Source organism: Noviherbaspirillum sp., assembly GCF_035254865.1.
Taxonomy (GTDB): Bacteria; Pseudomonadota; Gammaproteobacteria; order Burkholderiales; family Burkholderiaceae_D; genus Noviherbaspirillum.
In genome coordinates this window covers 1-56,978 of sequence record NZ_DATFAF010000082.1, presented here as the reverse complement: position 1 = coordinate 56,978, position 56,978 = coordinate 1, and the positions used below count along the sequence as shown (strand labels likewise).

Below are 56,978 nucleotides of genomic sequence, written 5' to 3'. Positions count from 1 at the left end.
GCCAACCGTATCTACCTATGCTTCTGAATTCCTCCGCACCGCTCGCCCGTCCCGTCGTGCAAAGTCTGGGCGCTTCGCGCATCCGTGAAGTCGCCAATGCCGGCATCGGCGTGAGCGACGTGCTGCCCTTCTGGTTCGGCGAACCGGACGAAGTCACGCCGTCTTTCATCCGCGACGCCGCCAGGGAAGCGCTCGACGCGGGCGACACTTTTTACACGCACAACTTCGGCATCCTGCCGCTGCGCGAGACGATTGCCGCCTACCTGTCCACGTTGCACGGCAACGTCGACGTGAACCGCGTGGCCGTGACTTCTTCCGGCGTGTCGGCATTGATGCTGCTGTCGCAACTCATCATCAATCAGGGCGACCGCGTGGTGGCCGTGACGCCGCTGTGGCCGAACCTGATCGAGATTCCGAGAATCCTCGGTGCGGAAGTGGCGCGGGTGCCGCTGCGGTTCGGCCAGACCTGGGAACTCGATGTGCAGCAATTGCTGGATGCACTCACGCCGGGAACCAAGGCGCTGTTCCTCAATTCGCCGAACAATCCGACCGGCTGGGTCATCACCGCCGAGCAGCAGGAAATCGTCCTCGCGCATTGCCGCAAGCACGGCATCTGGATTCTCGCCGACGACGTGTACGAGCGGCTGGTCTATGACAACCCGAACCCCAAGGCCTGCGCGCCGTCCTTTCTCGATATCGCCTCGGACGAAGACCGCATCGTCTCCGCCAACAGCTTCTCCAAGTCGTGGCTGATGACCGGCTGGCGGCTCGGCTGGGTGGTGGCACCGGCCGGCGTGATGGCTGACCTGGGCAAGCTGATCGAGTACAACACCTCCTGCGCGCCCGGCTTCGTGCAGCGTGCCGGGATTGCCGCCATTCAGGGGGGCGAGGATGTGATCGCGCACACCGTCACCCGCTATCAGGCGGCGCGCGACTTCCTGTATGAGCGCCTCAACGCCTTGCCCGGCGTGACCTCGCCCAAGCCGAAAGGCGCGATGTATCTCTTCTTCCGTATGGATGGCGCGCAGGACACGCTGGAGCTGTGCAAGCAGCTGGTGCGGGAAGCAAAGCTCGGCCTCGCGCCCGGCAATGCCTTCGGCACCGAGGGCGAGGGATATATCCGCTGGTGCTTTGCCAGCTCGCTGGAACGGCTGGATGAGGGTGTGCGGCGGCTTGCGCGGTTTCTTGAGAAGCGCTGAAGAAAAACTTCAGCGCGAAGAATGCGGGCTCCGATGGATCTGATGGCGTACGGTTAACAAAACCGTGCATGCCTTGAATATTCCGGAAGCCGGATCAGTCATCGCCATTCGGCAACAAGGCCCCCAATTGTTTCTGCAATTGCGCGAAGCGCCGCTGATTTGGGGCAAGCTTGTCCGCATGTAAAAGTGTTTTTCGTGCTTCCGTCGCCATCGTCGCATCTGCGCCGTTTTGCTCCATATACGCGATCAAAAGGTGGGCGTAATTGAACAATACGCGCACGTTCGACGGCAATACGCTCCTGGCATGCCGCATCCATTGCACCGCTTCCGCGAGCTTGCCCGCCTTCCACAGGATGACGCCGCGATCCATCATCTCGCTCGCTTCCCGGCGTGCGGTGTTCACGATGTCGGCACCTTGTTCGCTCATGCGTGCCTTGTCGAAGATCTGTTGCACTTCCAGCGCGAGCGGCACATTGTCGTGATTGTTCTTCACGACTTCCCGCAACAGTTCTACCGGCGCGTCCTTGACTCCGACGGCGAATAGCAGCCGTGCCATGTCCAGGCAGGTATCGGCGTCGGGCCGTTCAGTGGTGTTGTCCAACAGCTCCGCCAGTTCATCACCGGACTTGCGCGCTTTCACCCAGTCGCCGCTTTCGTGATAGACCAGACCTTCCGTGACCTTCGCCCGCAAGCGAATTTCTTCGGTGTCGAACTCCTTCCGAACGGTGGCCAGCAGTTGCAGCGCTTCCTTCGCCTGGTTCTTTCCCCCCCATACGCGCGCCAGGCCGAAATAGGCATCCGGCGTTTTCAGCACAGAGTGTTCCCCAATCTCCACGCTTTTGCGGAAGGCTTTCTCGGCCACATCGAAGTGGCCCATCTTCAGCGCGATTGCGCCAAGGTTTTTCTGGCGCAGTACCGAATTGGGAGAGAGCTTCGCCGCACTTGCCAGCACCTGTTCCGCCTCGGCGAAGTGTCCCAGTTGAAGCTCCGTAAAGGCAAGCTGATCGTAGGCGTCCAGGTAGAAGACGTTTTCCTCGATCACTTCCTGCAAGAGTTGCCTTGCGCTTTCATATTCGCCGCTTTGCACATGTATTTTCGCGATGCCGGTCTTCGCCCACACGAATTCCCGCTCGACCATGACTTGCTCGAAGACCGCGCGCGCATGCTCCGGCTCGCCGCTTTTCATGAGCAGGTTTGCCTTCATGCGCATCAGGTCCAGCGCGTGGAGTCGATCGGTCTCCAGACGTTCGTGGCACAGCTCGACCGCTTTCAGATAATCCTTGGCATCGTAGGCGCGGTCGATTTCCTGAAACACTTGCTTTCTCGCCCAGGCGCGGTTCAAACGCGTCAGGAGAAAGGCTTCGGTGAGTGGTTTGAGCAGGTAGCCGTCCGGCTGGTATTCGGCGGCGCCCATCACCGATTCGACGTTCTTGACGCCGGACACCATGAGCCAGATGCAGGCAGGTCCGACCAGGTCGCGGATCTTGGCCTCTTCCAGCACTTGCTGGCCATTCTTGCCACCGCCGAGATGGTAGTCGCACAGCACGACATCGTACTTCTTCCTTCTCAGCATGCTGGCCGCCGTAGCGCCATTTTCCGCCTGGTCGATATAGCGCGCGCCCAGACTGTGCAGCATGTCGCGCAACATTTGGCACATGCTGGGAAAGTCATCGATCAGCAAGTACTGCTTGCTTATCCAATCGGTGATTTCACGCTTGTCCATACCTGTCCTTCATTCTTGCGTTCATGGCAAGCGCAGCACGAAACAACCGCCGCCGCAACTTCCGCCATTTTCCAGCGCAATGCTGCCATGGCGGCCGCGATGCTTGTGCGCCTTGGCGACCTCGCTCGAAAAATACAGACCCAGACCAGTACTGCCGGTCGAGAAATCGACGCCGCTGTCGATAGTCGCTCCCGCTTCCAGCATCGCCGGCGGAAACCCGTGACCGTTGTCCTCCACGCGGATTTCCAGAAACTCGCCGACTTGATTGATGATTAAACGGATCTTGTCACTGGTGTAATGGATGGCATTGTTGAAGGCATGTCCGACGACGCCGACCACCAGGTCCTCGTCGAAACACCAGATCAGGTCCGGCGGGTAGTCGGCCTCGAATGCGATGCCCTTGGCTTCGAGCAAAACGCGGTGTTGTGCTTCGATCTCTGCGACGAAATCGGCAATGGCTTGTGGCTGGGGATCGAACGGATAAGAGGGACTGCCGACTCGTTTATACAAGGCCAGCAGCTGGATCAGATTGTCATTCATGCGCCGCGTTTCATACAGCAGGTGCACCACCTGCCGGTAGGCGGGCAGCGCTTGCACCGCAGGGTCGAGCAAGACCGCTTCAAGGGTACCGCTCAACATGCTGATGGAATTCTTCATGTCGTGAGCGGCCGAGGCCAAAAATATCGGCAGATCGGGCTGAGGCGGATGGTCTTCCATGGTTCGCTCGCTACGAGGGCAGGAAATGCCGGTGGGATAGGCTGCTTACGCAAACTTTCCCATGGGCAACACCATAATACATGCCATTGGGGATCAAGTGCGATGCTTCTCGGAGATTTTTCGTCATGCCCGAGGGCTAGCGAGGGAGCACCTTCTTGAGAAGTGCAAAAAAATCTCGACGCGCCACAACTGTCATTGGGGTGAGCTACTGAGGCGTACAGCCCCCGATTAACCGCCGTTCAGCCTTGAGAGCACATGTGCGGCAGCTTCCCGAACCCGCGAAAGCATAGAATCGAAGTTGAAGCGAAATTCCCGTACGGTCGATCGGAAGCGCAACTATCCGGCAACGACGCGCCGCATCGATGTCTTGTCGTGCACCCAGGTGTCGTCAAAAAAGGTCACTTCTCCGCTGGCCAGGTTGTGTTTGGCACCGATGATGCCTATCTTGCCGGCGGCGATCATGTGCTCGAGGATATAGCTGCGGTCGATGATCGATCGCACTGAGCGGCGCACATTCAGGTCGGCAACATTCTCCACGAACGCAGTGTTCTTCGAATTGCGCCTTGCCGGGTCCGGGGTGTGGCTCTCTTCGTACACCGCCGGCTGGATCTTCGACAGCAGTTCGGTCAGGTTGCCAAGCTCCACATGGTCGCAGGCCCCCTTGATTGCGCCGCACGAGGTGTGCCCGAGCACTACAATGAGTTTCGACCCGGCCACGTGGCATGCGAACTCGAGGCTGCCGAGGATGTCGGTGTTGATCACGTTGCCGGCGATGCGTACGGAGAAGATGTCGCCCAGGCCTTGGTCGAAGATCAACTCTGCTGACGTGCGGCTGTCGATGCAACTGACGATGGTGGCGAACGGCCATTGGCCGTCGCGCGTCTCGTTGGCCTGCTGCAGCAAATCGCGGCTGGCGCGCAAGTTGTTAACGAAGCGAGCGTTGCCGTCCTTGAGGAATTGCAAGGCAAGTGCCGGGGTGCAAGTGGCTTGAGTTTCGGAGGTATGCGTTTTCATGGTCGGGCGTATCTTAATTTTCGACAATTGGGCTTGAACACTATGTTAACTACAAGCAAAAATAATTAATAATCGATATTAGTTATCATATGTATAGTTAAAAACCTATGAACACCACTTTTCGCCAGTTGCGCCTCTTTCTGGCGCTGGCCGAGCACGGCAGTGTCACTGGTGCCGCCAAGGCATGCCATGTCACGCAGCCAACGGTATCGATGCAATTGCGCGAGCTTGCCGACGCCGTCGGCCTGCCCCTATATGAACAGATCGGGAAGCGCCTTCACCTGACCGAAGCTGGCGAGGCGCTCGCCGAGACCGCACGGGCAATGCTCGACGAATGGATGGAGTTCGAGCAGGCCATCAATGCGATGAAGGGGCTTGAGCAGGGGCGCTTGCGCGTCGCCCTGGTGAGCACCGCGAAGTACTTCGTGCCGCGTCTGCTGGGCAGTTTTTGTACGAAACATCCGAACATCGAGATTGCTCTTGAGATTCTGAACCGCGATGGCGTCGTCGCGCGCCTACGCGAAAACCGTGACGATCTTTACATTATGTCGATGCCGCCCGAGAGTCTTGACCTCGAACAGCATGCATTCCTGCACAACCCCTTGGTTTTGATTGCTCCCGCAGGGCACCGACTGAAGGGGCGCCATCTGGAACTCACCGACCTCCTGGCGGAGCGATTCATCCTTCGAGAACGTGGTTCCGGCACGCGCCTCGCATGCGATGCTTACTTCGCGCGCAGCGCTTTCGTACCTGCGGTGCGGCTGGAGTTGGGCAGCAATGAAGCGATCAAGCAGGCCGTTTCCGGTGGCCTTGGTCTTGCCGTGATCTCGCGCCATGCACTTCCAGCCCGGCCGGAGGACGATCAACTGACAATTCTCGACGTGACGGGATTCCCGCTCCAGTCGCACTGGTTCACTCTGTATCCGCGCGGCAAAAGGCTTTCCCCAATTGCGGCTGTTTTCCTCGAACATCTCAAGCGGTCAGCATTCGAATGGAGTGAGCGGCGCGAGTCAGGCGTGTAGCAGGCAAGAATAGCCAACACCAACTACAGCCGAGTTGCTGCCCGCAGGAAGTCATCTTGGGCGACTGCTCTTTTCTGTTACCTGCTGTTGGAGTTCTGTCGAGGTAACCGGCCGGACAGGGACGGTAGCGGCCATACAAAATGCCGCCATTTCGTAAGCACCTGACCTCCGCATTAACTTGGAATACATGTCCTGAGCAGCAGGTCGAGACGCTTCGTTTAGCGCACCGCACACTCAAGCCGCCCGCGCCACCGCCTCATCATCCGCAACGACAGCACGACGCACCGGATGCGGCGGCAGCAAATAATAAAACACCGCCAAAAACACCCACACGACCCAGGCTGACCAGACGTTGTGCGACAGGAAGTGCGCGCCGCGCATCATCTGCGCCCATCCCATCAGCATGCCGGCGGCGAGGCCGATCAGGAGAAACAGGCGGGCGAGTCTGGCGTGCGTGTCGCGCCAGGCGAAGTACACGGCCATCAGCGCGAAACCGCCGGAGGCATGGCCGCCGGGGAAGCATTTGCCGGGAGCGATACCCGCAGGCAGGCGTTCGAACAAGGCGTGGAAAGGCGCGGAGCCGCCGTAGTCGACGAGGTCCCAGGGGCAATACAGCGTGCTGGTGGATTTGAGCACGGACACCAGCAGCGGACCGCCGACCATGGCGACGAACAGCCAGAGCAGTCTGCGGCGATGCGGCTGCCATTGCGGCCGGATGAAGGTCATCAGAAATGCGCCGAGCACGACCACGCCGACGGCAATCATCGCCATCTTCAATCCGGTGTGCATGACGTTCTGCATGAATGGGCTGTCGCGCAGCGGGAACATGTGCGCATGCGCGTCGTAGTACCAGCCGATCAGTACGCGGTCGATCGGCGTGGCCTCGAAAATCCAGTAGATGAACGGGGCGAGCACAAGCGGCAAGGCCAGGAGTTCATACGTGCGCCAGGTATTCTGCAGGGTTTTCATGACAGCTTCCGATAAAGACCGTTAATGCCCGGTGCGGCGCCCGGCATGCGGATCGCGCGCGATGCGGCCTTGCCCCGGAAGGCGGCCAACCGTGGACCGGGACGCAGAACGGTCAGGATGTTTTTCTTGAGACAGTCGAGAGATTGATTAGTGCCAACAAAGGCGCCGCCCTCATCGGCCAAGGCGTGCAGCATAGCATGGCCGGCAAAGCGTGTCGCATGGGCGGCGACGGCTTGGCTTGCCCTGCGTGCCACTTTTGCAAGGCAGGCGACGCGGCGCGTTCGGAGCCATAGCGATCAATTTCCCGATCTCGTCATCCGCATACTCTATGCCGCCTTCGCCGCTGGCATGTGAATGTAGATCAATATCTTTTTCCGGATGGCAGGCAAGCTGGCCAGTCGGCATCCGCTGCCGCCTCTCCTGCGATTGCCGAGCAAATTGCTCGGGTATCTGCCTTAAAATGGACAAATGGACATCACCCTGCCCGAACTCGAACAAGCCATCAATTACTGGCGCACGCTGCGGCCTTCCAGCGGCGAGGAGCGCGCCTTGTCGCCCGAGGTGAATACCTTGGCAACGGTGTATGCAATGATGATTTTTCAACAGGCGCGCACGCTTCCGCTCGACTCGCTCGACCAGGCGGCGCGGCAATTGATCGACGCCTGGCTTCAACGTTCGGGATGATGCCTTTTCCGCCATTCACCGTCTTTTTGCACGGACATGTCACGTTCCGGTTGGCTGCCTCGTCTTGAGGGGACAAAGGTCTTTCAGGATGAGGACGTCATGCACTTTCTATCTTCCGCGCGGCTGTTGCTGGCAGTATTGCTTGCGGTGAACGGGTTCGTCATGCTTCTTGTGCCGGCCGTTTGGTACACGACGATACCGGGCGTCACCGAAACCGGGCCGCTCAACGCACACTTCGTGCGCGACATCGGTTGCGCCTACCTGGTGGCGGGCACCGGTTTCTTCTGGCTCTGGCGCGACACGCGCGCCTGGCGCGCCGCCATGGTGGGCAGCCTCTTTCTGGTGTTGCATGCGCTGGTACACGTCGGCGAGATGATGGCCGGCACCATGGATGCGCATCATTGGCTGCGCGACGTGCCGGGCGTGTTCCTGCTTCCTGTTGTTGCGGTTTGGCTGGCGTGGCCGCGCCGGCCTGGCGTTTTTTCAAAGGAGAACTTCCATGCTGAAATGGATCGCACGGCGACGGCTCGCCGCGTTTGAGCGGGCCTTCGATTACGACGCGAGTTATATACGCGAGGTACTGGACACGAGCTGGAAAGCCTTCTCGCGTTTCGTTCCCGTGATGAAGATGTCGAGCCATCGCGAAGATATTCCGCTCGATGCCTGGTATGCGGCGAAAGTCGTCGCGATACGTTCCGAGGATTGCGGGCCCTGCACGCAGTTGACAGTGACCATGGCTGAAAGGGAAGGTGTGAGCGCGCGGCTGCTGCGTGCGGTGTTCGACAATGACGAGAAGGCCATGGGTCCGGATGTCACGCTCGCGGTGCGCTACGCCCGCGCGGTGCTGGCGCATGACCTGGAAGCCGACGGCTTGCGCGAGCAGATCGTGGTGCGCTGGGGCCAGCGGGCAGTGGTGTCACTGGCATTGTCGATTGCCGCGGCGAAGGTGTATCCGACCATGAAATATGCGCTGGGCCACGGTCAAGCATGCACGCGCGTGCGCATCGGCGGGGCGGAGACGCGGGTGGCTGCGCAAACACTTCCTTCAGCGGTGCGGGAGTCGGCAGCATGACGAGCACGGTAATGCAAGAGGCGGACGACTTCGAGCCGCATCGCCGGCATCTCCGCGCACTCGCCTATCGCATGCTCGGTTCGCGCGCCGAGGCCGAGGATACGGTGCAGGATGCATGGCTGCGCTGGCATGCGACGGATCGCTCGCGCGTCGAGAATGCGCGCGCCTTCCTGTCGCGCACCGTCACACGCCTGTGCCTGGACCGCATCAAGTCAGCGCAGGCGCAGCGCGAGGTCTATGTCGGTTCCTGGCTGCCCGAACCGGTGGTCGATGATGAAGCGGCGTTCCAGCCGGGGCCGGAAGCGGCGCATGAGCTGGCCAGCGACTTGTCATTTGCTTTCATGCTGACGCTGGAGCGCCTGTCGCCGCTGGAGCGCGCGGCTTTCCTGCTGCATGATGTATTCGACATGGGTTTCGACGAGATCGCGGCGGCGCTGGGGCGCAGCGCATCCGCCTGCCGCCAGCTTGCCTCGCGGGCGCGCGCCAACGTACATGCGAGCCGGCCCGCGGTCAAGGTCACGCCGGACGAAGAGCAACGTCTGGCAGGCGCGTTCGTCCGTGCGCTGCGCGACGGCGATGTCGATGCGCTGGCGCAGGTGCTGGCTCAGGATGCGACCTTCGTATCCGATGGCGGCGGCCGCGTCACGGCGGTGCCTCAGCCGCTGTTCGGCCGTGATCAGATTGCGAAGGTGTTGATCGGCTTTGCGCGCCTGTACGATGCGCAGGTGCATCGCACCCGTCCGGCGCGCATCAATGGCTTGCCCGGCTTCGTGATTTCCACCGTGCAGGGCGAGCTGGTGCAGACGATCGCGCTCGAACCCGGCGCGCCGGGCGAAATCAAGGCGATCTATGTGACGCGCAATCCGGACAAGCTGCAGATGGTGGCGCCGTAAAGTCGAAGATCAGGCCGCCAGATGGCGCGCCTGCCGCTGCGGCAGCGCGTCGGCCTTGGCCTTGTTCCTGGCATGCTCTGCCGCGCCTTTGAGACGCACTTCGCGCTTTTGCATCTGGCCGGCGTAGTCGCTGTCGATCGCCGCGGTCACGGCCTCGGCATCATGGCCGCGTTCGCGCAGCCACTCGCCGACGAGGCCGGTCAGGCGTTCGAGGGCGATGCGATGCGTGGCATCGGTCTTGACGTAGATCCAGTCGGACAGTGCCATGAAATTGGCGAATGGCGATTGGTCCAGGATGAGTTTCAGGGTGTTGGCGAAACGTCCCGAATTGGCGATCATGTCCCAGTAGCGCGCAAAGCGCACCAGGCGCTGCATGGTGGCGAAGTCGATGCAATTGTTCGCCAGGATGGTGTACGGCGGATACGGGTCGAAGACCAGCCCGTAGGTCTCGGTATGGCGGATCACCGGCGTGCCGCGCAAGCGCTTGAGAATACCGAACTGGATTTCATGCGGATTGATCTTCACCAGATGGTCGAAGCCGCGCGCGAAACTGTCCATGTCCTCGCCGGGCAGTCCGGCGATCAGGTCGACATGCAGGTGCGCGTGCGAGTGTTCGCACAGCCAGCGCAGATTGTCGGCGGCCTTCTCGTTGTTCTGCTTGCGGCTGATGGTGGCCTGCACTTCCGGATTGAAGGACTGGATGCCGATCTCCAGCTGCAGCGTGCCCGGCGGGAATTTCGCAATCGCTTCCTTGAGCGCATCCGGCAAATGGTCGGGCACGACTTCGAAGTGCGCATAGACCGGATCTTCCGGATGGGCGGCGAGCTTGTCGAGGAAGAATTGCATGATCCGCAAGCTCGACTTGATGTTGAGATTGAAGGTGCGATCGACAAACTTGAACAGCCGCGCGCCGCGCGCATACAGCGATTCGATTTCCGCCATGAAGGTATCGAGATCGAAGGGCCAGGCGGTCTTGTCGAGCGAGGACAGGCAGAACTCGCACTTGAACGGACAGCCGCGCGATGCCTCCACATAGAGCGTGCGGTGCGCGATGTCCTTGTCGTTATAGAACGCATAGGGCAGCTTGATTTCGTTCATCGACGCTTGCACGCCGGCATGAATCTTCATCAGCGGCTTGGGACCGTTGAGGATCTCGCGGCACAGCTTCGGGAAGGTCACGTCGCCCCAGCCGGTGACGACATAGTCCGCCATCTGTGCGATCGCCTGCTCGGCGGTTTCATGCGACACTTCCGGCCCGCCGAGCACGACGATGACCTCGGGTGCGACGCGCTTGAGCACGGCGACCACCTTGGCGGCCTCCTCGGCGTTCCAGATGTACACGCCGAGCCCGACGATGCGCGGCTTGTGCGCCAGTATCTTTTCGACCACTTCGGTGGTCTTGGTACCGATCACGAATTCTTCCAGGCGCGTCGATTCCTGCAAGTCGCCCATATTGGCGAGCAGATAACGCAGCCCGAGCGATGCATGGGTGAAACGGGCATTCAGTGTGGCAAGCAGGATGGTCATGGAGAAGGCAGGCAATTCAGTGAGCCGCTATTTTACGCCTGCGCCCCGCCTGCTTCGCGATTCAATTGGGGGGCGATGCACTCTCCACATGACTGCTGTTCGCCCGCCGGAAAACGTTGGGTGACATGCCGAACCAGCGCCGGAACGAGCGACTGAAGTTCGATGCATCGAAGTAACCCAGTCGCTCGGCAATCTCGGCCAGCGAACAGCCGGTATTTTGCAGCAGCCATTGCGCCCGCTCCTTGCGCACCTCGTCCAGCAAATCCTGATAGCTGGTGCCGCGCTGCTTGAACTTGCGCATCAGCGTGCGGGAAGACATGTGCCGCTCCGCCGCGATGGCCTCGCAGGTCGGAAATGTCTCTCCGCATGTCCGCAGGCGCGACCTGATCTGCTGCAGCAGATCGCTCTTGTGCAGGATCTGTTCCAGCGCCTGCTCGCAGTCGCGCTGGGCCGATGCAAAGGCGACCGGATCGGCGGTGACGCAAGGCGCATCCAGCAGCGTACGCGGCAGCTTGATTTCCAGGCTGGCCGTGCCGAAACGCTTGCGGCCTCGCAACAACGACGCATAGGCGGCGCTCCATGCGGGCTCGGGATAAGGCAGCTTGTATTGCACCTGCTCCGGCATCTGGCCGAGCACGGTTTGAAGAAGGCGCACGACCACCATCAACGCGGCTTCGAGTATCGGGGTCCTGAGGTCGCCGAGATCGCACAGTTCTCGCACTTGCAAGCGACAATGGGTGTCGTCACAGTCCGGGCGAAATTCCAGCACGGTGCAGCGCAGCTTGCTGTAGCGCGCGAGTGCCTCGATCGCCTGCCCCAGGTTCGTGCCGGAGACGACCACCCGGCCGACCTGGCCATGCGCCGCTGCCGGCGCGCTTGCGCCGATTTCCGCGCCCAGCAAGGGCGCGCCGCTCAAGGCGATGGCCGATCGCACCAGGACCTGCATCTGTGCAAAGCCGATGGTCCGCTCGGCGTCCGTCAGCTCGGACCTGCTTAAACCGGCGCCCGCCAGCAGCCGGTCGGTTCCCACCCCGCGCTTGCGCAGCATCACGCACAGCAGGCGTGCGTAGGTCGGGTGGAATGCAGGTTCGAACCAATAGGCAGGTACTGTCATCTCTTTCCGCAATGAACAATAAAGGCTTGCGATGCTGTCACAGGCTGACGCCGGCTCGCCAGCCCATGCACTTTGCTTCGCAAGCCATTCGGCGGGTGCCTTGATTTTCGACAAAGGGAAATTGGCGAGAGGATTCCGCCCTTGCCGCCCATGGGGAGCGGTATCACGACCGCACGCGACGGCATGTGTTGTCGCTGCCGATGCCCCTGGGCTCAAGACATGGGTGAGCCGGCGGAAGAAATGGTTCCATTGCAGGAGGCGGATCGCGATGACCGCATGGCCTCCTGCGCGCTCAAGCCGCTACGCGGGCTCCGGAATAGTGGCTCAGAACTCTTCCCAATCCTCGCTCGCGCTCGCGGACGGGGCCACGGAACGCGTGGAACGTGCGGGACGCGGTGCGGCGACGGGTACGCCGGCACTCTTTCGCGCGAGGCGCGGAACCGATTGAACCGGTATTGCAACGCGCGGCTTGGGTGCCGGCGCGCTTGCGGTCATGTGTGCGCCGTCGACCTGGAAGGCGCTGACCAGTCGCACCAGTTGCTGCGCCTGTTCCTGCATGGCCTCGGACGCGGCGGCGGCCTCCTCCACCAGCGAGGCGTTCTGCTGCGTCACCTGATCCATCTGCGCGATCGCCTGGTTGATCTGCTCGATGCCGGTGGTTTGCTCACGCGATGCCGCGGTGATTTCGCCGACGATGTCGCTCACGCGCTTGACGCTCTCGACGACTTCGTTCATGGTCGCACCGGCATCGTCGACCAGCTTCGCGCCGACGTGGATCTTTTCGACCGAGTCATTGATCAGTGCCTTGATTTCCTTCGCCGCGCCGGCGGAGCGTTGTGCGAGGTTGCGCACTTCGGTGGCCACCACCGCGAAGCCGCGCCCCTGCTCGCCGGCGCGCGCCGCTTCCACCGCGGCATTGAGCGCGAGGATGTTGGTCTGGAACGCGATGCCGTCGATGACGCCGATGATGTCGACAATCTTTTTCGCCGACTCGTTGATGGAACCCATGGTGTCGACCACCTGCGATACCACCATGCCGCCGCGGCCGGCCACTTCGGATGCGGAGATCGCCAGCGTATTCGCCTGATGCGCGTTATCGGCATTCTGCTTGACGGTGGAGGTCAGCTCCTCCATCGAAGAGGCAGTTTCTTCCAGCGAGCTGGCCTGCTGCTCGGTGCGCGAGGACAGGTCGAGGTTGCCCGAGGCAATCTGGCTTGAGGCAGTCGCGATCATGTCCGTGCCTTGCCGCACCTGCGAGACGATATTGGCAAGGTTGTCGCGCATGGCGCGCATCGCATGCAGCATGCTGGACTGATCGTTCTGCTTGAGTTCGATGCCCACCCGCAGGTCGCCGGCGGCAATGCGCGTGGCGACCGAGGCGGCGAATTCCGGTTCCCCGCCCAGCCGCTTGAGCAAGCTGCGCGTAATGATCAAGCCGATACCGGCCGCCAGCAGGATGGCGAAGGTGCCGAGCGCCAGCATCACGGTACGTGCAGTAGCAAAGGTCCGGTTCGCCGTCTTGCCGGAGGCGTCCATCAGCTCGACCTGGAACTGAATGAGGCCGGTCAGGCTGTCCTTATACGTCTTGAGGACGGGACGCAGCTCCGCAGCCAGGTAGGCCTTCGCTTCCGGTGCCTTTTCCTCGTTCACAAGTGCGATCAGCTTGTCCTGCCCGTCGGCATATCGCTTGCGCGCGTCCTTCGCTTGCCCGAGCAACTCCTTGCCGCGCGGCAGAGCGATCATCTTGTCCAGCTTGTCGAAGTCGCCCCCCGCGCTCTTGCGCGCATCCATGATGTCGTCGACCTGCTTCTGGCGATCTTCCTTGCTGTCGATCAGCATCATGTTGCGCAGCGCGATCGCGATCCGGTCCGTCTGCGCCATGAGGTCCGAAGCCGCGGCGATTTTCGGCCAGCGGTCCTGCACGATGGAAGATGTGCCGTTGTCGAGGGCCGCCAGTTGGCTGACGCCGACCGCGAGGATGATCCACAACAGGATGCAGACGCTGCCGAAGCTCAGTGCAAGGCGCGTCCCGACTTTCATATTTCGAATGTCCATGGAATTGTGCTTCGTGAAGATGTGGCGGGTTTCTTCTCGGATGCGAGGCGAAGAAAATTTGATTCACGTCAATATTGCGCGCGAAAGTTGCCACAGCGCAAGCAAAAATGCGCGTCACAAATATCACCGATGCGAAATTCCAACGCTGCTGATCAAAGCGGCAACACACGAAAAACCGAGAGTCGGTCAGGATGATGAGACGGGCTGACGCGAGAGGTGATGCTGCCGGCAACCTCGAGATGCGAATACATCAAGGATCGCCGGCGGAGGGCTTAACAGGCCAAATGTTGCGGCATCACTTCGCCATTTCCTTTTCTTGCAAGGCGCGCCACATCACCTTGCCGGTCGCCGATTTCGGCAGCGTGTCGACGAACTCGACCAGGCGCGGCACCTTGTAGACGGCCATCTTGTCGTGCGCCCAGGTGATGATGTCATCTTCGCTCGCTTCGGCGCCGGCGCGCTTGACGATCACCGCTTTCACCGTTTCGCCGCGATAGGGATCGCGCGCGGCGATGATGCAGCATTCCTGCACCGCCGGATGCTGGTACATCATCGATTCAACTTCCGCCGGCCAGACCTTGAAGCCGCTGGCGTTGATCATGCGCTTCAGGCGGTCGGTGAAGAAGAAGAAACCTTCCTCGTCCATGTAGCCGAGATCGCCGGAACGGAAGAAGCGCTTGCCGTCGAGTTCGGCGAAGGCTTCCGCGGTCTTCTTCGGATCGTTCCAGTAGCCCTGGAACACCTGCGGTCCGTGGATCCAGATCTCGCCCGTCTCGCCCTGCGGCACTTCCTTCAGCGTGACCGGATCGACGATGCGCGAATCGACGTTGAGATAAGGAATGCCGAGGCATTGCTGCTTCATGCGCTTGGGCGGGTTGACGTGCGTCGCCGCCATCGTCTCCGACAGGCCGTAGCCTTCCATGTACTGCTGGCCGGTCATGTCGAGCAGCTTCTGCGCGATCGCGGCCGGCATCGCGGCACCGCCGCCGGACACGCGCTTCAGTCCGGAGATGTCGTACTCGGCGAGGCGCGGATTGGACAGGAAATCGATCATCATGGTCGGTATCAGCGTCCAGGTCGTGACCTTGTAACGCGTGATCAGCTGGCCGGCCGCATCGCGGTCCCAGCGCGGCAGCACCACGATGCCGCCGCCGGAAAAGATCATGGCGTTCATCACCGACTGCATGCCGGTCACATGGAAGAACGGCAGCACGGCCAGCGTCACATGGTCGGGAACGGTCGGGCCCGACCAGGCCGGGCTGGCCGCGGCATTGAACATCACCGAGCGATGCGTGTGCACGCAACCCTTGGGCTTGCCGGTCGTACCCGAGGTGTAGGGCATGCAGGCCAGGTCGTCGGGGCCGGCCTCGTGCGCGCGCGGCGCATGCTTTTCCGCCACCGCATCCTTCCATGCCGTGACGCCGGGCCCGGCCTCGACGCTGTACGGTACGCGCACGAAATCCGGTACATTGAGGTCGGTCGGTGCAAGCAGGTAATCGGAATACGCACCCACGATCACCTGCGACAAGCCACCCTCGCCGATCAGCGGCGCCACGCGCGGGTACAACTCCTGTGCGACGAAGGCGACCTTCGCGCCGCTGTCAGCGACATAGTGCCGCAACTCGTCGGTCACCAGCATCGGATTGACCGGCACCACCATGGCATCGGCACGCAGGATCGCGAAGAACGCGATGATGAATTTCGGACTGTTCTGCATGTCGAGCAGCACGCGATCGCCGCGCTTCACCCCGCACACATGTTGCAGGTAGCCGGCCAGCGCAAGCACTTCCGCATGCACCTGCGCGTAGCTCAGCACGGTATCGTAAAAGATGATGGCCGCCTTGTTCGGATAGCGGCGCGCGGAAATTTCCAGGTTCACATACACGCTGGTTTCGGGTGCGGTGATGGTATAGGGCAGGCCTTCGGGCCAGACGGCGTAATGGCGGGTGTTCATTGTCTCTCTCGTTGTTGTATTAATAGAACCTGATTCTTGATTATAGTTCGCGCCGGAAATCTTGCCCGATGCGCTTCCCTGATGCGCGCTCTGCAGGATTGTGCACCCTGCGCTACCATCAAGAATGTAAAGATGTTCACAATTGGCAGCGCGCGAAAGTGCCGCCGGTGTCCGTGCTGATCTGCCTCAAGGAGAGTCCCGATGAAGCTGTTTTATGCTACCGGAACATGCTCGCTGTCGCCGCACATCGTGCTGCTGGAAACAGGCCTGCCGTTTGACGTGGAAAAGGTCGATCTGGCGACCGGAAAAACAGCGAGCGGCGCCGATTACCTCAGCATCAATCCCAAGGGCTATGTCCCCACCCTGCAACTCGACAGCGGGGAATATCTCACCGAAGGTCCGGCCATCGTGCAATACGTCGCCGATCTCGTGCCGCAAAAGCGGCTGGCGCCGCCGGCCGGCAGCATGGAACGCTATCGCCTGATCGAATGGCTGAATTTCATTTCGACCGAATTGCACAAGGCATTCGGCACGCTGTTTCATCAGGCACCGCAAGAAACCAAACAGGCCGCGCGCGAGACGCTGGCGAAACGGATCGCCATAGTCGACAAGCAATTGCGCACGCACGAGCACCTCGCCGGGAACCAATTCAGCGTGGCGGATGCCTACCTCTTCACTGTGCTGAGCTGGGCCCGTCCCTTGAAATTCGATCTGAGCGGCTGGCCCGCAGTGCAGGCTTATCTGCAGCGCGTGGCGGCCCGTTCGACAGTACACGCCGCCATGGTGGCCGAGGGTTTGATCAAGGCCTAGGTGTGCTGCAATGATGTCTTCATCGCGACGACAAGCCAATGAACTCAAAGATAAAATCGATAGGCTCCGGGCCACGGGTGGCGCTGGTGCTGCAAGGCGGGGGCGCGCTCGGCGCCTATCAGGCAGGCGTCTACCAGGCATTGCATGAACACGGCCTGACACCCGACTGGGTGGTCGGCACGTCGATCGGCGCGATCAACGCGGCGCTTATCGCCGGCAATGAACGCGCACAGCGGCTGTCGCGGCTGCGCCAGTTCTGGGACGAAATCGCGCACCGCGACCTGATCGACATGCGCAGCGTCCCGGACCCTGCGCGACGCTTCAACACCATGCTGACCACTTTCGATTCGGTGACGTGCGGCGTGCCGGGATTCTATGCATTGCGCTGGTTCAATCCGTTTTTCGCGGGATGGATCGTGCCGCCGGAACAGGCCAGCTTTTACGACACCAGTCCGCTCGAAGAAACTCTCGGGCGCCTGGTCGATATCGACTACCTGAACACGCCGGGCGGCATACGGCTGACGGTGAGCGCCATCAAGGTCACTTGCGGGCATCTCGAGCATTTCGACACCGCGCATCGCGAAGTCAGCATCAAGCACGTCATGGCGAGCGGTGCCTTGCCGCCGGGTTTTCCACCCGTGCGCGTGGACGGCGATCTGTACTGGGACGGCGGCCTGTACTCCAACACGCCGCTGGAAATCGTGCTGGGCGACGAACCGCGCGCCGATACCATCTGCTTCATGGTTGACCTGTGGAGTCCGGAAGGCCCCGAGCCGACGACGCTGGAGCAAGTGCACACGCGCCAGAAGGATGTGTTATACGCCTCGCGTTCGCGCCGCCATATCGACGCCTACCTGCGCGGGCACCGGCTGCGGCGCATGGTACGCATGCTGCGCCAGAAGGTTCCCGACGAGATGCTGAGCGAGGAAGAGCGCGCCGAAGTCGACAAGGTCGGCGTCGATACCACCATGCACATCATCCGCCTCGCCTATGCCGGGCGCGACTGGCAGATGGCATCGAAGGATCTCAACTTTTCCAAGGGCTCGATCGAGTGGCGCTGGGATCAGGGCTACAAGGATGCGCTGCGCGCGGTCCAGCACGCGGCCTGGCGTACCGAAGCGCCGGAAGGCACCGGCGTACTGGTGCATGAGTTGATGCCGGTGCCGGTGAAGACGTACGAACAGCGATAGGTGCCCGGCCGCTGACTGCCGCAGCGAAACTTTTCATTTCCGAATAGGATATCGAGGCAGATCGATACCCCCAACGAGAAGAAAAGGATCGCAGCATGAACACCATCAAATTCGGCCGCACCGGCATGGATGTCTCGCGCCTGTGTCTCGGATGCATGAGCTACGGCGAGCCGGGGCGCGGCTCGCATCCCTGGACCCTGAACGAGGAACAGAGCCGCCCCTTCATCAAGAAGGCGCTCGACCTCGGCATCAATTTTTTCGACACCGCCAATATCTATTCCGACGGCACCAGCGAGGAAATCCTCGGCCGCGCGCTGAAGGATTACGCGTCGCGCGACAACGTCGTCATCGCCACCAAGGTGCATGGCCGCATGCATCCCGGCCCCAATGGACAAGGCCTGTCGCGCAAGGCGATCATGGCCGAGATCGATGCCAGCCTGCGGCGGCTCGGCACCGACTATGTCGATCTTTACCAGATCCATCGCTGGGATACCAAGACGCCGATCGAGGAAACCATGGAAGCGCTGCATGACGTGGTCAAGGCGGGCAAGGCGCGCTACATCGGCGCGTCATCCATGTATGCATGGCAATTCGCGAAAGCCTTACACGTCGCCGAGAAGAACGGCTGGACGCGCTTCGTCAGCATGCAGAACTACGTCAACCTGCTCTACCGCGAAGAGGAGCGCGAAATGCTGCCCCTGTGCCGCGCCGAAGGCATCGCGGTGATTCCGTGGAGCCCGCTGGCGCGCGGCCGGCTCACGCGCGACTGGGACGAAGGCAGCGCCCGCATGGAAACGGACGAGTTCGGCAAGGGCCTCTACATCAACACCGCGAACGAAGACCGCAAAGTGGTCGAGCGCGTCGCCGAGATCGCCAGGGAGCGCAACGTCCCGCGCGCGCAGGTCGCGCTGGCCTGGGTGTTGCAGAAATCTCCCGTCACCGCGCCCATCGTCGGCGCGACGAAGATGCAGCATCTCGATGACGCGGTCGCGGCGCTATCCCTCAAGCTCAGCACGGAAGAAATCGAGCGGCTGGAAGAACCCTACGTGCCGCATGCGGTGGTCGGCCACAACTGATCGTTTCCTCAAGCGGCCGCTGAAGCGCAAGACTCGCAGCGGCCGCCCTCCCTCCACGGTTTGAAAATCGAACGCCGTCGCCGTCCGGATTCACGACGCCGGACGCGACGCGCCGCTCCTCTCCTCCTCCCGTCATCTCCCGTGCTCGCCACAAGTCATTGACGACAAAGGGAATTCTTCAAAACGTCTTCACTGGCACGCCGCTTGCGAAATGAGGCTCGAACCATCGTTATCAAGGCGGTGTGTTTTGGCTACGGCGCCGTTCTTCGGCATCCGTGAGAGACAACAATGGAAGGAGATAGGCTATGCAAGTGCAATCACAAGTGCAGGTGATGGGGATCGATGCCGGCGGCACGATGACCGACACCTTTTTTGTTCGCTCCGACGGCCGCTTCGTCGTCGGCAAGGCGCAGAGCAATCCCGAGGATGAATCGCTCGCGATCTTCAATTCCTCGAAGGATGCGCTGGCGCACTGGAAGCGCGACGTCGATGACGTTTATCCCGAGCTGCTGACCTGCGTGTATTCCGGCACGGCGATGCTGAATCGCGTGGTGCAACGCAAGGGGCTGGATGTGGGCCTGATGGTCAACAAGGGCTTCGAGCATGTGCATTCGATGGGACGGGCCATCCAGTCCTACCTGGGCTATGCTCTGGAAGAGCGCATCCACCTCAACACCCACCGCTACGACGAGCCGCTGGTGCCGCTGTCGCGCACGCGCGGCGCGACCGAGCGCACCGACGTGCAGGGCGAGATCGTGATGCCGCTGCGCGAGGATGAGGTGCGCCAGGCCACGCGCGAACTGGTCGCGGCAGGATCGAAGGCCATCGTGATCTGCTTCCTGCAATCGCACAAGAACGGCAAGAGCGAACAGCGCGCGCGCGATGTGGCGCGCGACGAGCTGAAGAAGATGAATTGCGACATCCCGGTGTTCGCCTCGGTCGACTACTACCCGCAGCGCAAGGAAAGCCACCGCATGAACACCACGGTGCTGGAAGCCTATGCGGCGGAGCCCTCGCGCCAGACGCTGAAGAAGGTCAGCGACCGCTTCAAGAAGCACGGCGCGAAATTCGATCTGCGCGTGATGGCCACGCACGGCGGCACCATCAGCTGGAAGGCCAAGGAGCTGGCGCGCACCATCGTGTCGGGCCCGATCGGCGGCGTGATCGGCTCCAAGCTGCTGGGCGAGGCGCTGGGCTATGACAACATCGCCTGCTCCGACATCGGCGGCACCTCCTTCGACATGGCGCTGATCACCAAGGGCAATTTCGCGATTGCATCCGACCCCGACATGGCACGCCTGGTGCTGTCGCTGCCGCTGGTGACGATGGATTCGGTCGGCGCGGGTGCGGGCAGCTTCGTGCGGCTCGACCCGTACAGCGGCGCGATCAAGCTCGGCCCCGACAGTGCCGGCTATCGCGTCGGCACCTGCTGGCCGGAGAGCGGGCTGGATACCGTCTCGGTGTCGGACTGCCATGTGGTGCTCGGCTATCTGAATCCCGACAACTTCCTCGGCGGCGCCATCAAGCTGGACGTGGAGCGCGCGCGCCAGCACATCAAGCAGCAGATCGCCGATCCGCTCGGCCTGTCGGTGGAAGACGCGGCGGCCGGCGTGATCGAACTGCTCGACCTGCAATTGCGCGAGTATCTGCGCTCCAACGTCAGCGCCAAGGGCTACAACCCGGCCGACTTCGTCTGCTTCTCGTATGGCGGCGCGGGGCCGGTGCATACCTACGGCTACACCGAAGGGCTGGGCTTCAAGGACGTGGTGGTGCCGGCCTGGGCGGCGGGTTTCTCGGCCTTCGGCTGCGCCTGCGCTGACTTCGAATACCGCTACGACAGGAGCGTCGACCTGGCGCTGCCGCAGGATGCCGGCGACGAAGACAAGGCCAAGGCCGCGCAGACCATCCAGAGCGCCTGGTCCGACCTGGCCGCCAAGGTGATCGAGGAATTCAAGATCAACGGCTTCAAGGCGGAGGAAGTGATCCTGCGCCCCGGCTACCGCATGCAGTACATGGGTCAGTTGAACGACCTCGAAATCAGTTCGCCGATCGGCAGCGCGGCGACCGCCGAGGACTGGAACCGGATCGTCGATGCCTTCGAAGAGACCTACGGTCGCGTGTACGCCAGTTCGGCGCGCTCGCCGGAACTCGGCTTCTCCGTCACCGGCGCGATCATGCGCGGCATGGTGGTGACGCAGAAGCCGGTATTGCCGGAAGACCCGGAAGGCGGAGCGATGCCGCCGAAAGAGGCGCACATCGGTACCCGTCCGCTGTATCGCGGCAAGCAGTGGCATGAAGCGGTGCTGTGGAAGATGGAAGCGCTCAAGCCGGGCAACACCATCACCGGCCCCGCCATCATCGAGTCCGACGCCACCACCTTCGTCGTTCCCAAGGGCTTTGCCACGACGCTCGACAAGCATCGCCTGTTCCACTTGAAAGAAACGAAATAAGGAGACATACCATGAATATGATGTCCAGCAAGGAAGTCGGCTTTGCCGACCTGCTCAAGACCGGCCAGACGCTCAAGGAATTCCGCGACGGCATCCTCGAGCGCACTGCGGCCAGCGGCCACTACAACGGCCTGGAGCGCCTCGAATTCCGCGAGAAGGATCCGATCCGCTACGAGAAGCTGTTCTCGAAACTGCGCGGCGGCCTGGTACATGCGCGCGAAACGGCGAAGAAGATCGCGGCCAGCCCGATCGTGGAACAGGAAGGCGAACTGTGCTTCACGCTCTACAACGCGGCCGGCGACTGTGTGCTGACCTCGACCGGGATCATCATCCACGTCGGCACCATGGGCGCGGCGATCAAGTACATGATCGAGAACAACTGGGAAGGCAATCCCGGCATCAATCCCGGCGATATGTTCACCAACAACGACTGCTCGATCGGCAATGTGCATCCCTGCGATATCGCGACCATCGTGCCGATCTTCGCGCACGGCAAGCTGGTCGGCTGGGTCGGCGGCGTCACGCACGTGATCGATACCGGCGCGGTGACACCGGGTTCCATGTCGACCGGACAGACGCAGCGCTTCGGCGACGGCTACATGATCACCTGCCGCAAGACCGGCGTGAACGATACGCCGCTGCGCGACTGGCTGCACGAGAGTCAGCGCTCGGTGCGCACGCCGAAGTACTGGATCCTCGACGAACGCACCCGTATCGCCGGCTGCCACATGATCCGCGACCTGATCGAGGAAGTGATCGAGGATGAAGGGCTGGAAGCCTACGAGCAGTTTTCGTATGAAGTGATCGAGGAAGGACGGCGCGGCCTGCAGACCCGCATCAAGGCCATGACCCTGCCGGGCAAGTACCGCAAGGTGGCCTTCGTCGACGTGCCCTACGCGCATGAAGACGTGCAGACCTCCAACGCCTTCGCCAAGCTCGATTCCATCATGCACTCGCCGGTCGAAATGGAGATCCGCAAGGACGGTTCCTGGCGCCTCGATTTCGAGGGCGCGAGCCGCTGGGGCTGGCATTCTTACAACGCGCACCAGGTCGCCTTCACCAGCGGCATCTGGGTGATGATGACCCAGACCCTGGTGCCGACCCAGCGCATCAACGACGGCGCCTACTTCGGCACCGAGTTCCACCTGCCCAAGGGCACCTGGATGAATCCGGACGACCGCCGCACCGGCCACGCCTATGCATGGCACTTCCTGGTATCGGGCTGGAGCGCGATGTGGCGCGGGCTGTCGCAGGCTTACTTCAGCCGCGGCTACCTGGAGGAAGTCAATGCCGGCAATGCCAATACCTCGAACTGGCTGCAGGGCGGCGGCATCAACCAGGACGGCGAAATCCATGCGGTCAACAGCTTCGAAGCCTCGTCCTGCGGCACCGGCGCCTGCGCGATCAAGGATGGCCTGAGCCATGCGGCGGCGATCTGGAATCCCGAAGGCGACATGGGCGACATCGAGATCTGGGAAATGGCCGAGCCGCTGCTCTACCTTGGCCGCAACGTGAAGACCAACTCGGGCGGCTACGGCAAGTATCGCGGCGGCTGCGGTTTCGAGACGCTGCGCATGGTGTGGAAGGCGCAGGACTGGACCATGTTCTTCATGGGTAACGGCTACATGAACAGCGACTGGGGCCTGATGGGCGGCTATCCGGCGGCCACCGGCTATCGCTTCGAGGCGCACCAGACCGGCCTGAAGGAGCGCATTGCCGCCGGCGACACGCTGCCGCTGGGTGCGGACACCAATCCCGACCTGCCGGACTACGAGAACCACCTGAACGCGGGTGCGACCGTCAAGCGTGACAAGCAGTGCATGACCACCGAGGATTGCTACGACAACTATGACCTGTACCTGAACTACCTGCGCGGCGGCCCGGGCTTCGGCGATCCACTCGACCGCGACGTGGAAGGCATCGCGCGCGACCTGAACAATGCGCTGCTGCTGCCGGAGTATGCGCAAAAGGTTTATGGCGCGGTCGCGACCAAGGATGCCAACGGCCTGTGGAGCGTCGATGCACAGCAGACGGCACTGATGCGCCTGGAAATCCGCAAGCAGCGCATCGCGCGTTCGCAGCCGACGCGCGAATGGATGAAGAGCGAACGCGACCGCATCCTGGTCAAGCACGCATCGACCCAGGTGCAGCACATGTTCGCCACCAGCTTCGGCCTGTCGAAGAAGTTCGAGCAGCAGTTCCGCGATTTCTGGGACCTCCCCGCATCCTGGACGCTGAGCGAGGACGAGCTCGATGTGCCGACCTACGGTTCCAAGTTCCGCATGGACTTGTCCGAGATGCCGGATGTGAAGACTGTCGTGCTGGTTGAAGAATGATCCCGACCGGCCAAACACACGAAAGGAAGCACCATGTCAAAGTATACAAGTGAGCAAATCAAGAACCTGGTCGACGGCAAGCTGGACTGGGACACCACGCTGCGCATGCTGTCGATGCCGAAGGATGGCGAGCGTTTCCGCATGTATGTCGATACCTTGCAGAAAAAGCTCGGCTGGAAGGACCGCATCATCCTGCCACTGGGTCCGCACATGTACATCGTGCAGCAGGCGAAGACGAAGAAGTGGGTCACGCAATGCGATTGCGGGCACGTGTTCTGCGACTACCGCGAAAACTGGAAGCTGCACGCCAACATCCATGTGCGCGACAACGAGGAAGCCATGACGGAAGTCTATCCGCGCCTGATGGCACCCGACACCAGCTGGCAGGTGTACCGCGAGTACTACTGTCCGGAATGCGGCACCATGCACGACGTGGAAGCACCGACACCGTGGTATCCGGTGATCCACGACTTCGAACCGGACATCGAAGCCTTCTACAAGGAATGGGTGAAGCTGCCTGTGCCGGAGCGCGTGGATTGATGTAAAACCCGTGTCCACGGAAATCACGGAAAGCACGGAAAGCAGAAACAGGAGATGACCGGAATTCCTTGTCCGCGAGAGCGTCAAGCAATCACACTCTGTTGCAAGCACCCTCTTACTCTTCCGTGCCTTTCGTGTTTTCCGTGGACATCCTGATTGAAGCATGTCCGTTGGCGAATACCGCTGAAACGATGTCGGCCTGATCGCCTCTGTGAAGTCGTCGTTCGAACGGCGGCCGTTCGATTTTCGGACGGCCGTTTCGTTTTCGAACGGTGCGCCACTGGTCCGAAAAGCGTTTTCAATCGAGGTCGCGCCATCTGGCCAGAGAGAGAAAACAGCACCCGCCATGCTGCGAGATCCGCATGTATTCGATCGCTGGCACATGCCTTGCTCAATTGTCATGCCGACATTTCCGTATCAAGACAGCAACCGGTCGGATGGAGTAGGATAAGACGACAAGATGCCCGGCAAATTGCCCAAGGGCACATGATCAAGCAGGGAGCGAACGACAGAGAGCCCGGCCAATCCGGGCCAATGAGGAGACGCGGAATGCAAAAGACAAGCACTCCGATGGACTGGTTTTCCCGTCCGGATCATGACGCCAACATCCTGCTGGCGTGGGAACACCTGATCAGCGGCAAGGCCAACCACGCCCCCGATCTGCGGGGGCTGATCGACGATTCCTGGCGCCGCTGCCTGAGCAGTCAGGTCGATCCGACGGCCGATCGCGCGCCGCCGCCGCTGGACGATCATCGCCTGATGGCCTGCCGCGCGAAGAACGCCCGCCTGCTCGACGCCAGCAAGCCGCTGATCCAGCAGACGCGCGATTTCCTCGCGCAGACCGGCACCATCATGCTGCTGACCGATCCCGACGGCGTGATCCTGCAACTCGAAGGGGATACGCGCATCGTCGGGCCGGCCAGCGAAGTACGCCTGATCCCCGGCAGCAACTGGACCGAACTCAACGCCGGCACCAACGCCATCGGCACCGCACTGACGCTGCAGCAACCGGTGCAGATCCATGGCGCCGAGCACTTCTGCGCCGGCATCAAGCGCTGGACCTGCTCCGCCACCGTGATCCGCGATCCGCTGGACGGCAGCGTGCTGGGCGCGATCGACGTGTCCGGACTCGCCCACACCTACAGCCAGCACAGCCTTGCGCTCACGGTCTCGATGGCGGGCCGGATCGAAAGCCGACTGGCCAAGCTGGGCATGGAGCGCCGCCTGCGCCTGCTGGACCGCTGCATGGCCTATTGCGCTTCGGGGCGCGACGATGCGGTGCTGGTGCTGGACGACCACGGCCATCTGGTCAAGGCCAATCCCAAGGCGACTTCCGTGCTCGCGCGCCTGGGCGTCACGGAGCAGTTGAACAGCACCTTGCCCATCGCCAGCGCGGCAGCGCTCGCCGGCCAAGATGCTTCGCAGCTCGTCCCCGCATGGCTGCGGCAGGCCCGCATCGAAACCATCCGCGAGAACGGCGAGGTGCTCGGCTTCCTGGCCGTGATCCCGGCGCCGGCCTACCGCTCGACCCAGTTGTCCGCCGAGGCGGTCAAGGTGCGCGACCGCGCGCAGCCGGCGTTCTCGCGCATCGTCGGCAACAGCCCGGTGCTGCGCACGGCGGTGCAGAAGGCGCAGCATCTCGCGCCGTCGAACGTGCCGGTGCTGCTGCTCGGCGAAACCGGCGTCGGCAAGGAATTGTTCGCGCAAGGCATCCACCAGGCCAGCGCCTGCGCGGACGGTCCCTTCGTCGCGCTCAACTGCGGCGGCCTGTCGAAGGACCTGCTGGCGAGCGAACTGTTCGGCTATGCGGAAGGCGCCTTCACCGGCGCGCGCAAGTCAGGCGCCGCGGGCAAGATCGAAGCCGCCAACAAGGGCACGCTGTTCCTCGACGAAATCGGTGAAATGCCGCTCGAGATCCAGCCACACCTGCTGCGCGTGCTGGAGGAAGGCGAGATCTACCGTCTCGGCGAGAACACGCCGCGCAAGGTGAGTTTCCGCCTGGTCGCCGCCACGCACCGCAACCTGAAGGACGATGTCGCGCAGGGCAAATTCCGCATGGACCTGTTCTACCGCATCGCCGTCACCAACGTGCTCATCCCGCCGCTGCGCGAGCGCAAGGCCGACCTGCCGGCGCTGATCTCCTACTGGCTCAGCCATTTGTGCGAACGCTATGGGCTGCCCGCCGCATCCTTCGACGACGAGGCCTTTGCCCGGCTCGCGCAGTACGACTGGCCCGGCAATGTGCGGGAACTGCGCAATGTAATCGAGAGTTCGCTGCTGATGACGCAGGGCAGCGTCATTTCATCGGACAACCTGCCGCCTGAAATCGGCTCGGCCGTGCAAGCCTTGCCCGCAGCTTCGATCGCCGGGACGGCGCCGGCCGGCGGCAAGGCCTGTTCGCTGGAAGCCGCCGAGGCGGAATCCATTCGCGGCGCACTCACTTTCAGCGGCGGCAACCTGACGCGGGCGGCGGCCCAGCTCGGCATCGCCAAGAGCACCTTGTATCAGAAGATCCGGAAATACGGGCTGGACGGCGCAGTCAGCGAGACGCGCAGCCGGGCCTGATTTTCGGCGCGAAAAAAAGCGGGAGTGCCAGGCACGGCGCTCCCGCTTTTTCATGGACGCGCCCGCCGCCCGTTACTTGGAGGCCAGCGCTTGCCGCAATTCGGTTTTCAGCACCTTGCCGTAGTTGTTCTTCGGTAGGGCCGGCACCACGCGATATTCCTTCGGGCGCTTGAAGCGCGCAATGTGCGCCAGGCACAAGGCATCGAGCTCGTCTGCCGCGACCGACTTCCCCTCCGCGCAGACGACGAAGGCCACCACCTCCTCGCCCCACTCCGCGCTCGGGCGGCCGACCACGGAGACTTCGGCGACCGCCGGATGCATCAGCAGCACCTCCTCCACTTCGCGCGGATAGATGTTCGATCCGCCGCTGATGATGATGTCCTTCGAACGATCCTTCAGCGTGAGAAATCCGTCGTCGTCGAAGGCGCCGACATCGCCGGTATACAGCCAGCCGTCGCGCAGCGCCTGCGCGGTGGCACCGGGATTATTCCAGTAGCCGCGCATCACGGTCGGGCCGCGCACGACGATCTCGCCGCTCTCTCCCGGCGGAACATCGCTGCCGTCCGCATCGACCACGCGCACCTCCACCGCCGACTGCGCCACGCCGACGGAGCCGAGACGCTCCAGGTAGCGCGCATGCTCCGTCTGCGCGAGATGGAATTTCGACAGGGCGGTGATCGTCATCGGCGTTTCGCCCTGGCCGTAGATTTGCACGAAGCGCTGCCCCATCACCTGCAGCGCGCGGCGAATGTCCTCCACATACATCGGGCCGCCGCCGTACACGATGGTCTTGATGCCCTGCGCATCGCCGCCATGGGATGCGCAATGGTCGACCAGGCGGCGCACCATGGTGGGCGCGGCGAACATCGACAGACTACCGTAGCGCCGGCCCAGTTCGATGATTTCCTCTGCCGCGAAACCGCCGGACTCCGGCACCACATGGCGCGCGCCGGCCAGCACATGCGGCAGGTTGTACAGGCCGGCGCCGTGCGACATCGGCGCGGCATACAGCGTGCTGTCATTCATCGTGACCGTGTCGACGTCGGTGAAATAGCACTGCGTCATGGCCAGCAGGTTGTCATGCGTGAGCATCACCCCTTTGGGCTTGCCGGTGGTGCCGGAAGTGTAGAACAGCCACGCGAGATCGCCCGGCGTGTATGGTCCCATCGCCGCTTGCGCGCCCGCGGCAAACAGGGCACGGTATTGCGCCGATGCGATGCTGACCACCTCGGCCAGCGTCGGCACATCGAGATCGTCGGCGACAAACAGCAAGGAAACGCCTGCGTCGTCGAGAATGAATTGCACTTCCTTCGGATGCAGCTTGGCGTTGATCGGCACCGCGACCAGGCCGGCATGCCAGATCGCGTACAGGACCTCGAGGTATTCCGGGCAGTTGTGCATGAACAGGCCGACACGGTCGCCGTGCCGCAGAGCGAAGCGGTCGCGCAGCGCACCCGACAGGGTGCAGACACGATGCGCCAGTTCTCGATAGCTGTACAGCTCCCTATTGCCGTGCGCGAGTGCCGGCCGTTCCGGAAGCCGCTTCGCGATGCGCATGAGAAGGTTCGCCAGATTCACTCGTATTCCTTTCCTTGGTCTGCTGTCATGTTCGTGGTCATTCGCAAGGAGCATGCCCGCCGCCCGCACGCCGTGACACGCCATGCGCGACGCGGCTCTCCGCTTGCCAGCGTCACCCAGCGTCACCGAAACGATTCTTCATCACCGTCTCGAAACCGGTCGCTCCTTCGGAACGCGTTCGAAGGTCGAACGCGCCGGCTTTTTCAGCAAGGACGCCGATGGCACTCAGGCGCGCGTGAACTTTCCCGATTGTGGCACGCGGATGCTTGTCCATGCTACCCGTTCTCCTTTGAGCGCGGCAAGCATTGGCACGCTCCTTGCAAAAATCGGTGCAGCCTCGGCGCCTCGTTACGAGTGAACCTGCACATGGAGCAAATCATGGAAAAATCTGCGCAACCGACGAAGGAGCGAGTTCGGCAGTATCTGGAGCAACGGCGGCGCGAGCACCGTCCGCCGCCATCAATGGAAGAGATCCGGCGCCAGCTTGGATGGGGGCCAAGGTGCCGGGATGGCGTGTTGCCGACCCGGCAGCAGTCGTGAGTTCAGCGCTTCTGCCCGAGCAGGCTGAAGCCGTGCGACCAATGGTCGTTGCGGAAGCCGTAGCTGATCCACAGCATCGCCAGCGCTTCAAGCAGGCGACTGGCCGTGACGTCGCCCATGTCAATCGGCGCGCGCCAGCCGAAGGCGCGCAGCAGGTCCGATACCTCCGCCTTGGCGCCGTCGTCATTGCCCGCAATGAACATGTCGGGCGTGCCGTCAGGCAGCTTCGGATGGACCATGTGGGCCGCCGTGATGGTGTTGAAAGCTTTCACCACCTTCGCTTCCGGCAGCAGGTCTTGTACCCGTTCGCCGGCCGAATCCACGTGGCCGATCGCGAGACGCGGCACACCCTGTGAAAAGTCGAGCGGATTGGATGCGTCAATGACGAGCTTGCCCGCGAGATTGCCGGCGCCCGCTGCGCGCAGCCCCTCTTCCAGCCCGCTCCAGGGCAAGGCGACGAAAGCCAGATCGCCCTGCTTTGCCGCCTGCGCGAAGGATGCCGCTTGCGCGCCGGGCACGGCAGCGAGCGCTTCCTTCGTCTTGGCGCCCGCCGTGTCGCGCGTGCCGAACACGACGCGGTAGCCCAGTTCTGCGACCCCCCTGGCGACCGCGACGCCAACCATGCCATTGCCGAGAACCGCGACGGTCTTTGCTGTATTGCTCATGTTCATTCTCCTTCAAGTGAATCAAGTGGATGTGCAGGCATTGTGGGCTGCGAGACTGATGAGCGGAAGACTATAATCACTCATGATATTCATAACCTGAGGTTGGCAATGGATTCCTCCCAGCGCGTGCGCGCCATTCTGTCCTTCGTCCATGCCGCCGAGCGCGGCAGCCTCGCCGCCGCAGCCAGGGCGCTCGGCATCTCCGCGGCGGCGGTGAGCAAGAACCTCGCCGGCCTGGAGCGCGCCCTCGGCGTGCGCCTGATGAACCGGACCACGCGCTCGCTCCAGCTCACCGCCGAAGGCGCGGCCTTCCTGGAACGCGCCCGCATTGCGATCACCGCGCTCGACGATGCGATCGATGCCGTCGCGGCACAGCGCGCCGCGCCGATGGGCCGGGTGCGCATCTCCACCAGCAGCGCCTTCGGCCGCTTCTATCTGCTGCCCCTGATTCCGGCGCTGGCGAAACGCTATCCCGCGCTGGCGCTGGAAGTGGACATGGAAGACCGCCGCATCGATCTGGTCAAGGACGGCTACGACCTGCCACTGCGCGGCGGCGTGATTGAAGAGTCGAGCCTGATATCGCGCCATGTTTGCACGCTGCATACGGTACTGGTCGCCTCGCCCGCCTACCTGAAGGAGCATGGCGTGCCGAAGCGCCGCGAAGACCTGGCGCGGCATCGCATGATTGCCCTGCGCTTTCTGAACGGCCAGGTATCGCGCTGGAATTTCAAGGACCGGCGCGGCGAAGCCATCGATGTCGAACCGGCATCGCCCGTGCTGACGGTCTCCGCGCCTGAAGCCGTGGTGGATGCGGCACTGCTCGGCCTCGGCATTGCGCAGGCCGGCGTGCATCATGCGTGGCCGCATTTGCGCGAAGGACGGCTGAAGGTGCTGCTCGCCGCGCAGCATCATTCCGGCGCACGTGAAATGGTGCTGCAGTATCCGCACCGCGCACTGGTCGCGCCGAGGGTGCGCGCGACGGTGGAATATCTGCTCGAAAACCTGGCAAAGACCGAGGCGCTCCATGTGCGGCCTTCCGCGCTGCGCGCCTTCGCGGCCTGACGCAGGCCGGATTTCCTCAGCGCTTCCTCGCCAGCGTCAAGCCGTCCCCGATCGGCACCAGCGACAGGTCGATCCGCACATCGTGATGCAGCTTGCGGTTGAAGGCCTGGATCGCCAGCGTGTCCGCGTCCGCGCCCGGCATGATCACGCGCCCGCTCCACAGCACGTTGTCCACGGCGATCACGCCGCCGCTGCGCAGGAGCGTCAGGCACCGCTCGTAATACGCGTCATACGCAGTCTTGTCCGCATCGATGAAGGCAAAATCGAAACTGCCTTCCTGTCCCTGCGCGAGCAGCGCATCCAGGGTTTCCAGCGCGGGAGCGAGACGCAGATCGATCTTGTGCCCGACACCGGCCCTGTCCCAATACGATCGTGCAACATCGGTATATTCGCGGCTGATATCGCAGCCGACGACGCGTCCCTCGTCCGGCAGGGCAAGTGCCACCGCAAGCGCGCTGTAGCCGGTGAACACGCCGATCTCCAGCGTGCGCCGCGCGCCCAGCATCTTTACTAGCAGCGCCATGAACTGGCCTTGCTCGGGTGCGATCTGCATGCTGGCGTGCGGATGGCTGAGCGTGGCGGCACGCAGTTCGGCAAGCACTGCATGCTCGCGCAGCGACACATCGATCAGGTACTGATACAGCGCGTCGTTGAGGTTGATGGTGCGATTCGACATGATTGCCTTTCAACAAAATCCGATCGAAAAAAATCGACAAGCCGAATTCGGCCTCATATGCGACACTACTCCTGTCAACGCCGTTCAATCGTTTGCGCCAGCGCAATCCAATCGGACACACCCCATGAGCCCATCTTCCTCCCCCCACATGCCCGCCATTTTTTTCGGCCATGGCAGTCCGATGAATGCGCTGGAAGAGAACGCCAGCACCGCCGTATGGCGGCAACTGGCGGCCGCCATGCCGAAGCCGAAGGCCATCGTGGCGATTTCCGCGCACTGGACCACGCGCGGCACGCAGGTGACGGCGATGGATGCGCCGAGGACCATCCATGACTTCGGCGGTTTTCCGCAGGCGCTGTTCGACGTGCAGTATCCGGCGCCCGGTGCGCCGGCCCTGGCGGCACGCGTGCGCGACTTGCTGCGGCCGGTCGATGTCACGCTGGATGAAAGCTGGGGGCTGGACCATGGCACCTGGTCAATTTTGCGCAAGATGTATCCCGCGGCGGATGTGCCCGTGATCCAGCTCAGCCTCGATGTTAGCCGCCCGAACCGCTTCCATTTTGAAATCGGCCAGCGCCTCGCTTCGCTGCGCGACGAAGGCATCCTGATCATGGCCAGCGGCAACGTCGTGCACAATCTGCGCACGATCAAGTGGAACAATGGCGATGCCTATGACTGGGCCATCCGCTTCAATGACGCGATCCACGGCTGCCTGCTGCGCGGCGAGGCCGAGCGCCTGGTCGATTACGCGCAGTGGGGAGAGGATGCGCGCTTGTCGGTGCCGACGCCGGAGCATTTTTTGCCGCTGCTTTATATTGTCGGAACGCAGCAGCAAGGCGAGCCGATCGCGATTCCCGTCGACGGCATCGAGCTCGGTTCCATCAGCATGCTCAGCGCGGTCGTCGGCCCGCACGCCTGACGGCGGAAAACATGCCTTCCGGCAGGAGAACCTGAACTCGGCGGAGAGCGGCAAGTCTAACAAGTGTTGTTGCCTGCAGCATCACAGCCTTGCCGCCCGTGACATCACCGCCTGATCGCGGCAATTCCTTCTCAAGGTCCTCGCATTGCCCGGCACACATCATGTTTACCGCCCTCGTCCCCTTCTTCTGCGACCCGGTATCGCACACCGGAGCATCATGCCGTCCGCCATCCTGCAATGAAAAAGGAAAAACCGGATGAACCAGGAAAGCACGCCACTGCCAACCGAAGCGACCATCTTGATGGTCGACGACACACCGGCAAACCTGGCGTTGCTGACGCATGTACTGGAGGAACACGGTTATCGCGTGGTCGTGGCGCAGGATGGCGAGGAAGCCATGCAGCGCGCCGGCTTCGTGCAACCCGACTTGATCCTGCTCGACGTCATGATGCCGGACATCGACGGCTTCGAAATCTGCCGCCGGCTGAAGGCGCAGGAGCAGCTGCGCGACATTCCGGTGATTTTCATGACGGCGCTGGCGGACAACAGCGACAAGCTGCGCGGCTTCGAGGCGGGCGCGGTCGACTACGTGACCAAGCCGTTCCAGGTCGAGGAAGTGCTGGCGCGTGTGAGCGCGCACCTGGCGCTGGGGTCGATGCAGCGCACGCTGGCCGAGAAGAATCGCCAGCTGCAAAAGGAAGTCGCACTGCGCCAGCAAATCGAAACGCACTTGCAGCACGCTTACGACATGCTGGAGCAGCGCGTGACGCAAAGGACCGTCGAACTGGCCAATGCGAACGAACGCCTGAATGCGGAAATCAGTGAGCGTGCACGGGTGGAGGAATCCCTGCGCAAAAGCGAAACGCGCCTGCGCCGCCTGGTGGAGTCGAACATCATCGGCATCTATTTCTGGCGCATGGACGGCCGCATCACCGAGGCCAACGATGCATTCCTGAATCTGCTCGGCTACAGCAAGGAAGAGCTGCAGGAAGGCAAGGTGCTGCTGTCGAACATCGCTGCGCCGGAATACGCGCAGGAGAGCGAACATGCACTGCAAGACCTGCAGCGCACCGGCACCTCGACGCCGTTCGAGAAGGAATACATCCACAAGAACGGCAGCCGGGTGCCGATCCTGATCGGCGCGGCGCTGGTCGACGGCGCGGCGCGGGAGGGCGTAGCCTTCGTGCTCGACCTGAGCGCGCACAGGCAGGCGCAGGAGCGTATCCGCTACCTGGCCGACCACGATGCGCTGACCAACCTGCCCAACCGCTCGCTGCTGCGGGATCGCCTGCGGCAGGCGCTTGCGCATGCCCATCGCAGCGAGACGCAGGTCGCGTTGCTGTTCATCGATCTCGACTACTTCAAGCACATCAACGATTCGCTCGGCCATCAGATCGGCGACTGCCTGTTGCAGATGGCCGCGGAACGCCTGCGCTGCTGCGTGCGCGAAGGCGACACGGTGGCGCGCCTGGGAGGCGACGAATTCGTGCTGGTGCTGCCCCTGGTCGGCGGCGCCTCGGATGCGGCGCTGGTGGCGCGCAAGGCGCTCGACCTGCTCGATGCGCCCTACGATTGCGCCAACCATGAACTGCATGTCTCCGGCAGCATCGGCATCAGCATGTATCCGGATGACGGCGCCGATGTCGAAACCCTGATGCGCACCGCCGACACCGCGATGTACTACGCGAAGGAAAAAGGGCGCGGCAATTTCCAGTTCTTTACGCCTTCACTCAACCGGGCGGCGCAGCAAAGGCATGCGACGTCGAACGCGCTGCGGCATGCCCTGGCGCATGATGAATTCGTCCTGCATTACCAGCCGCAGGTAGACATGGAAACCGGCAGGATTTTTTCTGCGGAAGCCTTGCTTCGCTGGCACTGCCCCGACACCAAGGCCACTGTCGTCTGCAGCGATTTCATTGCGGTCGCGGAAGAAACCGGCCTGATTCTTCCTATCGGAGAATGGGTACTGCGGGAAGCCTGCAAGCAGTTGCGAAAGTGGCATGAGCTCGGCTTTACGCAGATGGTGGTGGCGGTCAACCTGTCGTCGCGCCAGTTCTTCCAGCCCAATTTCAGGGAGAACGTCGAACGCATCCTTGCGGAGACCGGCGTGCCGCCCGACAGCGTCGACCTGGAACTCACCGAATCCATTCTGATGCATCGCACCGAAGACAATATATCCACCCTGCGGCATCTGAGCGACATGGGCATCAAGCTGTCGATCGATGACTTCGGCACCGGTTATTCCAGCCTGGCCTACCTGCAGCGCTTTCCGGTCGACGCACTGAAGATCGACCGTTCCTTCGTGAGCGGCATCGGACAGAGCGCGAGCGACACCGCGCTGGTCACTGCCATCATCTCGATGGCGCAGAGCCTGCGGCTGAACGTGCTGGCCGAAGGCGTGGAAACACCGGAACAGGTCAAGTTCCTGCAGACGCACGGCTGCCTCGCGGCGCAAGGTTTTTTCTACAGCGCCGCAGTCCCGGCCGATGCGCTCACCGATTTGCTGCGCAAACAGAATACCCGCATTGCCCAGATCTGAGCGCCCCGCGTCAGAAGAAATACCTGAGCACCGCCTGTACCGCACGCTGCTGCGGCACGGCACCGAATTCGCTGGCACGCTCGCCGCTGTTCATCTGCCATTGCAAGGCCGCTTCCGCGCGGTCCCAGCGATAGCGCGCCTCCAGCCACGACAAACGGCTGTGGTCGGCGACATTGAAGCGCAGCATGGCGTTCAGATCGAAGTGACTGATCATCACGTCCTGCCACGCGCCGTAGAAAAACACCGCCTGGCGCGTCGGCATGTCCTGCCAATCCTGCAGCGCCTGCCGGTAGCGCAAGTAGGCAAGCGGCGAAGTGCGCGGCAGCGCATTCCACTGCGCCTTGTTCAGGCCCGCGCCGTTGTACTGGTACTCCAGCGTGAGCGACAGTTTGTTCGACGTGGTGTAAGTCAGACCGGTGGCGAGACGATGGCGGAACGCGCTGTCGTCGGCCCCGCTCAGCGCCTGCGACAGCAGCGAGCGGCTGCGACCGCCCGACCATTCGAGGTAGGACACCGTCGCGTCGTTGACCAGCATGGCCAGATTGAAGCCGAGCTGCGGCGCCTTGTGCTCTTCATCGTAGAGCAGCCATTGCGGCTCGATGTTGTCGGCCAGCTTGTGGCTTGCGGCGATCAGCCAGCGGTGTTGATTGTTGGTGGCGCCGATGTCGGGATTCAAAGATGCCTCGTTCGGCCGCGTCGCCAGCTTCGGCGAATACAGCGCGGTCAGCGAGCCGCTCTCCCACAAGCTCTGAGTGCGCAGCATGACGCTGCCCATGCGATTCTTTTTCAGGCTGGCCGGATCGGCGGAGACCACGAAGCGGGTTGCCCCGGCGCGGAAATAATCGGTCGGGTTGTAGCCGGTTGCCACGCCGTAGCGCGCGTTGATGCGACCGAAGTCGAACAACTGGTCGTCGCGTGCCTGCCAGCTGACATAGGCTTCCTTGAGCGTGTTGATGCCGTTCTGGCGCGTTGGCTGGTCCTGCCAGTTCAGGTCGAGCCGGTCGGCGAAGACCGCGCGCCAGCCGGGCGCCAATGCCTTGTCGAGCTGCATGTCGATCGACAGGCGCTGGCTATCGACCGTGCCGCCGCTGCGCAATGCCGACTGGCCGACCGCGCCTTCGACAAACCATTGCCAGTCGCGGGCGCGCTCGACAACTGCCGGCGCCTCGTCAGCCAGGCGCAATGCGTCCTCGTCCGCATCCGCGGCCAGCACCGTGCCTGCTGCGGTCAGCAGGCCTATCGCCAGGATGCGCTTCATTCCGGCTTGAACCGTGGCAGGTAATCGCGCTGCAGCCAGGCTTCCGGCACATCGCGTTTTGCATAGTCGGAAAAGCGCATCACCGTCACCCAATTCGGATCGAGGCCGTCGATGATGACCGTTTCTGTCGGCCGCTCGGCGCCGAGCTGCGTCTGGTAGCGGCGGAAGTAGGCGCTCTTGAGCAGGCGTCCGCTTTCGGTGTAGTAGCGCGCCTTGACCGGGCGGTTGTTGCTCGTGTCTATCCACATCTCGATGCGGTGGTAGGTGACGTCGGGCGCGGTCGCGGCCAGGGCAAGCTTGTAGCAGTGGCGGGTCTTCCGGTCGCCGTCCTGCGTATCCTCTTCCGCCGCCAGCTCCGCCTGGTAGTCCTTGGCGAGATTGGCCGTGACGATATCGCCGTTGGCGGCCTGGCCAAGCAGGCGCTGCTGCGGCGAGATGCGGATGCTGGCCTTGTTGGACGGATCGTAGAACCACAGGTCGTTGCCGCTCTTGAGCATCAGCTTGTTGGCATCGCGTGCCGGCGCGATGAAGCGGATCAGGCTGCGGAACTGTCCGCTGCTCTTGTCCGCCTTCGAATACACCGCCAGCGTGCTGGTGTCGTTCTGCTTGCCGCTCTTGTACTCGATCAGCGTGGTGGTCAGGCCGAAGGAATAGTCGGGATTGCGCACGGCATCGCTGGCCGCGAGGATGTCCTGTGCGGTGGGCGCGGCATGTGCCAGCCCGCCGATGGTGAGTAGAAACACTGCTGTGAAGATTCGCATACGTTTTCTCTTGTTTTGAAATTTTTTTGTCCACGGAAAACACGAAAGGCACGAAAGGAAGGCGTCTCGAAAACAGGTGCATTGCGTTTTTTCGTGTTTTCCGTGCCTTTCGTGGACAACGCTTTTAATTCATCCCATTACACATGGCGCAAGGCATCCACGATCACCATCTTCGAGGCACGGTTGGCCGGCCACCATGCCGACACGATGGCCACCACGATCAGGCCAATCACGCTGCCGAGCATCAGGCCGTTTTCACCCCACACCCGCGTCTTGACAGGATACGCATAGACATAGCCGGGCGGCGTCCAGGTCAGGCCGCTGTGATTGATCAGGGTCGACAGCAGCACCGCGATCGCCACCCCCAGGATGGAGCCGATCACGCCAAGCATCATCCCCTCACACATGAACAGGCGCCGGATGCCGCCGCGCCGCTGGCCGATGGCGCGCAGGGTGCCGATTTCGACGGTGCGTTCGACCACCGCCATGCTCATGGTATTGCCGACCGTGAACAGCACAATCACGCCGATCAGGGTGGCGATGAAACCGAACACGGAATTGAAGAACTGGATGGTCTGACCGTAAATCGGCGCGAGCGTCTGGAAGGCCTGGACCTCCAGCGAGCTGTCCTTGAAGGTGGTCGCCAGCAATTCGTCCAGCCGCGCCTTGGCTGCCGGCATCTGGCTGGTGTGCTGCAACTGCAACTGGATCGCGGTGACCTGCGGCGCTTCGCTACCGTAAATGAGTCGCTGCGCCTGCGACAGATGCATGATCATGAACACGTCGTCGGCCTCCTTCAAGCCCTGGTTCTCCGCCTTGACCACGTTCAGTCGCGCGACATTCGGTGCGCCATGTAGGTTGGCCGCCAGCATCTCGATGGTCGTTCCCTGTGCACCTGCCTGCGGTTCGCTCGCCTTTTCCATCGCGGAGAGCGCGGCGATGTCGTCTGGCGCGCTCGGTCCCGTTGCCTCGCGGCGGGGCTCCGGCTGCCGGCAATCCGGCACCTTGAGCGGGCCGCACAGTTGCAGGATGCGCGCAACCCCGGTGCCGACCACCACGGCGTCCGGCGCGGTGCCGGTCAGTGCCAGCGGACGCGCAAAGCTCATGCTGCCGTAATCATCCCAGGCCCGCATCTTGTTCTGGTCGTCGACCACAATGCCGCTGGCGAGCACCGTCTTGGAAACGCCGGCCGAGAAATTGCCGCCGATGCCGCTCAATTGCAGCTTGGGCGTGACCATGGTCAGCATGGGCGACAGTACCGGATCGCGCTTGATCGTGTCGATGAGGCGCTGGTAGTCGGGCAGGCCATAGGCGGCGGGATTGCCGCTGCCGTAGAGGAAATAGTCCTTGCGCTGGATCTGGAAATGGCCATGCAGCTGCACATAACCGGTTTGCATGGCCAGGATGACGTTGCGGCTGTAGCCGCCGAAAAGCAGTATCGCGACCAGGCCGACGATCATCGCCAGCAGCGTGGTGAGCGAGCGGCGGCGGTTGCGCAGCAGGTTGCGCAAGGCGAGCGAGAAGGTCTTCATGCGCGCGCCTCCCCGTTGCGGCGTTCGATGCCGGTAATGCGGCCGTCGCGGATGAATACCGCGTCGTCGGCCTCCGCGAGCACGTTCGGGTCATGTGACGAGAACACGAAGGACACGTGATGCTCGCGCTGCATCTTGCGCATCAGGGCAATGATGGCCGCGCCGGTCTGGCTGTCGAGGTTGGCAGTCGGTTCGTCGGCCAGCACCAGTTGCGGCTGGGTCGCCAGCGCACGCGCAATCGCCACCCGCTGACGCTGGCCGCCGGACAACTGGCCGGGACGGTTGTTGGCGCGATCGGCAAGGCCCACCGCATCAAGCAGCGCGCGCACGCGCTCCCTGCGCTTGGCTGCGGGCATCTTTGCCAGCAGCAGCGGATATTCCACGTTCTCGTAGGCCGTCAATACCGGCAGCAGGTTGAAGTTCTGGAAGATGAAGCCGAGATACTGTGCGCGAAAATCCGACAAGGCGTCGTCGGACATGGACTTCACGTCCTGCCCCGCCACCAGGATATCGCCATGATCGGCCCGGTCGATGCAGCCGATCAGGTTGAGCAGCGTGGTCTTGCCGCTGCCGGATGCACCCGAGATGACGGTAAAGCAGTTGGATCGGATTTCGAGATTGATATCGCTTAATGCCGGCACATCGACCGCATCGAGATGATAGGTCTTGCCGACTTGCTTCAGGACGACGGGATGCATGGCGCTCTCGCAGGAATGGAAAACGCTGCCAATATAACAATGTCGGCTGGAATCCGCGAGTGTGCTGCGACGAATTGCAAAAGGCAGCGATAAAGCGCGGAAAAAACCGCCCGAATTGCGTCCGCACCGCATGGCGGCGGTCCCAAGCCCTGCGAAATCCCTATGCTAAACTGGCGCGCCATTGCATGCGCTTGTCCATGCAAACCCTCCCTGCGAAACCTGCCTCCGTCCAACCTGCCGCGTGAATGGTGAGCCGCAATTGATTGAAGAACTGAAGCAACGGGTCAAACTCTTCCTGGCAAAACGCGCCCGCCATACAGGGCGCATTTCGCGTCATTCCGTCAGATACACGATCTTTCTCGGCGGCGCGGTCTGCGTTGCGCTTGGCTCGCTTGCCTTTGCGCGGCTGGCCGAGCTGATGCTTGCCTGGAATACGCGTCTTGTTCATGCGCATTGGTGGAGCGCCTTTCTGCTGCTGCCGTTCGGCCTCGCAGGATTACGCTGGCTGACCATCCGCTATGCCTGGCAGGCGCGCGGCAGCGGCATACCCCAGATCATCGCTGCGATGAACCTGCCGGCCGGCAGCCACGCGCAAGCCGTCCTGGTCTCACTCTTCCAGTCGATGTGGAAGGTCCTGCTCACCGCGGCCGGCCTGCTGGCGGGCGCATCCATCGGCCGCGAAGGCCCGTCGGTGCAAGTGGGTGCGGCCATCATGTGGGCCTGGGGCGATTTCTGGCACGAAAAAATGCGCATGGGACCGGGCTTCCGCTCGGAAGCCTTGATCGCGGCGGGCGCGGCAGGCGGACTGGCTGCGGCATTCAACACGCCGCTCGCCGGCGTGGTCTTTGCCATCGAAGAACTGGGCCGAGGCAGCACCGTGCGCTGGGACCGGATCGTGCTGTCGGGCGTCCTGACCGCCGGTTTCCTGTCGCTCGCGCTGATCGGCAACTACTCCTACTTCCAGCTTGAGAAACCGATCCTGATTCTGAACGGCGCGTGGGGTGCGGTCATCCTGTGCGCGCTGGTCGGCGGCGTGGCCGGCGGCCTGTTTTCCAAGACGCTCATTCATGGCGTACCTGGCTTGCTGCCGCGACGATTCCGCAGCCTGCCGGCGCAGCATCCGATCTACACCGCATTCTTCTGCGGCCTGCTGGTCGCGATCCTCGGATTGCTGGCCGGCGGCACCACTTACGGCACCGGCTACGATCAGGCGGCCGCCTTGCTCAACGGCCAGCCGGCGGACAACCACTGGTTCGGCATCGCGAAATGGGCGGCAACCGTGCTGTCCTACTTTGCAGGCATCCCCGGCGGCATCTTTACGCCATCGCTGGCGATCGGCGCAGGTGTCGGTGACTATGTCGGCATGCTGTTCGGCGGCATGGCCGAGTCGCGCATCCTGGTGCTGATCTCCATGGCCGCTTTTCTGGCGGCGGCCACGCAGGCGCCCATCACTGCCAGCGTGATCGTCATGGAAATGACCCATGGCCAGGACACGATGCTCTATCTGCTGGCGGCGACACTGATTGCATCCTTCGTGTCGCGCCAGTTCAGCCCGCGCCCGTTCTACCACGCCGTCGCCAAGCATTTCCGGCGCGAGGCGGTCGCGATCGAGGAAACACAAAAGAGCGGCTGACCGGAACACCGGCGCCCGCCTCAATAGCCTTCCATCACCGGCAGGTCGCGCTTGCGCGATGTCGCAGGCCCGGCGCCATACACCACCACGGCCAGCACGGCCAGGCACCAGACGATCAGCGCACCCGACGGCAAGTCGTACACCAGCGAAATCGCCAGCCCGGCCGCGTAGCCACCGATGCCGACCGCATAGGCAATGGGCAGGCGCCGTGTGAACGGGTAATTGCGCACCGCCAGGCCGGGGACGATGAGGCTGGCGAAGACCAGGTAGACGCCCACCAGTTGCACCGAGATCGTGACCGCCAGCGCGAACAGCAGATAGAAGGCGAGCCGCCCCAGCCGATGGCGGAAGCGGAACACGGCAAAGGCAATGACGGCGGTTGCGATGGCCGGCACGATCAGCTGGTCATAACGCACCCACAGGATTTGCCCGGACAGCAGGTCGCGCAGATGCTCGCCACCGTGCGGGTTATGCGCGAGCAGCAGCAGGCTGCCGGTGGCCGCGAGGATGAACACCACGCCGATCTGCGCCTCCTGCACTTCCGGCCAGCGCCGCTCGGTCCAGGTCAGCAGGAACGCGCCGAGCACCGCCGCCGCGCCGGCGGCAAGCTGCACGGCCCAGGCCTGTTCGAAGTCGGCCATGCCCGCGACGATCACGCCGAGCGCGGCAATCTGCGCGATCGCCAGATCGATGAACACGATGCCGCGACGCAAGACCTGCGCACCAAGCGGGACATGGGTGGCGAGTACCAGGGCGCCGGCGAGAAACGCCGGCCCGATGATGGACAGGTCCATGGCTTCGAAACTCATTTGGCCGCCTCCAGCAGACGCTGCACGGTGTCGTCGAACAAGCTGAACAAGTCCTTCGCCGCATCGCTGCCGCCCACGGTAAAGGGCGCCATCACCGCCGGCATGTGCGCATGCTCGGACAGCCATTGCGACGCGCGCCCATCCTGATAAGCGGCGCGGATGACCATCTTCGCCGGCTGGCGTTGCAGCTGGTTGACCAGCTCCGACAAGTGCGCCGCGCTGGGCTCGACACCCGGCTTCGGTTCCAGCGTCGCCACTTCGCGCATGCCGAGCCAGTTCAGCAAATAGCTCATGTTCTTGTGGTGGTCCACCACGGGCATGCCGTTCAGGGGCGCCGCCTTCTGCTCCCACTTCTTCATCGCCGCGGCCCAGCGGCCGGAGAAGTCCTTGTAGCGCGACTGGTAGTAAGCGGCATTGCCCGCGTCGATCTCGCTCAGGCGCTTGACGAGGGCATCGGCCACCTTGGCGATATTGCGCGGGTCCTGCTGGATATGCGGATTGCCGGCGGCGTGCACGTCACCCTGGCTGCGGTCGACATGGCTCGGCACTTCCAGCCGCTGCACGTAGCTTCCGGCTTCGAAATAACCTGGCTGTCCCGGCACGATCCTGGCATTGCCGGATTGCTGCAGCAGAATCGGCAACCAGCCGGCTTCCAGTTCCAGCCCGGTGCAGATCAGCAGGTCGGCGTTGCGTGCGCGCGCGATGAGGCTGGGCCGTGCTTCGATGCGGTGCGGGTCCTGCAGCGCGTTGGTCGCACTGGAAACCTTCAGCTTGTCGCCGCCGATTTCCGTCGCCAGCGCGGCCCATTCCGGCTCGCAGGCGAGGACATTGAGCGCTGCATACGAAGGGGCCGCCAATACTGCCGCACATGCGGCGATCAAACTCAATAGAATCTTTTTCATTCTTCACTCCTAGAAGTTATGTGCGCCATGCGCACCCAGGCTCATGATGTACTGGAGAAAAACCTGACGGTCGGTGACCTCGGGGCGCGACCGGTCGCGTGCGAACTGCAGGCGGAAGCGGCTGAACTCCGAAGGGGAGTAGTCGAACATGATGCTGGTGCGCGCGGGCTTGTAGGAGGCCAGGCGCTGGAAATCCGCGGCGGACAAGGCCCCATTGCTCACCAGGCCGATCTCTGGCGTGCCGGCATTCAGCCGGTCATAGCGCAATCCCGTGCGCCATGCCGGACGGAACTGGTAGACGCCCTGCACATACCATCCGGATTGCGCCGATGCGTAAGCGCCTGCCGCCGTGCCGAAGGATTGCGCCAGCGTGTCGTAGGTCAGCGTGCCGCTTTCCTTGCGATGGAAATATTCGCCTTGCAGCTTGAAGTTGGTGTAAGTCGCGTTGCCGTTCGGCGCCCATTTGTAGACGCCATCGACGATCCAGGTGTTGGCATGGCCGCTGATGGCATTGGTCACGCCGGTGCCGCTGCGGTCGATGTCCGCATAGGTCCGGTCGCTGGCACCGGTGCGCAGGTAGGACAGGCCGGCGCGCCAGCTCGCGCTCTCGCCGATGTCGTCGCCCACATGCGCGAACAGCGCGGTGGAGCCGATGCCGTTCTTGTTGCGGTCGTTGCCGGGGAAGGCGGCGCCGCTCCCGGCTTCCATGCCGAGCTCGATGAAGCGCTCGGTCGGCGCCAGCCATTTGAGCTGCAGCCCGTCGGGCTTGAACTGGCCGCCCAGGAAGGCCTGGTACGCAAGCGGCGCATCGACGAAATCCCACACGTGCGCGTGCTGGTTGTTCAGGTAACCGATCGATGACAGGAAGCGCCCGCCGCGCAGGTTGATGCCGCTGGACAAGGCTTTCGTTTCGAAAAAGGCTTCCTCGACGCTGGCCGTGTTGTCGGAAGCAAGGGAGAAAGTCAGCTGCCCGGCGAAGCGCGGATCGACGTTGGCGCGCAGCGTCAGCTCCGACTCGCCGAGATTGAAGCCGCGTTTACCGGGGCCGATTTCATCGCCGCCAGGCACGAAACCCTGCAAGCGATATTGCGTCGGGTCCTGCGACAGATTGGCATAGGTGCCGCCGAGTATGAGAGAGACTTCGGGATTGAAGGCGCTGGCGCCGCCGGTGGCAGCGGCTGTTGCCAGCGTTGGTGCCGGCGTTGGTGCCAGGGGTGGAGCGGGTGCTGTCTGCGTGGCGGCTTGTGTTTCGGCGGCTTGCAGGCGGGCTTCGAGCGCGCGAATCCGCGCTTCGTAATCGTGCTTCATCTGCCGGATTTCTTCGCGCATCTGCGACAGCTCCGGATTGTCGGCAGCCGGCGCGGGCACGCACCATGCAGCCAGACTGGCGGCGGCCACTGCCGACGCCAGGACGGGTCGTTTCATCATGTTATTTCCTGATTGAGAAATGGAATCGGGCCGGCGCATTGCAGGCCGGCGACCAGGCGAAACAGCAATCAGGCGTGGACTGGAGGAGCGCGTGAATCGAAGGCGCGCGGAACGGGCGGGAGTTGCGCGGCGAGCGGGATGTCGGTCCCCGTCTCGCTCGGCATGGCCAGCAAGACCAGCGGGGGCGGCGAACCGGCGAGGCCGGCGCCGATCGCCGCAAATGCCAGGCACTGCTCGCACTGCAGTTCCGCCGGCAATTGCTTGTCCTGCACCTTGCCGGAAGTTGTCGCCGAAGAGAGGTGCGAAATCGCGTGCGTGATCCCGAGCTGCTGCGTAACCAGCAGAAGCACGAAGGCAAATTGCGCAAGAACTCGACGGGCGTTCACTCAGTCAGGGGCGAAAATGGTGCAACAGGATCGGTACACAAGCTTGAACCGTTGCCCGCAATAATGATAGGTGAGCAGATTATAGCAACGAGACGCGGCAGCACGTTCATCGCTCCCGCAACCGTTACATCATTACCCGCCAACAAGACCGGCGGCGATGTTGATCGTCAGGCCAATGATGGCGGCATTGAACAGGAAGCTCAGCACGGATTGCGCGAGAGCCGCCTTGCGCAACGATGGCGAGATGATGCTGATGTCCGAGGTTTGCGCGGCCACGGCGATCGTGAACGAAAAGTACAGGAAATCCCAATAGCTGGGCTTGGGGCTGTCCTCGGGGAAACGAAGCGGCTTGGCGTCCGGCGCGGCGCGGTAGTACTGGTGGGCATAGTGGAACGTATAGATCGTACCCAACAGCAGCCAGGAGCCGAACACGGTGGACGCCGTGAGGATGTAATGGAACAGCCGCACGCTCCCCGATACGTGCCGGGCGGATGCCAGCTCCGCCACGATGGCAATCAGGCTGAGCAGCGCGCCGAGCGACATCACGGCCAGCACAAACACTGCATTGTTATCTTCCTGCTTGGCAAGGCGGTGCATGCGATTCTCGTCGCTTCGCGCCACCAGCCAGGACATCAGCACAAGATAGGCCCAGACGGCGGCATTCCAGCCTACAAGCGCCCGGGCTACCGCCCCCCAGGCCTGCGGAACGGTAATGGCAACGACGGCGCCGGCCATCAGGGAACTCATCAGGCGCGGGTGGGAGCGAAGGAGTTGCAGGCGTGGATGCATTGCATCTGACACAAGTGGCGATGCCCTATTGTAATCAAGTTGCGACGGCGGCTTCCTGAAAGGCTTCGCCGCCGATTCACAGCGTCTGATCCATCTCCACCGACGGACAACTGTCGGGCGGCTGATGCCGCACCACGCGCGCCGGCACCCCGGCCACGGTGCAATGCGCCGGCACGGCTTTAAGGACGACGCTGCCGGCGGCGACCTTGCTCATCATGCCGATTTCGATGTTGCCGAGGATCTTCGCGCCCGCGCCTATCATCACGCCGTAACGGATCTTCGGATGCCGGTCGCCGTGTTCCTTGCCGGTACCGCCGAGGGTGACGTTCTGCAGGATGGAGACCTTGTCTTCCACCACGGCGGTTTCACCGATCACGATGCCGGTGCCATGATCGAGCATCACGCCGCTGCCGATGCGCGCGGCCGGGTGAATATCGACCGCGAATACCGCCGATGCCTGGTTGGACAAGGCGAACGCGAGTTCGGATCGCCCGGCTTGCCAGAGCGCATGGGCAATGCGGTAAGTCTGCAGTGCATGAAAACCCTTCAGGTTGAGCAGCACATGCAGGGAATCCGGGCAAGCGGGATCGCGCTCTTTCACCGCCGCAAGGTCGGCGGCAATCTGCGCCACGATGGCCGGATGCGCGTGCAGGATGTCTTCCATCAGGGGCCGCAGCGCAGTTTCGGGAAACTCCTCGCAGGCGAGGCGGCGCGCCAGCACGGCCGCCACGATGGCGACCGGAGAGGCATGCGCGAGTATCAGTGCGTGCAGGCGCGCTTGCAGGATCGGTTCGTGCCGCACCAGGTCCTGCGCGGCACGGCGAATGTCGTGCCAGACGCCGTCGTCCTCGCGTGTCCCTGGCATTGCAGCCTGGTCGGGCTGTGCGACATCGGCTTCTGCTCTGTTCATGATGATTCTCCTGGTTGCGTTCATGCCCGCATAAAACAAAATGGCCGCAGTTTTTACCTCACTGCGGCCATTGGAATCTGACGAAAAACGCACGCGCTAGTCGGCAAGCCCCTCCGGCCGCCGGCGACAACAAATCAGGGTGGAAACAACTGGCTTGCTCATGCGTCTAAACAAAAAGAATATATGCTTATACGAAAACTGATGTTTAGCCATTAAAGCATATTTTCCGGATTTCGGCGCAAGTGCCGCGCAGTGCAATTTTTGCTGCACGCCCCGTTTTTCAGTCACCATGAAAACTTTACGCATAGGCCTGATCGCGGATACCCACGGATTGTTGCGGCCGGAAGCCCGGGTCGCGCTCAAGGACGTGGACCTGATCATTCACGCCGGCGACATCTGCAACGCCGAAGTCTTGCATGCGCTCCAGCAGATCGCGCCCGTCGTCGCCGTGCGCGGCAATAACGACCGGGGTGCCTGGGCCGAGGCGTTACATGAGCGGGAAACCGTCACGGTCGGCGGCGTCGCCATCCATGTCGTGCATGATCTCGCCGATCTCGACCTCGACCCGAAAAGCGCCGGTGTCCAGGTGGTCGTCAGCGGCCATTCCCATCGGCCCTCGCTGAAAATGGATGGCGGCGTCCAGTTCGTCAATCCCGGCAGCGCCGGTCCGCGCCGCTTCAAGTTGCCGATTTCGCTGGGCTTTCTCCGCATCAGCAACGGCAGCGCGCGGGTGGAACTGCAAACACTGGAAGTGGATTAGCAGGCCTGCTAATTGCTTCATGGCCCGACAGCCATTCCTGACGGATATGCCCGATCCTGATTCATGGTAATGTGCCATCACCTCAACACCCCGGAAAGGATGCCCGTGAAATTTTGCCTGCCTTCGCAACTCGCCTCCGCCGCCTTGTGCATGGCTGCACTCTCGTTGACAGCCTGCGTCGATTCCGCCTCGACCGCCAGCACAGCCACCAAACCCGTCGCCGCATCAGAGTCCTCCAGTTCCTCGTCTTACGATCCTGCAAAGATGGATCTGAAACCCGTGCCGGCAAAAGTGACGTCCGAAAGGCATACGGGAGCCTTTGCCGAAGGCAGCGCGCTCAGCATGGGACCGATACTGAAACCGCTCGACCCGTCGCCGGTGAAGACGATACGGCTGGACACCACGCACAAGATCATCGATCTCGCGCCGGGCGTCAAATTCAGCGGCTGGACCTTCGGCGACCAGGTGCCGGGGCCGACAGTGCACGTTCGCGTCGGTGACCGTGTCAAGTTCTCGATGACGAATCGCAGCGACGAGCCGGTGCCCGGTCCGCGCATGACGGCCGCACCGATGATGCATTCGATGGATTTTCATGCGGCGATGGTTTCGCCGGAAGACAAGTATCGCTCGATCGCGCCGGGGCAAACCATGGAGTTCGAATTCACGCCCAATTATCCCGGCGTCTTCATGTATCACTGCGGCACGCCGATGACGCTGGAGCATATCGCATCGGGCATGTATGGCGCCGTGGTGGTCGAACCGCGTGGCGGCTATCCGACCAAGGCGGACCGCGAATACGTGATCATCCAGAGTGAGTTTTACGTCAAGCAGGCACCCGGCAACGCAAAGGTGCAAGGTGTGCCGCTTTACGTGCTGGACGGCAACCGCTTGCGCAACGCGCAGCCGACCCACACGGTGTTCAACGGCGTGCACAACGGCATGATGCGCACTCCCCTCCCCGCCAAGCCGGGCGAGCGCGTGCGCTTGTATGTCCTGAACGCCGGCCCCAGCAAGACCTCCAGCTTCCACGTGGTGGGCGCGATCTTCGACCGCGTCTGGATCGAGGGCAATCCGGACAATCAGTTCCGCGGCATGCAGACCGTGCTGCTCGGCTCGTCCAACAGCGCGATCGTGGAATTCGTGGTTCCCGAAGAGGGTTCCTATGTGATGGTCGATCACCACTTCGCCAATGCATCGCAGGGCGCGGTCGGCCTGATCAGCACCGGCGCCGCCGGCGAGCATGCCGTCGAGCATCACAATATCGCCGCATCGCGCACGCCGACCGATCCCGACGAAGTGCAAGGCAAGCTCCAGTTTGAATCGAAATGTCTCGCATGCCACGCGATTGAAGGCGGCAAGGGCAAGAAGATCGGACCTGACCTGGCCGGCGTGACCAAGCGCCGCACCGATGAATGGTTGCGTCGCTGGCTCAAATCCCCGGAGGACATGCTGGCCAAGGATGCGGATGCCAAAGCGCTGCTCCAGCAGTACAACAACCTGCCGATGCCGAACCAGAATCTGTCGGACAAGGAAATTTCCGACTTCATCAAGTATTTCCACTGGATCGATGGACAGCCGGCACACGATCATGGAGAAATGGAGAAAGGGAAATCATGATATCCCTGGGTAGGGTCGCGGTGACTTTGTCGCTGGCGGCATTCTGCACCGCGGCCTTGCCCTGCGGCCACTGCGTGGAAGACAAGGTGGCTGCCGTGTATGACCATGCGGAACTGATGCGCGCCGAAGCGGCACATCATCATGTGGCCTTCTGCGCGGTCGAGGGCAATCTGCCGGCCGATGAAAACGCACAACGCAACATCGCGCGGACCGTCGAGGCAATAGCGGGAGTCGATCGCGGCAGCATGCGCATGTCGGTTGAAAACACCGCGCTGGCATTTACCTTCGATCCATCCAGGATTTCGGTCGACAAGGCGGTCCGGGCGATGAACAGGAAAGTTGCCGCGCTCGGTTTTCGTCTTGAACCGATCCGCGTAATGGAGCGTACGGCCGAGTTGAAAAAAGTCGAGGCGGCATCACCAGGGCGCCGCCCTTGAAGAAGTTCCACGTAAGAATTGCAAGACACGGTAAAAACGCGCAGCACCATGCATGACGCGCGGCATGTGCGCCGGTTCGCCACCGGCGCACATGCCCCTTTCTGAAATCCGCCGCAACACTACTGCCGGCGGGGCGCGCGGCTTGCATCATTCAATGCATCACCCTTCGTCCTCTTTCCCTCTGGATTTTGGCATCCTTATTGCTGTGCCCGAATATCTCGGCATTGGAGGGATAGTCCATGCAAGGCACTGCTCTGTACGGCCCGCTCAAACTCGTCAGCCTGCTGATAGTGATCCTGATGCTGGCGGCCATCGTGTATGGCGGCTACATCTCGATCAGCTACTGGTCCGGCATCGGTGTTTGACAGGAGGCGCGGCATATGAACAAACGACAAACCCGCCTCTTCGCCATCGGCTCGACCGCCATCCTCGCGCTGGCCTTCCTCGGCATGACCATCGACACCCATCGTCAGGTCGACAAGCTGACCAATGCGGAAAACCTCACGCCGCAGGTGATTCATGGCAAGGATGTCTGGCACAAGTACAACTGCATCAACTGCCACACCTTGTTCGGCGAGGGCGCGTACTATGCGCCCGACCTGACCAAGATCACGCAATACCGCGGCGCGCCCTATCTGCGCGCCTACCTGCATGACCCCTCCAAGTTTTACAACGAGGAACGCCATCGCCGCCTGATGCCGAAGCAAAATCTGGCCGACAATGAAATCAACGACCTGCTCGCCTTTCTCGACTGGGTCAGCAAGGTCGATAACCAGGGCTGGCCGCCGCGCCCCATCCTGGTGACAGGTTCGACCATCCCCGGCACCGGCGCCAGCCCGGCGCAGCAGCAGAATCCGGCCGGCACGCCAGGCGGCGCGCAGAAGGCACCAGGCGCGCGTCCGGTCACTTCCGGCGACGATCCGGTCGCGCTGGGTGAGACCTTGTTCCATTCGTCGCCGCCCGGCTGCTTCGCCTGCCACTCTGTCGTGCCCGGCGTGAACCTGGTCGGCCCCTCGCTCTCCGGCGTGGCGACCCGCGCGCAGCAAATAATCAGCTCCGGCGAGTACAAAGGTGCGGCGAAGGACCCGGCCGCCTACATACGCGAGTCGATCGTCAAGCCGAGCGCGTTCCTCGTTCCCGGCCCGACCTTCTCCGCGAACGGCCAGTCCTTCATGCCGGACACCTACGGCAAGGATCTCAAGCCGGAGCAGGTCGATCAGCTGGTCGCCTATCTGATGAGCTTGAAATGACAACCCGGGTCTAGAGAGTGTTACGAAAGGGAGAACTGCAATGCGATATCGGTCCCAGGCAGTAGCGTATTGGTACTTCGCGGTGGCGATGGTGCTGTTCGGATTGCAGCTCGTGTTCGGGCTGCTGTCGGCCTCGAAGTATCTCGGCCCCGATCCCTTGCTGTACATCCTGCCCTTCGACGTGACGAAGATGATCCACACCAATCTTCTGATCGTCTGGGTGCTGACTGGCTTCATGGGCGCGACCTACTGGATGGTGCCGGACGAGTCGCGCACCGAGCTGCACAGTGTCAAGCTCGCGTATATCCAGCTGATCCTGTGGGTGCTGATGGGGGTGAGCGCCGTGATCGGTTACCTGTTCCGCTACGGCACCGGCAACAAGCTGCTGGAGCAGCCGCTGCCGCACAAGATCGTGATCGTGATCGTGATGCTGATGTTCCTCTACAACATCGGCATGACCATCCGAAAATCCGGGCGCTTCACCACCACCGAAGGCGTGCTGCTGCTCGGCCTGGGCAGCGCGGCGCTGCTGTACCTGCCTTCGCTGATCGACTTCCGCAACTACACGATTGCCATCTTCTATCGCTGGTGGACCATCCACCTGTGGGTGGAAGGCGTGTGGGAAATGATCCAGGGCGGCTTCCTCGCGTATCTGCTGATCCGGCTGTCGGGCGCCGACCGCGAAGTGATGGAGAAGTGGCTGTACGTGATCGTCGGCCTCGTCTTCATCGCCGGCATCATCGGCACCGCGCACCACTATTACTGGGTCGGCGTGCCGCATTACTGGCTGCCGATCGGCGGCTTCTTCAGCGCGCTGGAACCGCTGGCGCTGATCGGCATGGCGATCTATGCCTACTCCGCGATACGCCGCTCCGGTCTTGCGCATCCCAACGTGCTCGCCTTGCACTGGACCGTGGGCAGCGCGGTATTCACCATGTTCGGCGCCGGCCTGCTCGGACTGGCGCACACCTGGCCGAGCGTGAACAAGTGGACGCACGGCACCCTGATTACCGCGATGCACGGCCATGCCGCGTTCTACGGTGCGTACGCGATGATCGTGCTGGCGATGATCAGCTACGCGCTGCCGGCGATGACCAGCGAGCGCAGCGAAGGCGGCAGCAGCGTGGGCTTCTGGGCGTTCTGGCTGCAACTGGCCGGCATGTTCGGCATGACGCTGTCGTTTGCCACGGCCGGCATCGGCCAGGTCTACCTCGAGCGCATTCTCGGCCTCGGCTACCTCGACACGCAGCTGCGCATCCAGGTGCACTTCGTGATGCTGATCGTGACGGCGTCGCTGTTTACCATCGGCGTGGCGCTGTTCATCTGGGACTTCTTCCGCAGGGCGCCGCGCTTCGACCTGATTGAAGATGTTGCGCCGGCGGGCGCAGGCCGGGCCGGAGCCATGCCGTGAGCAAGGACTGAACAGGCATGCAGATCGCCGCCATCCGGCCGGCCGACGAGCCGTTCTATGTGCCCTCCGGCGACGAAGTGCGCATCTTCGAGCAATGCCATGCACGCAACCTGGCGGTCATGCTGAAAGGCCCGACCGGCTGCGGCAAGACGCGCTTCATCGAGCACATGGCATGGCGGCTCGACCGCCCGGTCATCACCATCTCCTGCCACGACGACCTGACCGCGAGCGACCTGGTCGGCCGCTTCCTGATCCGCCATGACGGCACGGTATGGCAGGACGGGCCGCTGACGCGTGCGGTGCGCGAAGGCGCGATCTGCTATCTCGATGAAATCGTCGAGGCGCGCCAGGACACGGTGGTGGTGCTGCATCCGCTCACCGATTACCGGCGCGTGCTGCCCGTCGACAAGACCGGCGAACTGATCGAAGCAGCCGACGGATTCCAACTGGTGGTGTCGTACAATCCCGGCTATCAGCGCATGCTCAAGGATCTGAAGCCGAGCACGCGCCAGCGCTTCGTCGCGCTCGATCTTGGCTTTCCTCCGGCGGAACGCGAGATCCGCATCATCGAACATGAAAGCGGCGCCGACCGGCCCACCGTGCACGCGCTGGTGACGCTGGGACAGCGCCTGCGCGCGCTGCAGGATCGCGGCCTCGCGGAAGTGCCAAGCACGCGCCTGCTGATCGCCGCCGCGCGCCTGATCGCCAGCGGCATCGAAGCCAGGCAGGCATGCTATGCCGCGCTGGTCTCGCCGCTGTCGGACGATGCCGCGCTGGCAGGCGCGATGCGCGATCTGGTGGATGCGACTTTTGTCTAAGGATGTTAATTCAGCGTAGATGTCCACGGAAAACACGGAATACACGGAAAAAAACCTTGGATATCTTGCTGTTTGTGGACAAGGATTTCTGATCTGCGGCGGGGGAATTATGGATATCCGCGAAAGACAAAAAGATTGGGTGTTCTTTCCGTGCCTTCCGTGATTTCCGTGGACATCCAAACCGCTCCTGGCACATCCATTAAACCCTACTGGACGTTCTGCTACTGATGGCCGAAGCCGAAGACGTGCTGGTCGATGTCGCGCATCATGCGACGGTGTACGCGCAAGACCTGTGGCGCCGCCACCGCCCGTCGCACGCGAACACGCCATCGTTCAGGCTCAACGATGTCGCGCAACGCATCAGCCTGTTGCTGACCGCCGTGTTCGGCAACGCGCCGCCGCTGCGCGCGGCCCAGCCGCCACCGTCACCGACCTTGCTGCAGACCTTGTTTCGGCGGCACGAACAGCCGCTGTCGCAACAGGCTCTGGCGGCCACCGATGGCGACACCATCTGGCTGCCCGCCGAGCTGCCAGTGCCATCGACGCACACCGCGCTGGAACGCTATCGCATCCTCGCCCTGCAACAGGCAATGCGCGCCACGCGCGGCGGCGCGCATCCATTGCCGTCTACGGCGACGGCGCTGGAGCGCGACCTCTACCTGCTGCTGGAAGCGATTGCCGCCGATGCCGCGCTGGCACGCCTGCTTCCCGGTCTCGTGCAGGGGCTGAATGCCTTGCGGCGCGACGCGCTGGCGCAACGTCCTGCACCGGAGCGCTTTGCCGCAGGCCGGCAAGGGCTCGAAGCATTGTTGTGCAGCATCTTGCGCACTGATTGCCGCACAGCGCCGCCGGACTTGTCCATCGCCTTCTCGCCTGCGGAGGCATGGCGACAGGCGCAATCGTTGGCTGCGAGATCGGATCCCGCGCTGCAACGCATCCGCCATCCGCTCTGCAAGGATCTGTGGACCGGCGAGTTCAAGTGCCCGCCCTCTCCATCCAACGCAATGGACGCGCGAAGCACTGATCTTGCCGAAAAAAGCGACAAGGCCCCGCGCAGTGCGCGCCTCGCTCGCCGTCCCGAAGTGCGCGAAGCGGCCGAGGACGAAGACGATCAGCGCACCGGTCCGTGGATGGTGCAGACCGCGCAACCGCAAGAGCACGCGGAAGATCCGATCGGCATGCAGCGGCCCACCGACCGCGATGAATCGACCGCCGCCGAGGACTTCGCGGATTCGCTCTCCGAGCTGCCGGAAGCGCGCCTGGTATCGACGCCAGGCCAGCCGAAGGAAGTGCTGCTGTCGGACGATCCGCTGCCGTCGCGCACAAGAACTGCCGCCGCCGCAACACCCGGCGACGCAGCCACATTCACCTATCCCGAGTGGGACTACCGCATCGGCGCCTACCGCGAACCGGGCGCACGGGTTCATCTGCTGCCGGCATCGCAGGGCTCGCCGCAATGGGTGGCCGCGACGCTGGCCGAACACCGCGCGATGCTGGACGCGATCCGCCGCCGCTTCGAGATGCTGCGCGCCGACCGCGTGCGCCTGCGCAAGCAGATCGACGGTGCGGACATCGACCTCGATGCCTATATCGACAGCCGCGCCGATTTCCATGCCGGCCGGCCGATGGCGCAGGGTCTGTATCAGACCTGGCGCGCATCCCGGCGCGACATGGCGATTGCATTGCTGATCGATGTCAGCGGCTCGACCGACGCATGGGTGTCCGCGAACCGGCGCGTGATCGACGTGGAACGCGAAGCGCTGCTGCTGGTGTGCATCGCGCTGGAAGGCATGAACGAACCCTTCGCGGTGCACGCATTTTCCGGCGAGGGGCCGGACAAGGTGACGGTGCGCAGCATCAAGGATTTCGACGAGCATCACAGCGATGAAGTCGCGCAACGCATCGCCGCACTGGAACCAGAGCACTACACCCGTGCCGGCGCCGCGCTACGCCATGTCACCGCAAGCCTGATGCGGCAAAGCGCGCGGCACCGCCTGCTGTTGCTGCTATCGGACGGCAAGCCGAACGATGTCGATGACTACGAAGGCCGCTACGGCGTGGAGGACATGCGCCAGGCGGTAACCGAAGCAAAATTGCAAGGCATCTTCCCCTTCTGCCTGACCATCGACCGGCAGGCCGCGAACTATCTGCCGCAGGTGTTCGGTGCGCATCAGTACGCGCTGCTGCCTCGGCCGGAACTGCTGCCCACCGTGCTGCTGGATTGGCTGAAGCGATTGGTCGCAGAGTAAGGCGGGATGTCAGATGCCGGCGTACCACTGGTAACCGTTGCCGTCTTCCCAGTAGCCGCCCTTGCCGCCGCCAATCCTGTCCAGGCTCTCGACCAGTTCGATGCGGCTGAGATACTTCGCATGCTTGTAACCGAGTTGACGCTCCACGCGCACCCGCAAGGGCGCACCATTGGCAATCGGCAGCGCGCTGCCGTTGAGGTCGTAGGCGAGGATCGTCTGCGGATGGAAGGCGTCATCCATGTCGATGCTTTCGTAGTACTGCACCGAGCCGGGACCTTCCATCGGATCGGCGCAATGGAACACCACGAAGCGTGCCTCCGGACGTGGATGTGCAGCGTCGAGCACGCGCCCCAGCGGGACACCCGTCCACTTCCCGATCGCGCTCCATCCTTCCACGCAATCATGGCGCGTGATTTGCGTGCGGCTCGGCATGGCGCGCAGTTGCGGCAGCGACAGTTGCAGAGGATTTGCCACCAGGCCATCGACCCTCAGTGCCCAGTCCCTGAATCCGTTGGCGGCTAGCGCCTGATAGGCCGGATTTTCCGGATTGCTGGTGCCGTTGCTGCGAAAGCGCGGCGACAGGTCGGCTTCGGTGAATTCCTGCGCCATCGTTGAGCGTGGCAGCAATGCCTTGTGCGCGGCGCGGCTCAAGCCCTCGCCCGCCGACAGCACTTGCTGGAACCATTCGGCCCGGCTCAGCCGGTCGCATCCGGCCATGCCCAGCACCGCGAGCGCCTGCAAGGACCGTTGAAGGAATATTCGCCTAGGCATTCTCATGACGCGCTCCCGTGGCGGGTTCCGGCTCGATATCGTAGTAGCCGGTGATCATCGACCGCAGATGGTTCCACAGCCCGCTGACAATCACTTCGAACACATGAATCAGCACGAACGCGACCAGCATCCATGCGATGATGAAGTGGATGGTGCGCGCCGACTGTCGCCCGCCGAACCAGTCGACCCAACCCGTGATCGCGCTATCGAGCATCGGCGACATCGCCATGCCCATCAGCACGATGAGCGGAAGCAGCACGAAGATGACCGCCAGGTAAGCCAGTTTCTGCAGCACGTTGTAACGCCTGGCCGCCTCACCCCGCGGATGGCGAAACAGAAGATGGTCCTTCACCGATGCGCCGATGCCCTTCAGCTCCTGTTTATCCGGAGCGAGGTCGCGCGCAAGATGCCCGCTGAACACTGCATACAGGATATAAGCCAGCCCGTTGAGGACGAACAGCCACGCGAAGAAGAAATGCCACTGCCGCGCAAATGCCAGCGAGTAATAACCGGGAATGGTGATCCACGACGGAAAGGCATGCAGGTTCGGCGCGCCGTCCGCGCCTGCCGAAACGCCCAGCACACCCGTGGTATCGAACTGACGACTGCCGATGCGCAGGATGCCTCTGGGCGCAGGCGCGGTGTCGAGCGAATCGATCTCCAGCACCGCCGGCCTTCCGCTGTAAGACGAATTACCCCAGTAAAGCGCCGGATGCGCATTGAAGATGGACAGGCCGCTCATGAACAGCACGGTGAGGCACAGCACATTGATCCAATGCATCAGTCGCACCGGCAGGCGATGCCGGTAATACAGGCTTGTCCTGCGCGGTGGCGACATGACTGCGGAAAGCGTTTTTTGCATGATGAACACAAATCGGTGAGAACGCCTCACGGACAGGCGTGAACAAAAACCCAGCCACCGATGGATGCGGCATGAGACCATGATTTGAATAGTTCACTATAGGGCAGGGACGCGTTTACGCCAGTCCGCACATGCGCAGATTCGCTCCGGGAAACATTGCGGCGCGTCGTTTCCATTTGTCATGCGCGAGCCCGCCGTCGTGAACTCCGGGGCTGTATTGGCCGTCGCAGCAATAGGGCTGCTTGCATCGCCCGCCTACTGGGGAGGAAATCAAGGTGAAGGCACTTCAACGAAAAAATCAGATCGCAGGATCGCGAACGCAGCGTGCGCCTCGCAACGCGGCTCAGCCGGCGCGGCCATCGCCGCCGGGGCAGGTCGTGATGGTACTGCAAGGCGGCGGCGCGCTGGGCGCCTACCAGGTCGGTGTGTATGAAGCACTGCACGAAGCCGGCATCGAACCGGACTGGGTGATCGGCACGTCCATCGGCGCGATCAATGGCGCACTCATTGCCGCCAATCCGCCGCAACACCGGCTGGAACGCCTGAACGCTTTCTGGCAGCGCATCGAACAGGACCCGCGCGGCCCGCTGCCCTCGCTCTGTTTTCCGTTGCTCGGCAATGCCGCGATGAATTGGTTCACGCTGGTCGCGGGCATTCCGGCCTTCTTTGTTCCCAACCCCATGGCCCTGCTCGGGCAGCATGCGCAACTCGGCGTCGAGAACGCGGCGTATTACCTGACATCGCCGCTGCGCGACACCCTCGCCGCACTGCTCGACCTCGACTATCTCAACGCGCGGCACACCCGTCT

General features: G+C 62.7%; 52 protein-coding genes (1 of these 52 running past the window's edge). 27 read left to right on the top strand and 25 right to left on the bottom strand.

Annotated features, from left to right (window positions below):
- Together VJ651_RS20615 and VJ651_RS20610 are read left to right on the top strand one after the other, a co-directional pair.
- Positions 1–27 carry the end of a hypothetical protein gene (locus tag VJ651_RS20615; RefSeq protein ID WP_324109228.1) on the top strand. 102 nt of this gene lie to the left of the window's left edge, so the window shows 27 of its 129 coding nt (coding positions 103–129); the start codon falls outside the window, past its left edge; its stop codon occupies positions 25–27.
- Positions 18–1,199 carry a pyridoxal phosphate-dependent aminotransferase gene (locus VJ651_RS20610; RefSeq protein ID WP_324109227.1) on the top strand — a complete coding sequence of 394 codons (1,182 nt, stop codon included), beginning with the start codon at positions 18–20 and terminating at the stop codon, positions 1,197–1,199. The genes VJ651_RS20615 and VJ651_RS20610 overlap by 10 nt, the downstream gene beginning before the upstream one ends.
- Positions 1,200–1,293: 94 nt before the next feature.
- On the opposite strand, the gene VJ651_RS20605 is transcribed toward VJ651_RS20610, so the two are convergent.
- The 3 genes from VJ651_RS20605 to VJ651_RS20595 all read right to left on the bottom strand — a co-directional run bounded on the left by VJ651_RS20605 (position 1,294) and on the right by VJ651_RS20595 (position 4,653).
- On the bottom strand, positions 1,294–2,922 hold the full coding sequence (locus tag VJ651_RS20605) for a tetratricopeptide repeat protein (RefSeq protein ID WP_324109226.1): 1,629 nt from the start codon (positions 2,920–2,922) through the stop codon (positions 1,294–1,296).
- 21 nt (positions 2,923–2,943) lie between these two features.
- The gene (locus VJ651_RS20600) at positions 2,944–3,639 is read right to left on the bottom strand and encodes a HAMP domain-containing sensor histidine kinase (protein WP_324109225.1); all 696 of its coding nucleotides are present in this window, start codon (positions 3,637–3,639) and stop codon (positions 2,944–2,946) included.
- A 336-nt stretch (positions 3,640–3,975) separates the two neighbouring features.
- Positions 3,976–4,653, bottom strand: a complete 678-nt coding sequence (locus VJ651_RS20595; RefSeq protein WP_324109224.1) for a carbonic anhydrase family protein — start codon at positions 4,651–4,653, stop codon at positions 3,976–3,978.
- Between the two features lie 107 nt (positions 4,654–4,760).
- On the opposite strand from VJ651_RS20595, the gene VJ651_RS20590 reads away from it, so the two are divergent.
- Positions 4,761–5,675 carry a LysR family transcriptional regulator gene (locus tag VJ651_RS20590; RefSeq protein ID WP_136413791.1) on the top strand — a complete coding sequence of 305 codons (915 nt, stop codon included), beginning with the start codon at positions 4,761–4,763 and terminating at the stop codon, positions 5,673–5,675.
- Between the two features lie 234 nt (positions 5,676–5,909).
- On the opposite strand, the gene VJ651_RS20585 is transcribed toward VJ651_RS20590, so the two are convergent.
- Both VJ651_RS20585 and VJ651_RS20580 read right to left on the bottom strand, forming a co-directional pair.
- Positions 5,910–6,644: a phosphatase PAP2 family protein gene (locus tag VJ651_RS20585; protein WP_324109223.1), complete on the bottom strand. Its 735-nt coding sequence runs from the start codon at positions 6,642–6,644 to the stop codon at positions 5,910–5,912.
- A complete protein-coding gene (locus tag VJ651_RS20580) occupies positions 6,641–6,838 on the bottom strand; it encodes a hypothetical protein (protein ID WP_136413806.1) in 198 nt (65 codons plus the stop codon). Before VJ651_RS20580 ends, VJ651_RS20585 begins: the two co-directional genes overlap by 4 nt.
- Before the next feature lie 274 nt (positions 6,839–7,112).
- Between VJ651_RS20580 and VJ651_RS20575 the strand changes: the two genes are divergently transcribed.
- The 4 genes from VJ651_RS20575 to VJ651_RS20560 all read left to right on the top strand — a co-directional run bounded on the left by VJ651_RS20575 (position 7,113) and on the right by VJ651_RS20560 (position 9,293).
- Positions 7,113–7,328 (top strand): DUF3717 domain-containing protein, encoded by a 216-nt coding sequence (locus VJ651_RS20575; protein ID WP_324109222.1) that lies wholly within the window; start codon positions 7,113–7,115, stop codon positions 7,326–7,328.
- 99 nt (positions 7,329–7,427) lie between these two features.
- Positions 7,428–7,868 (top strand): hypothetical protein, encoded by a 441-nt coding sequence (locus VJ651_RS20570; RefSeq protein WP_324109221.1) that lies wholly within the window; start codon positions 7,428–7,430, stop codon positions 7,866–7,868.
- Complete coding sequence (locus VJ651_RS20565) at positions 7,828–8,400, top strand: hypothetical protein (RefSeq protein WP_324109220.1); 573 nt, start codon at positions 7,828–7,830, stop codon at positions 8,398–8,400. The genes VJ651_RS20570 and VJ651_RS20565 overlap by 41 nt, the downstream gene beginning before the upstream one ends.
- On the top strand, positions 8,397–9,293 hold the full coding sequence (locus VJ651_RS20560; protein ID WP_324109219.1) for a sigma-70 family RNA polymerase sigma factor: 897 nt from the start codon (positions 8,397–8,399) through the stop codon (positions 9,291–9,293). Before VJ651_RS20565 ends, VJ651_RS20560 begins: the two co-directional genes overlap by 4 nt.
- A gap of 9 nt (positions 9,294–9,302) precedes the next feature.
- Here VJ651_RS20560 and VJ651_RS20555 read toward each other — a convergent pair whose 3' ends face one another.
- From VJ651_RS20555 to VJ651_RS20540, 4 genes are all read right to left on the bottom strand, one after another.
- The gene (locus VJ651_RS20555) at positions 9,303–10,820 is read right to left on the bottom strand and encodes a B12-binding domain-containing radical SAM protein (protein WP_324109218.1); all 1,518 of its coding nucleotides are present in this window, start codon (positions 10,818–10,820) and stop codon (positions 9,303–9,305) included.
- 61 nt (positions 10,821–10,881) lie between these two features.
- Complete coding sequence (locus VJ651_RS20550) at positions 10,882–11,934, bottom strand: AraC family transcriptional regulator (RefSeq protein WP_324109217.1); 1,053 nt, start codon at positions 11,932–11,934, stop codon at positions 10,882–10,884.
- Positions 11,935–12,258: 324 nt separating this feature from the next.
- On the bottom strand, positions 12,259–13,989 hold the full coding sequence (locus VJ651_RS20545) for a methyl-accepting chemotaxis protein (RefSeq protein ID WP_324109216.1): 1,731 nt from the start codon (positions 13,987–13,989) through the stop codon (positions 12,259–12,261).
- Between the two features lie 295 nt (positions 13,990–14,284).
- Positions 14,285–15,943, bottom strand: a complete 1,659-nt coding sequence (locus VJ651_RS20540; protein WP_324109215.1) for a long-chain fatty acid--CoA ligase — start codon at positions 15,941–15,943, stop codon at positions 14,285–14,287.
- 201 nt (positions 15,944–16,144) lie between these two features.
- On the opposite strand from VJ651_RS20540, the gene gstA reads away from it, so the two are divergent.
- The 7 genes from gstA (at position 16,145) to VJ651_RS20505 (ending at position 26,910) form a co-directional block, all read left to right on the top strand.
- On the top strand, positions 16,145–16,753 hold the full coding sequence (gene gstA, locus VJ651_RS20535) for a glutathione transferase GstA (protein WP_324109214.1): 609 nt from the start codon (positions 16,145–16,147) through the stop codon (positions 16,751–16,753).
- Positions 16,754–16,791: 38 nt separating this feature from the next.
- Entirely contained in the window at positions 16,792–17,943 is a 1,152-nt protein-coding gene (locus tag VJ651_RS20530) for a patatin-like phospholipase family protein (RefSeq protein ID WP_324109213.1), read from the top strand.
- A 95-nt stretch (positions 17,944–18,038) separates the two neighbouring features.
- Positions 18,039–19,019, top strand: coding sequence for an aldo/keto reductase (locus VJ651_RS20525; RefSeq protein WP_324109212.1), 981 nt, complete (start codon positions 18,039–18,041; stop codon positions 19,017–19,019).
- A 305-nt stretch (positions 19,020–19,324) separates the two neighbouring features.
- Positions 19,325–21,469 (top strand): hydantoinase/oxoprolinase family protein, encoded by a 2,145-nt coding sequence (locus VJ651_RS20520; RefSeq protein ID WP_324109211.1) that lies wholly within the window; start codon positions 19,325–19,327, stop codon positions 21,467–21,469.
- Between the two features lie 11 nt (positions 21,470–21,480).
- Complete coding sequence (locus VJ651_RS20515) at positions 21,481–23,805, top strand: hydantoinase B/oxoprolinase family protein (RefSeq protein WP_324109210.1); 2,325 nt, start codon at positions 21,481–21,483, stop codon at positions 23,803–23,805.
- 33 nt (positions 23,806–23,838) lie between these two features.
- On the top strand, positions 23,839–24,345 hold the full coding sequence (locus VJ651_RS20510; RefSeq protein ID WP_324109209.1) for an acetone carboxylase subunit gamma: 507 nt from the start codon (positions 23,839–23,841) through the stop codon (positions 24,343–24,345).
- 549 nt (positions 24,346–24,894) lie between these two features.
- Positions 24,895–26,910, top strand: coding sequence for a sigma-54-dependent Fis family transcriptional regulator (locus tag VJ651_RS20505; protein ID WP_324109208.1), 2,016 nt, complete (start codon positions 24,895–24,897; stop codon positions 26,908–26,910).
- Positions 26,911–26,982: 72 nt separating this feature from the next.
- Here the strand turns inward: VJ651_RS20505 and VJ651_RS20500 are convergent, their stop codons facing one another.
- The 3 genes from VJ651_RS20500 to VJ651_RS20490 form a co-directional block, all read right to left on the bottom strand.
- A complete protein-coding gene (locus tag VJ651_RS20500) occupies positions 26,983–28,488 on the bottom strand; it encodes a long-chain fatty acid--CoA ligase (protein ID WP_324109207.1) in 1,506 nt (501 codons plus the stop codon).
- A 112-nt stretch (positions 28,489–28,600) separates the two neighbouring features.
- Positions 28,601–28,762 (bottom strand): hypothetical protein, encoded by a 162-nt coding sequence (locus tag VJ651_RS20495; RefSeq protein WP_324109206.1) that lies wholly within the window; start codon positions 28,760–28,762, stop codon positions 28,601–28,603.
- A gap of 268 nt (positions 28,763–29,030) precedes the next feature.
- Positions 29,031–29,693, bottom strand: coding sequence for an NADPH-dependent F420 reductase (locus tag VJ651_RS20490; RefSeq protein ID WP_324109205.1), 663 nt, complete (start codon positions 29,691–29,693; stop codon positions 29,031–29,033).
- A gap of 108 nt (positions 29,694–29,801) precedes the next feature.
- Here VJ651_RS20490 and VJ651_RS20485 point away from each other — a divergent pair, with 108 nt between their 5' ends.
- Complete coding sequence (locus tag VJ651_RS20485; RefSeq protein ID WP_324109204.1) at positions 29,802–30,755, top strand: LysR family transcriptional regulator; 954 nt, start codon at positions 29,802–29,804, stop codon at positions 30,753–30,755.
- Positions 30,756–30,771: 16 nt separating this feature from the next.
- On the opposite strand, the gene VJ651_RS20480 is transcribed toward VJ651_RS20485, so the two are convergent.
- A complete protein-coding gene (locus tag VJ651_RS20480; protein ID WP_324109203.1) occupies positions 30,772–31,431 on the bottom strand; it encodes a class I SAM-dependent methyltransferase in 660 nt (219 codons plus the stop codon).
- Between the two features lie 124 nt (positions 31,432–31,555).
- Here VJ651_RS20480 and ygiD point away from each other — a divergent pair, with 124 nt between their 5' ends.
- Both ygiD and VJ651_RS20470 read left to right on the top strand, forming a co-directional pair.
- Positions 31,556–32,350, top strand: a complete 795-nt coding sequence (gene ygiD, locus VJ651_RS20475; protein WP_324109202.1) for a 4,5-DOPA dioxygenase extradiol — start codon at positions 31,556–31,558, stop codon at positions 32,348–32,350.
- A 256-nt stretch (positions 32,351–32,606) separates the two neighbouring features.
- Positions 32,607–34,889 carry a two-component system response regulator gene (locus VJ651_RS20470; RefSeq protein ID WP_324109201.1) on the top strand — a complete coding sequence of 761 codons (2,283 nt, stop codon included), beginning with the start codon at positions 32,607–32,609 and terminating at the stop codon, positions 34,887–34,889.
- A gap of 10 nt (positions 34,890–34,899) precedes the next feature.
- Here the strand turns inward: VJ651_RS20470 and VJ651_RS20465 are convergent, their stop codons facing one another.
- The 4 genes from VJ651_RS20465 to VJ651_RS20450 form a co-directional block, all read right to left on the bottom strand.
- Positions 34,900–36,147 (bottom strand): hypothetical protein, encoded by a 1,248-nt coding sequence (locus tag VJ651_RS20465; RefSeq protein WP_324109200.1) that lies wholly within the window; start codon positions 36,145–36,147, stop codon positions 34,900–34,902.
- Positions 36,144–36,908 carry an outer membrane lipoprotein-sorting protein gene (locus VJ651_RS20460; RefSeq protein WP_324109199.1) on the bottom strand — a complete coding sequence of 255 codons (765 nt, stop codon included), beginning with the start codon at positions 36,906–36,908 and terminating at the stop codon, positions 36,144–36,146. Before VJ651_RS20460 ends, VJ651_RS20465 begins: the two co-directional genes overlap by 4 nt.
- A 137-nt stretch (positions 36,909–37,045) precedes the next feature.
- Positions 37,046–38,440, bottom strand: a complete 1,395-nt coding sequence (locus VJ651_RS20455) for an ABC transporter permease (RefSeq protein WP_324109198.1) — start codon at positions 38,438–38,440, stop codon at positions 37,046–37,048.
- Positions 38,437–39,138: an ABC transporter ATP-binding protein gene (locus VJ651_RS20450; RefSeq protein WP_324109197.1), complete on the bottom strand. Its 702-nt coding sequence runs from the start codon at positions 39,136–39,138 to the stop codon at positions 38,437–38,439. The genes VJ651_RS20455 and VJ651_RS20450 overlap by 4 nt, the downstream gene beginning before the upstream one ends.
- Before the next feature lie 241 nt (positions 39,139–39,379).
- On the opposite strand from VJ651_RS20450, the gene VJ651_RS20445 reads away from it, so the two are divergent.
- Positions 39,380–40,771: a chloride channel protein gene (locus VJ651_RS20445; RefSeq protein WP_324109196.1), complete on the top strand. Its 1,392-nt coding sequence runs from the start codon at positions 39,380–39,382 to the stop codon at positions 40,769–40,771.
- A gap of 20 nt (positions 40,772–40,791) precedes the next feature.
- On the opposite strand, the gene VJ651_RS20440 is transcribed toward VJ651_RS20445, so the two are convergent.
- From VJ651_RS20440 to cysE, 6 genes are all read right to left on the bottom strand, one after another.
- Entirely contained in the window at positions 40,792–41,580 is a 789-nt protein-coding gene (locus VJ651_RS20440) for a metal ABC transporter permease (protein ID WP_324109195.1), read from the bottom strand.
- Positions 41,577–42,482, bottom strand: coding sequence for a metal ABC transporter substrate-binding protein (locus VJ651_RS20435; RefSeq protein ID WP_324109194.1), 906 nt, complete (start codon positions 42,480–42,482; stop codon positions 41,577–41,579). The genes VJ651_RS20440 and VJ651_RS20435 overlap by 4 nt, the downstream gene beginning before the upstream one ends.
- A 9-nt stretch (positions 42,483–42,491) precedes the next feature.
- Positions 42,492–43,910 carry a hypothetical protein gene (locus VJ651_RS20430; protein WP_324109193.1) on the bottom strand — a complete coding sequence of 473 codons (1,419 nt, stop codon included), beginning with the start codon at positions 43,908–43,910 and terminating at the stop codon, positions 42,492–42,494.
- A 68-nt stretch (positions 43,911–43,978) separates the two neighbouring features.
- On the bottom strand, positions 43,979–44,260 hold the full coding sequence (locus VJ651_RS20425; RefSeq protein ID WP_324109192.1) for a hypothetical protein: 282 nt from the start codon (positions 44,258–44,260) through the stop codon (positions 43,979–43,981).
- 168 nt (positions 44,261–44,428) lie between these two features.
- Positions 44,429–45,043 (bottom strand): DUF1345 domain-containing protein, encoded by a 615-nt coding sequence (locus VJ651_RS20420; protein ID WP_324109191.1) that lies wholly within the window; start codon positions 45,041–45,043, stop codon positions 44,429–44,431.
- 118 nt (positions 45,044–45,161) lie between these two features.
- Complete coding sequence (gene cysE, locus VJ651_RS20415; RefSeq protein WP_324109190.1) at positions 45,162–45,995, bottom strand: serine O-acetyltransferase; 834 nt, start codon at positions 45,993–45,995, stop codon at positions 45,162–45,164.
- Positions 45,996–46,284: 289 nt separating this feature from the next.
- Between cysE and VJ651_RS20410 the strand changes: the two genes are divergently transcribed.
- From VJ651_RS20410 to VJ651_RS20375, 8 genes are all read left to right on the top strand, one after another.
- Positions 46,285–46,755 (top strand): metallophosphoesterase family protein, encoded by a 471-nt coding sequence (locus tag VJ651_RS20410; protein WP_324109189.1) that lies wholly within the window; start codon positions 46,285–46,287, stop codon positions 46,753–46,755.
- Between the two features lie 150 nt (positions 46,756–46,905).
- Complete coding sequence (locus VJ651_RS20405; RefSeq protein WP_324109307.1) at positions 46,906–48,372, top strand: multicopper oxidase domain-containing protein; 1,467 nt, start codon at positions 46,906–46,908, stop codon at positions 48,370–48,372.
- Complete coding sequence (locus tag VJ651_RS20400; RefSeq protein ID WP_324109188.1) at positions 48,369–48,809, top strand: hypothetical protein; 441 nt, start codon at positions 48,369–48,371, stop codon at positions 48,807–48,809. The genes VJ651_RS20405 and VJ651_RS20400 overlap by 4 nt, the downstream gene beginning before the upstream one ends.
- Positions 48,810–49,048: 239 nt before the next feature.
- Positions 49,049–49,174 carry a hypothetical protein gene (locus VJ651_RS20395; protein ID WP_324109187.1) on the top strand — a complete coding sequence of 42 codons (126 nt, stop codon included), beginning with the start codon at positions 49,049–49,051 and terminating at the stop codon, positions 49,172–49,174.
- Between the two features lie 15 nt (positions 49,175–49,189).
- On the top strand, positions 49,190–50,059 hold the full coding sequence (locus VJ651_RS20390) for a c-type cytochrome (RefSeq protein ID WP_324109186.1): 870 nt from the start codon (positions 49,190–49,192) through the stop codon (positions 50,057–50,059).
- A 40-nt stretch (positions 50,060–50,099) separates the two neighbouring features.
- Positions 50,100–51,470 (top strand): cbb3-type cytochrome c oxidase subunit I, encoded by a 1,371-nt coding sequence (locus VJ651_RS20385; RefSeq protein WP_324109185.1) that lies wholly within the window; start codon positions 50,100–50,102, stop codon positions 51,468–51,470.
- A 17-nt stretch (positions 51,471–51,487) separates the two neighbouring features.
- Positions 51,488–52,288: an AAA family ATPase gene (locus VJ651_RS20380; RefSeq protein ID WP_324109184.1), complete on the top strand. Its 801-nt coding sequence runs from the start codon at positions 51,488–51,490 to the stop codon at positions 52,286–52,288.
- Between the two features lie 227 nt (positions 52,289–52,515).
- Positions 52,516–54,537, top strand: coding sequence for a nitric oxide reductase activation protein NorD (locus tag VJ651_RS20375; protein WP_324109183.1), 2,022 nt, complete (start codon positions 52,516–52,518; stop codon positions 54,535–54,537).
- Between the two features lie 9 nt (positions 54,538–54,546).
- Here VJ651_RS20375 and VJ651_RS20370 read toward each other — a convergent pair whose 3' ends face one another.
- Both VJ651_RS20370 and VJ651_RS20365 read right to left on the bottom strand, forming a co-directional pair.
- A complete protein-coding gene (locus VJ651_RS20370; protein WP_324109182.1) occupies positions 54,547–55,308 on the bottom strand; it encodes a molybdopterin-binding protein in 762 nt (253 codons plus the stop codon).
- Entirely contained in the window at positions 55,301–56,170 is an 870-nt protein-coding gene (locus tag VJ651_RS20365; RefSeq protein ID WP_324109181.1) for a cytochrome b/b6 domain-containing protein, read from the bottom strand. The genes VJ651_RS20370 and VJ651_RS20365 overlap by 8 nt, the downstream gene beginning before the upstream one ends.
- Before the next feature lie 380 nt (positions 56,171–56,550).
- Between VJ651_RS20365 and VJ651_RS20360 the strand changes: the two genes are divergently transcribed.
- Positions 56,551–56,978: patatin-like phospholipase family protein (locus VJ651_RS20360; protein ID WP_324109180.1), on the top strand; the 428-nt coding region annotated here is incomplete at its 3' end.

Excerpts from the sequence above, each read along its gene's own strand:
- VJ651_RS20365 (WP_324109181.1), bottom strand. The coding sequence starts at position 56,170 with ATGCAAAAAACGCTTTCCGCAGTCATGTCGCCACCGCGCAGGACAAGC.
- VJ651_RS20580 (WP_136413806.1), bottom strand. The coding sequence starts at position 6,838 with ATGCTGCACGCCTTGGCCGATGAGGGCGGCGCCTTTGTTGGCACTAAT.
- VJ651_RS20420 (WP_324109191.1), bottom strand. The coding sequence starts at position 45,043 with ATGAGTTCCCTGATGGCCGGCGCCGTCGTTGCCATTACCGTTCCGCAG.
- VJ651_RS20375 (WP_324109183.1), top strand. The coding sequence starts at position 52,516 with ATGGCCGAAGCCGAAGACGTGCTGGTCGATGTCGCGCATCATGCGACG.
- VJ651_RS20515 (WP_324109210.1), top strand. The coding sequence starts at position 21,481 with ATGAATATGATGTCCAGCAAGGAAGTCGGCTTTGCCGACCTGCTCAAG.
- VJ651_RS20595 (WP_324109224.1), bottom strand. The coding sequence starts at position 4,653 with ATGAAAACGCATACCTCCGAAACTCAAGCCACTTGCACCCCGGCACTT.
- VJ651_RS20480 (WP_324109203.1), bottom strand. The coding sequence starts at position 31,431 with ATGTCGAATCGCACCATCAACCTCAACGACGCGCTGTATCAGTACCTG.
- VJ651_RS20465 (WP_324109200.1), bottom strand. The coding sequence starts at position 36,147 with ATGAAGCGCATCCTGGCGATAGGCCTGCTGACCGCAGCAGGCACGGTG.
- VJ651_RS20590 (WP_136413791.1), top strand. The coding sequence starts at position 4,761 with ATGAACACCACTTTTCGCCAGTTGCGCCTCTTTCTGGCGCTGGCCGAG.
- VJ651_RS20385 (WP_324109185.1), top strand. The coding sequence starts at position 50,100 with ATGCGATATCGGTCCCAGGCAGTAGCGTATTGGTACTTCGCGGTGGCG.
- VJ651_RS20520 (WP_324109211.1), top strand. The coding sequence starts at position 19,325 with ATGCAAGTGCAATCACAAGTGCAGGTGATGGGGATCGATGCCGGCGGC.
- VJ651_RS20370 (WP_324109182.1), bottom strand. The coding sequence starts at position 55,308 with ATGCCTAGGCGAATATTCCTTCAACGGTCCTTGCAGGCGCTCGCGGTG.
- VJ651_RS20610 (WP_324109227.1), top strand. The coding sequence starts at position 18 with ATGCTTCTGAATTCCTCCGCACCGCTCGCCCGTCCCGTCGTGCAAAGT.
- VJ651_RS20560 (WP_324109219.1), top strand. The coding sequence starts at position 8,397 with ATGACGAGCACGGTAATGCAAGAGGCGGACGACTTCGAGCCGCATCGC.
- VJ651_RS20405 (WP_324109307.1), top strand. The coding sequence starts at position 46,906 with ATGGCTGCACTCTCGTTGACAGCCTGCGTCGATTCCGCCTCGACCGCC.
- VJ651_RS20510 (WP_324109209.1), top strand. The coding sequence starts at position 23,839 with ATGTCAAAGTATACAAGTGAGCAAATCAAGAACCTGGTCGACGGCAAG.
- cysE (WP_324109190.1), bottom strand. The coding sequence starts at position 45,995 with ATGAACAGAGCAGAAGCCGATGTCGCACAGCCCGACCAGGCTGCAATG.
- VJ651_RS20565 (WP_324109220.1), top strand. The coding sequence starts at position 7,828 with ATGCTGAAATGGATCGCACGGCGACGGCTCGCCGCGTTTGAGCGGGCC.
- VJ651_RS20505 (WP_324109208.1), top strand. The coding sequence starts at position 24,895 with ATGCAAAAGACAAGCACTCCGATGGACTGGTTTTCCCGTCCGGATCAT.
- VJ651_RS20575 (WP_324109222.1), top strand. The coding sequence starts at position 7,113 with ATGGACATCACCCTGCCCGAACTCGAACAAGCCATCAATTACTGGCGC.
- VJ651_RS20525 (WP_324109212.1), top strand. The coding sequence starts at position 18,039 with ATGAACACCATCAAATTCGGCCGCACCGGCATGGATGTCTCGCGCCTG.
- VJ651_RS20435 (WP_324109194.1), bottom strand. The coding sequence starts at position 42,482 with ATGAAAAAGATTCTATTGAGTTTGATCGCCGCATGTGCGGCAGTATTG.
- gstA (WP_324109214.1), top strand. The coding sequence starts at position 16,145 with ATGAAGCTGTTTTATGCTACCGGAACATGCTCGCTGTCGCCGCACATC.
- VJ651_RS20390 (WP_324109186.1), top strand. The coding sequence starts at position 49,190 with ATGAACAAACGACAAACCCGCCTCTTCGCCATCGGCTCGACCGCCATC.
- VJ651_RS20490 (WP_324109205.1), bottom strand. The coding sequence starts at position 29,693 with ATGAGCAATACAGCAAAGACCGTCGCGGTTCTCGGCAATGGCATGGTT.
- VJ651_RS20530 (WP_324109213.1), top strand. The coding sequence starts at position 16,792 with ATGAACTCAAAGATAAAATCGATAGGCTCCGGGCCACGGGTGGCGCTG.
- VJ651_RS20540 (WP_324109215.1), bottom strand. The coding sequence starts at position 15,943 with ATGAACACCCGCCATTACGCCGTCTGGCCCGAAGGCCTGCCCTATACC.
- VJ651_RS20470 (WP_324109201.1), top strand. The coding sequence starts at position 32,607 with ATGAACCAGGAAAGCACGCCACTGCCAACCGAAGCGACCATCTTGATG.
- VJ651_RS20550 (WP_324109217.1), bottom strand. The coding sequence starts at position 11,934 with ATGACAGTACCTGCCTATTGGTTCGAACCTGCATTCCACCCGACCTAC.
- VJ651_RS20485 (WP_324109204.1), top strand. The coding sequence starts at position 29,802 with ATGGATTCCTCCCAGCGCGTGCGCGCCATTCTGTCCTTCGTCCATGCC.
- VJ651_RS20570 (WP_324109221.1), top strand. The coding sequence starts at position 7,428 with ATGCACTTTCTATCTTCCGCGCGGCTGTTGCTGGCAGTATTGCTTGCG.
- ygiD (WP_324109202.1), top strand. The coding sequence starts at position 31,556 with ATGAGCCCATCTTCCTCCCCCCACATGCCCGCCATTTTTTTCGGCCAT.
- VJ651_RS20430 (WP_324109193.1), bottom strand. The coding sequence starts at position 43,910 with ATGATGAAACGACCCGTCCTGGCGTCGGCAGTGGCCGCCGCCAGTCTG.
- VJ651_RS20395 (WP_324109187.1), top strand. The coding sequence starts at position 49,049 with ATGCAAGGCACTGCTCTGTACGGCCCGCTCAAACTCGTCAGCCTGCTG.
- VJ651_RS20455 (WP_324109198.1), bottom strand. The coding sequence starts at position 38,440 with ATGAAGACCTTCTCGCTCGCCTTGCGCAACCTGCTGCGCAACCGCCGC.
- VJ651_RS20605 (WP_324109226.1), bottom strand. The coding sequence starts at position 2,922 with ATGGACAAGCGTGAAATCACCGATTGGATAAGCAAGCAGTACTTGCTG.
- VJ651_RS20460 (WP_324109199.1), bottom strand. The coding sequence starts at position 36,908 with ATGCGAATCTTCACAGCAGTGTTTCTACTCACCATCGGCGGGCTGGCA.
- VJ651_RS20600 (WP_324109225.1), bottom strand. The coding sequence starts at position 3,639 with ATGGAAGACCATCCGCCTCAGCCCGATCTGCCGATATTTTTGGCCTCG.
- VJ651_RS20450 (WP_324109197.1), bottom strand. The coding sequence starts at position 39,138 with ATGCATCCCGTCGTCCTGAAGCAAGTCGGCAAGACCTATCATCTCGAT.
- VJ651_RS20410 (WP_324109189.1), top strand. The coding sequence starts at position 46,285 with ATGAAAACTTTACGCATAGGCCTGATCGCGGATACCCACGGATTGTTG.
- VJ651_RS20585 (WP_324109223.1), bottom strand. The coding sequence starts at position 6,644 with ATGAAAACCCTGCAGAATACCTGGCGCACGTATGAACTCCTGGCCTTG.
- VJ651_RS20555 (WP_324109218.1), bottom strand. The coding sequence starts at position 10,820 with ATGACCATCCTGCTTGCCACACTGAATGCCCGTTTCACCCATGCATCG.
- VJ651_RS20495 (WP_324109206.1), bottom strand. The coding sequence starts at position 28,762 with ATGGACAAGCATCCGCGTGCCACAATCGGGAAAGTTCACGCGCGCCTG.
- VJ651_RS20400 (WP_324109188.1), top strand. The coding sequence starts at position 48,369 with ATGATATCCCTGGGTAGGGTCGCGGTGACTTTGTCGCTGGCGGCATTC.
- VJ651_RS20440 (WP_324109195.1), bottom strand. The coding sequence starts at position 41,580 with ATGAGTTTCGAAGCCATGGACCTGTCCATCATCGGGCCGGCGTTTCTC.
- VJ651_RS20545 (WP_324109216.1), bottom strand. The coding sequence starts at position 13,989 with ATGGACATTCGAAATATGAAAGTCGGGACGCGCCTTGCACTGAGCTTC.
- VJ651_RS20380 (WP_324109184.1), top strand. The coding sequence starts at position 51,488 with ATGCAGATCGCCGCCATCCGGCCGGCCGACGAGCCGTTCTATGTGCCC.